Source organism: Nocardia arseniciresistens (genome assembly GCF_046764875.1).
Lineage (GTDB): Bacteria > Actinomycetota > Actinomycetes > Mycobacteriales > Mycobacteriaceae > Nocardia > Nocardia arseniciresistens.
In genome coordinates, this window is sequence record NZ_JBKORD010000016.1 from 113619 (window position 1) to 169635 (window position 56017).

The following is a 56017-nucleotide window of genomic DNA, read 5'->3' on the forward strand; positions in this document are numbered from 1 at the left end:
AACCCGCGCCCGCCTTCCGTAACGAACGGCTCGAACCCCCGGCTCCCACAACGCAGAACCAGCAGCTCGAGTCCGCCACGATCACGCCGCGAACGCCGCGGTCCGAATCCACCACGGCCCCGTCACCCAACGAACCCTTCGGTCCCGCGACGCACAGCGAGCCACTCGGCACCCGCAATTCCCGTGTCGAACAGACGGCACCGACCTTCGGCAACGAACGCCTCGAGCCCCTGACCCCGAGCGCTCGCGGCGAATGGATGGAGGCCGCGCCGAGCACGCACGCCGAACGGCCGGCGCCCGCCGCGTCCAGGAGCATCGAACGCCTCGCGCCGCCCGCGCAGACCGCACCCAACGACTGGCCCGAATATGCCCCCGCCACGGGCAACGGCCGCCTCGAGCCCCCCGCACAGGCGCCCCGTAATGACCGGGTCGATTACAGCAACGGCGCATCGAGCAACGGCAGGTCCGAAACGACCCAGCCCCGCCCCGATACCGGAATGACCACACCCCGCAGCAACCGCACGGAACCCGTCGCCATACCGCAGGGCGCCCACCGCGCGGCCGCGCCGCCCACCGAAGACACCTCGCATGTGGACAAGCTGCAAGCGATGCTCGACGAACTCAAGCGCAACGGCCCCTTCGGCGCTCGCCCCGAGACCTCCGCACCGAATGAAATGCCTGGTATCGACCCGCATTTCGCGGTACGAACCGAGGGCTAGCGGATCAGCTGCGACACCGCATCGCTCGGGACTCGGCGTCAGTGGCCGGGGTCGGGGTCGGGGTCGGGGTCGGCCCCGTCGACCGCACTGTTCAGGACCGTGCGGATCAGCTCACGCAACCATCGGTGCCCGCTGTCGGCGGTGTTGCGTGGATGCCACGCCATGCCGATGATCACCTCCGGTAGCGGCAACGGAATCTTGAAGGCGCACAAGCCGAGCGCCGCAAGGGTGCTTGCGCTGAGGGCGGCGGGGGCCGGGCAGATCAGGTCACCCGCGCGGACGGCGAGCAGCGCAGTGGTGAGATTCGGGACGGTGGCCACCACACGGCGGGTGCGGCCGTGCAATGCCAGTCGGTCATCGATGGGCCCTCGGGCGCGACCGAGGCGGGAAATGGACAGATGGGCGGCCGAGGCGAAGGCCGCCACCGTGACGCGGTCGGTGACCAGTGGGTGGTCGGGGGCGGCGACACCGACCACGCGGTCGCCGAGCACGCGCTGCACCGTCGTTTCCGGATCGGTGTGGTCGATGACACCGACCTCGATGTCGACCCTGCCGTCACGTAACGCTGCGGTACCTTCCAAGGTGTCGGGCAGGAAATGCACTGTGACGCCAGGGGCTCGGGTGCGGATCGCGGTCAGCAGCGGGGCGGCCAGTTCGGTTAGTACCGTGTCGCCCGCCTGCACGGCGAAGCCGCGTTTGAGCCCGGCAGGGTCGAGACCACCGCGCGGAGTGAGCAGCGCGCGCCCCTGCTCGACCAACACGCTCACCTCGTAGCGCAACTCCAGCGCGCGAGGTGTCGGCACCAGATGGCGACCGGCGCGCACCAGCAGTGGATCGCCGAGAACGCGACGCAGCTTGGCCAGCGTTCGGCTCATCGCCGGAGCCGAGGTATGCAGCCGCTCGGCCGCCCGGGTGACGCTGTGGGTGTCCAGTAGCGCATCCAGAGCAACCAGGAGGTTCATGTCCAAGGCGTCCACCCATGGATTATCGCCAACAGAAAGATAAGTTACCAACATTGCACCGGCGGCAATCCGTGTCGCGTCCTACATCAGCGTCGAGGGGCCCCGCCGGACCTGGTGGGCTCGTGCCGATCGACCTGGAAACCAGGCGCGGGATGCGGCGAATCTCGGCGGCACCGCGATCCCGCAGTGGGTCACAAGCACTCTCGACCTACCTCAGCAACAAACGAGCACCATTCATTTCTGTGCTCGATCTCGCCGCCCACATCCCGGCCTGCGGCTAGTTTCCCTGCGCGGCCTGGGTTCCGGCCGGGACCTGAATTCCCGGCGACGGTTCATTGGTCTGCGCGCGGCGCTGGCCGAGGCCACGGTAGGACGACGGCCTGACGGTTCGGAACCATTGGGCGGCGCGCGTCCGCAGCGACAGCCGGTATTTCAGGTCGGCGAGCATCTCGTCGATGTTGTGGATGGAGAACGGCGTGATGGCGGTGCCGTGGGCATGGTGACCGTTGGTGCGCTCGGCCATCCAGCGCAGCCGCTCGTCGACCTGAGTCGTCATTTCCTCGGCAGCGGGCAGTGCGATCCGACCGCGCAGCAGCGCGGCGGTCCAGTGCGCGGCGACCTCGGCGTTGAGCGCGCTGATCACCGACGAGTTGTAGCCGGCGAAGGTCAGGTTCGGGACGCCTACGGGCAGGATCTGGCGGTGCAGACGGAAATTGCCGTCATCGTCGGTGAGCTGACGCTGGATGTAGGGGGTGAGGAACGGGACGCGCTGGCGGTATCCGGTGGCGCAGATGACGATGTCGGCCTGGATCCGCCCGCCGGAGGACAGCTGCACACCCGGCCCCTGCTCGCCGCCGAGCATTTCGCTGATGGTGGTGTCGCGATGGACCGCGATGCGGCCCGCCGCCACCTGCTCGTAGAAGTTTTCGGTGGTGATGCCGACGGTGCTTTCCGCGATCTCCTCGAAGCGGCCGTCCGGCACCAGACCCAGCTCACGCAGGTTCATGTGCTTGGTGACGAGTTCCTGGATCACGTCGAAATTGGTGTCGCGGAAGGAGTGGCCGCTGCCGTGCAGAAAGCGTTCGAACCTGCCGAGTTCCTGATAGCGGAAATGCGCCTCCCCCAAGCGGGTCAGCATCAGTCGCTCGTAATCGAGGACGCGAGCCAGCTTGCGCGGCATCTTCCACAGCAGCCGTCGCGCGACCACGTCGGTCGATGCCGCGACGTGGCTGACCGCCTCGGCGATGTCGCAGGCGGACTTGCCGTATCCGACGACAACGACCGACTTACCGCGCACGGACTCGACATCGTGGAATTTCGAGGCCGGCCCCATCTGCCCACCCGCACGCCGGAAGGTGTCGGCACCGTGGAAGTCGGGCACAACGGGATCGCTGAATACGCCGTTGGCGATCACCAGGTGGTCGCAGGAGGCGCGATGGATACCGTCCTTGTCACGAATCTCCAGCAACCAACCGCTGTCGACGGGGTCGGCGGCCACCACCTCGGTGTTGAGCCGCAGATGCTCGCCTAGGCCGTTGTGGCGGACGTATCCGTCGAGGTAGGCCTGCATTTGCTGCCCGTCGGGCACGCGCGGATAGTCCGAGGGCATCGGATAGTCCGAGAAGTGATAGGTGTGTTTGCTGTTCTGCGCGCGTAGCCCCGGGTACCGGCGCGTCGCGCTCCACACACCCCCGACGTCCGGGGTCCGGTCGAACACCTCGACCGGAAAACCCTCCTGTCGCAGTACCTTCGCGCAGGCGAGGCCTGCTATGCCCGCACCTACGATCGCGATGCGGTTCCCGCTCGTCATGGGACGGAGATTACGTCGCCAACGCCCCTGCGGCAAAGCCCGCACTAGTTTCGCCCGGCCGGACGCGGGGTAACAACCATCTTGGCCTTGCCGCGTGGCACTGTAGTGATGTTGCGTACACGGCCGCGTTCCGGGAGCGCCGTGCCCGGTGGATACGACACGGTCATCGCAGCACGGGCGCGCCCGCCAGCTCGACAGGTAGGTCGTGGAGTCCGCGAATCAGAATGCTTTCCCGCCAGCGCAGCTCCGCGTCGTCGACGGCGAGCCGCAGATCCGGATAGCGCTCGACCAACGTGGTGATCGCGATCCGCGCCTCCAACCTGGCCAGGCCCGCACCCAGGCAGAAGTGGATGCCGTGGCCGAACGCGATATGACCGTTGGGCGCCCGCTGCGGGTCGAACCGCGCGGCGTCCTGGAAGTGCCGGTCGTCGTGGTTGGCGGAGCCGAGTGCGACGAGCACCAGCTCGCCCGCGGGGATCTCGCGGCCGCCGAGGGTGATCGGCGTCGTGGTGTAGCGCAGGGTCGCCACATTGACTGGGCCGTTGAAGCGCAGCATCTCCTCGACCAGCGGTGGCACGCCGTCCGGATTGCCGCGCAACGCGCGGTAGCGCGCCGGATCACCGAGCAGGGTGAACACGGTATTGCCGATCAGGTTCACCGTGGTCTCGTGACCCGCGACCAGAATCAGGAAGATCATCGAGATCAGCTCGTCGCCGCTGAGGCGATCACCGTCGGTGTTGGCGGCGATCAGGTCGGAGACCAGGTCGGCGCCGAGCCCCTCTGCGCGACGCCTGGCAACGAGCCCGTCGAAGTATTCGGTGATTGCGTCGGTCGCCTGTCGCATTTGCTCGGAGCTTGCCCTCGTCGTATCGACTACCGCGGCCGACCATGCGCGAAATCGGTCGCGGTCCTCGATCGGCACGCCGAGCAGCTCGCAGATCACCGTGATCGGCAGCGGAAACGCGTACTCCGACATCAGATCCAGCGGTCCGGTCGAGTCCGAGCAGCGGTCGATCGCGTCCAGGAGTCCGTCGGCGATGGCCTGCACCCGCGGTGCGAGCGCGTCGATTCGGGCCGGGGCGAAGGCGGGAGTGACCAGACGGCGCAGCCGCGAGTGCTGTGGCGGGTCGGCGTTCAACAGGTGGTAGCTCAGGCGCTCATTGGAGGTGTTGATGCCGCTGTCCCCCGACGAAGCGCGGCGGGCGTCCGCGGCGGTGGTCGAATGTGGGTCCTTGCGAATGGCGGGATTGCGCAGCACCTCACGGGCGAGGCCGTAGTCCACCACCAGCCAGGCCCGAACGCCCGTTCTGAGTTGGATCTCGTGCACCGGACCTTCGGCGCGCAATCGCGCATAGAAGGCATACGGCGCACGAAAGAAATCCGGCGGCAGCTGTCTCATTTCGATGGGCCTCCCCGCTCGCGAGTTAACTTGCGCCCCTTCGATACTGGCATGCTCTGCCGAATTCGTCCCGGCAATCGGGACTTACGCACCCCACGCCTCGACCGTTCGGCGAGCATGACACCGTGGGTGTCGTTACCCTCCGGGAGTGAGTTCGATTGCGCCTGTGCTGCGCGGCGCCCGCATCGCGAACTCGTTCGCGTTCGGCCTGCAGGGTTTCTTCTTCGCCGTGGTGCTGACCCAATTGCCCCAGCAGAAGGAGCGGTTCGACCTGTCCGACGGGCTGATCGTCGGCTCGGTGGTGTTGGTGTCGCTGCTCGCGGGCGGCGGCAGCGTTGCGGCCGAGCAGCTCGCGCTCCGCTGGTCCAGCCGCAGCACCCTACGTATCGGTCTGCTCGGGATCTCGATCACCGGCTGCGCGATCGCGATGGCGCCGAACAAGGTGATGCTGCTTGTGACGCTCGGCCTCTACGGCATCGCGGTCGGCATCGTCGATGCGAGCACCAATATGCAGGCGGTCTTCATCCAGCACGGGTACGGCACCTTCATCCTTTCGTCGTTCTACGCGGCGTGGAGCGCGGGATCGATCACCGGTGCGCTATTCGTCTCCGGCTGCGAGGCACTCGATGTCACGCTGCGTGAATCGGTGCTGACGGCGGCAGGTGTCGTGCTCGTCGTCGGGTCGGTGCTCGGGCCACGGTTGCTCGGTGCGGTCGAGGCCGAAACCGGTCCCGCGGAAGTGGGTGCCGGCGAGAGCGAATCCGGAGCAACGGGACCGTCGGGCACCGTCGCGCTGTCGGCGTACCTCGCGTTCGGCATCGCGATGGCGCTGGTGTTCGCGATCGACCTCGCGGTCGGCAACTGGTCCGCGCTCTATCTGACCGATGACCTGTTGGCCAGCTCGGCGACCGCGGCGTTGGCGCTCGCCGCCTATCAGGGCACCTCGCTCATCGCCCGGCTCACCGGTGACATCTGGGTCCGGCGCTTCGGGCCACGCCGTGTCGTTCGGGTCGCCGCCGCGATCGGGTTGGTCGGCCTCGCGGTGGTGGTGGCCGCACCGGGGCCGGTGGTCGCCATCGTCGGCTTCCTCGTCGCGGGAATCGGAATGCCGGTGATCGCGCCGTTGTGTTTCAGCGAGGCGGGACAATTGACCCGCGGACCCGCATTGGACGCACTGATGGCACGGCTGAATCTGTTCAATTACGCGGGCACACTGGTGGGTGGCGGTGTGGTCGGCGCGGTCGCCGCAGGGTTCGGGCACCGGATCGGATTCGCGATTCCACTCGTTTTCGCGGCGGTCCTGATCGGGCTCGCACGGGTATTCCATTCACGTTCCGAAGCGGACAAGTTTCTCGCGTCGGGCGATGATCATGTTGTACTGGACCGATGAGCAACATCCCAGTCACCGTCGACCGGGCCGGACTGTGGGACGCCGAGGCCCTCAGTGACGTTGCGGCCGCGACCTTTCCACTCGCCTGCCCGCCCGACGCCACCGCCGACGATATCGAGAGCTTCATCGGCGACGTGCTCTCCGGAGAACGCTTCGGCGAATACCTGACCGATCCAACCAAGACCGTGCTCAAGGCGGTCGCGGACGGTGCCATCGTCGGCTACGCGATGCTGCATACCGGGGAGCCGGCCGATCCCGAGGTGGCCGAGGCGGTGGACCTGCGTCCTGTCGTCGAGATCAGCAAGATGTATGTGCTGCCGGGCCATCACGGCAGCGGGGTGTCGAAGGCTCTGATGCGCGCCGCACTGCAACGCGCACACGAGGAGTCCGCCGCGGGCATCTGGCTCGGCGTCAACCAGGAAAACACCCGCGCCCAGCGGTTCTACACCAAGCACGGGTTCACCAGGGTCGGCACCAAGACCTTCCACGTCGGCAACCAGCTGCATCAGGACTTCGTGATGCGCATGGTCTTCTAACTCTTCGCGAAATCCACCAGCGCCGCATGGAATGCGGGAGCGACCACGGCCATCAGGTGGTCACCGGGGACCACGATCAGGGTGCCATCGGGCAGCGCGGCGGCGAGACGTTCGGGCTCGGCGGCGAAGGGGTCGTTCGTGCCTGCCAGGACCAGGGTCGGCACTGTGACCTCCGCCAGTGTCTTGATCGGCTCGTAATCGAGCCCGGCCGCGACCGCCTCGATGGCCGCGCGGTCGGCGCCAACCACGTCGGCGAGGATCCGGAACATCATGGCGGTCGGTGACGCGCCCGCACCGTCGCCACGCATGGCGGTGCGCAGGTCGTCGATATCGATGACGCGGCGGTCGACGCCGCCGCAGTCGAGGACGCCCGAGCCGATGCCGCCGACCGCCAGCTTTGTCACCCGCTCGTCGGCGGCCGCGACCAGCAGCGAGATGACGCCGCCCATCGAATAGCCGACCTGCACAACGCGATCGAATCCGAGTTCGTCGTACAGTGCGCTGACATCCTTCGCCATCGCCGACCACGAGTACCGCGCGGAGTCGTGCGGTTTGTCCGATCGGCCGTGCCCGCGCGCGTCCAGCGAGACGACGGTGTGCCCGGCAGCGTGCAGGGCACCGACCACGCCGGTGCCCATCCAGTTGGCGTTGGTGTCGGCAACGACCCCGTGCTGCAGCACGACGGGGACACCGTCGCCCTCCCACACTCGATAGTTGAGCTCCAGTCCGTCCCAGGTCTTGAACTTCGTCATGGCCGCATCGTAATTGGGCGCCACCGAGAGGTTGACAAGTTCTGACTGTTCAGTCTCTACTGAACGCACCAGTTCTTATAGAACTTCTCGAAGGAGCATCATGACCGCTGCGATCCGCACCGAGGGCCTCAGCAAGCATTACGGCAAGCATGTCGCACTCACCGATCTGAACCTCGAGGTCGGCCAGGGCGAGGTATTCGGTTTCCTCGGCCCCAACGGCGCGGGCAAGTCCACCACCATTCGCATCCTGCTGGATCTGATCCGGCCGACCTCAGGTCACGTCGAGGTGCTCGGCGTCGATCCCCGCAGCGGCGGTGCCGAACTGCGCAAGCGCATCGGATACCTGCCCGGCGAGCTGGAGATCGAGGGTCGCAACACCGCCCGCGACCTGCTCGACTTCCTGGCCGACCAGCGCGGCACAGTGCCTGCGGGTCGCATCGGCGAACTGGCCGAGCTGCTCGATCTCGATCTGTCGAGAAAGGTCGGGGCAATGTCCAAGGGGAACAAGCAGAAGGTCGGCATCATCGCCGCGTTCATGCACCGCCCGGATCTGCTGATCCTGGACGAGCCGACCTCGGGGCTGGATCCGCTTCTACAGCAACGCTTTCTGGATCTGGTGGCCGAGGCGAAGGACAACGGGCAGACGGTGTTCATGTCCTCGCACATTCTCAGCGAGGTGCAGCAGACCGCCGATCGGGCCGTCATCATGCGCGCGGGCAGGCTGCTCGGCACCGAGAACGTCGAGGATCTGCGGCGCCGATCGCCGCGTTCGGTCGAGTTGGTGTTCGACGCGGAGATCTTCGCCGACGACTTCGCGAGGTTGCCCGCCGTGCGCGAGCTGAGCATCGAAGGAAAGACGTTGCGCTGCACCACTGAAGGCGATGTCGACGCCTTGTTCAAGGTAGCGGCCGAGTACCCGCTGGTGAGCGTTTTGTCGACCGAACCGGACCTGGAGCAGATCTTCTTCAGCCTCTACGGCCGGTGACTGTCACTCCCCCGAACCTTTTATCGCACAGGAGACTACGTCATGACTCGCTCGGTTTTCACCCAGACACTGAAGGAACAGCGGCGCGGCCTCATCGGCTGGTCGATCGGCTTCGTGATCGTACCGATGATGTACTTGCCCTCCTACCGGTCACTCGAAGAGCAAGGCTCGTTGGATATCAAGCAGAACAAGATGTACGAAGCCATGGGGCTGAACGACTTCGCAAGCGCGACAGGCTATTTGAATGCGACCGTCTTCTCACTGATGGGCCTGCTGCTGATGCTCATCTTCGTGGTGAGCTTCGCGACGCGCTCGGTGACGCAGGAGGAGAACGGCACGCTCGACCTGCTGCTCGCCCAGCCGACCAGCCGAACGAGCCTGCTGTGTCAGCGCTTTGCCGCCTTGGCCGCGCAGACCACGATCGCCACCGCCGCGCTGACCCTGAGCGTCGTAGCCGGAGCGAACAAAGGCGGGTTGGCCGTACCGGCCGGGCATATCTCGGCCGCCGGTGTCGGCCTCGGGCTGCTCGCACTCGGCATCGGCGCCATCACCTTGCTCGTCGGTGCGATCACCGGAAAGCGCTCGCTGACCCTGGGTCTCGCCTCGCTGGTCGCGGTCGGCGGCTACTTCGCCAACAATCTCGGCGGCGATCTGGTGCGCAAACTGTCACCTTTCTACTACGCCAATGGTGGTGCACCACTTGTCAACGGCTGGAACGGAATCCACTTGGCGATATTGACCGCGCTGATCGCCGTCGCCGTCGCGGGATCGCTGGCAGCCTTCAACCGCCGCGATCTCGCGGTCTGACGCTGCCCACGGGGCGGGCCGACACGGCCCGCCCCGTTTTCCGCTATCGGCACAATCGAAGGGATACTCGACCGATGAGCAGCACCGAACACGAAGCGGCCGAAACCACAGCGGAGCAGTTGGCCTTCGTCGAAGATTTCGCGCTCGTACTCGAGCGCATGGGGCTGGTCCGGATGACCGGGCGCGCCGCGGGCTGGCTGCTGGTCTGTGATCCACCACAACAGACCTTCGGCCAGATCGCCGATGCGTTGCAGGCCTCCAAGGGTTCCATCTCCACGGCACTGAAGACACTGGTGACGATGCGCTGGGTCGACAAAATCTCCAAGCCGGGCGACCGCAAGGACTACTACTCGATCCGCCCCGGCATCCTGCCGGAACTGACCCGGCAGCAGAGCGGCATGTACACCGACCTCACCAACATGACCTCGCGCGGGCTCAACCTATTCGACGATCCGAACGGCGAAGACGCTGCCCGAGTCCGCGACATGCACGAGTTCTTCGTCTGGATGGGCAAGGAACTGCCCGCGCTGATCGACCGTTGGGACGCCGAGCAACGGAAGTCCTGAACCCGCGCACGGACGGCCGGGTCGCCGGGTCGCAAGGAACCCGACGCGCGGCCGCTCAACGCATTTCAGGCCAGCATCTTGGCCTTCAATGCCACAACATCGGCGGCGGAGAGCTCGAGCCCATCGCGGACGTAGTTGTCGAAGCTGCCATAGGTCTGGTCGGCCTGGTCGAAGGCCGCGTCCAGCCATGGCTGCTGGACGCCGTTGAGGTTGTCGTTCGGGCCGGTGTTCCGGTACTGGTTGGACAGCAGGTAGTCCTTGTTCACGGTGCCGCGGTCGACACCGAGGATGCTCAGCAGCACCGCGGAGGTCCAGCCGGTGCGGTCCTTGCCCGCGGTGCAGTGGAACAGCACGGCGCCGTCTTCGGTGTCGATGATGTCGCGCAGCACCGAGGCGAAGGCCCGGTTGGCACCCGGCGCGGTGATGAAGGCGCGGTAGAGGTCGTCGCCGCCGGTCAGGGTGGTGATCAGGGTCTGCGGCGGCGCCTGGCCGATGACGTCGTCCCAGTGCGCGGTGGCGCCTGCGGGGACCTTGTCGGGGCCGATGGTGCGCTCGAAGACGGTGCGCAGGTCATCGACGTAGCGGACCCGGCGCTGGGTCAGGTCGGCAAGATCGGTAGGGGTCGCGTTGTTGAGCTGGCCGGCGCGGTAGACCAGGCCGGTGCGCACCAGACGGCCGTCGGCGGTGCGGTAGCCGCCCGCGTCACGCGCGTTCTGCACGCCTTGCAGGTTCAGCGAGCGGTCGAACGCGGTGACCGACGTACTCGGCTGGTCGGCGAGGGCGACGCCGGCCAACGGCCCGAAGGCGACGGTGAGTCCGGCGGCGAGTGCCACGGGGACACGGATCGAACGACTGACCATGACAGGTGCTCCAATCGGTTGAACGAACAGTCCCCGTTTCGACACCCACCCAACCAACTGAAACATCAGTAGGTCAACTTGCGGTCTCAGCCGCCTCGAATCGCGAAAGCGCGAGCAATCGCGAGATCGCGCGCAGGTACTTCTTGCGGTAGCCGCCCTCGAGCATTTCCGGCGAGAAAACCTCGTCGAGCTTCACGCCCGAGACGGTGACCGGAGTACTCGCGTCGTAGAGCCGATCGGCCAGCACCACGATCCGCAGTGCGACGGCCTGATCGTCGACCTGGTGCACGTTCGAGATGAACACCGAGGACACCCCGGAGATCAAGGCGCCGTACTTCGACGGATGCAGGGTGCTCAGATGCTTCAGCAGCGCATCGAACTCGTCGAGCGTGGATCCCGTTGTGGCGGTGGCCCGTTCGGTCAGCAACTCGGGGGAGGTCGGCTCGGGGGCGGGCGGCAGATCGCGGTGTCGATAGTCGGGGCCGTCGACACGGACGGGCTCGAAGATCGAGCCGAGTTTCTTGATCTCACGCAGAAAGTCCTGCGCGGCGAAGCGGCCCTCGCCCAGCTGGCCCGGCAGCGTGTTGGAGGTCGCGACAATGGACACCCCACGCGCGGACAGCTCGGTCAGCAACCGCGACACCAGCATGGTGTCGCCGGGATCGTCGAGTTCGAACTCGTCGATGCACAGCACGCTGTTGGCCGACAGTCGCTCGACGGCATTGTTGAACCCGAGCGCGCCAACAAGATTGGTGACCTCACCGAAGGTGCCGAAGGACTTCGGCGCGGGCGCGCTGTGGAAGATCGAGGCGAGCAGGTGGGTCTTGCCGACGCCGAAGCCGCCGTCCAGATACAGCCCGGCGCCGCTGATCGCCTTCCTCTTGCCGAACAAGCTCTTCTTGTTGACGGCACGGTTGATCTCGGCAACCCGACCGCCGAAGTCCTCGGCCTTGCGAACCGCGGCAGCTTGGCTCGGCTCCTTGGGATCGGGGATGTAGGAGGCGAAACTGACCTCGTCGAACATGGGCGGTGGGACCATCTGCGCGACCAACTGGTCGGCCGGAACCTCCGGATGGCGATCGACAAGGCGTACTTGCATAGACGGAGCCTAATGACGTGGTGTGATGTTGCTTCATGCAGCGTATCCACAATGCGATCCAGCTCACAGGGTTGAGTGACAACGACCTCGCCGAGCTGTACGCCTACCCCACCCAGCTCGACGCGCCCTGGGTCCGAGCCAATTTCGTATCGAGCATCGACGGCGCGGCCAGCAGTGGCGGCCTGACCGAAGGACTCGGCACCCCTGCCGACAAAACCGTGTTCATGTTGCTGCGCGACCTCGCCGATGTGATCCTCGTCGGCGCGGGCACCGCGCGCGCGGAGAACTACGGCGGGGCGCGCACCGATCCGCGCCTGCGCCGCGGCCTCTACGACCGCGGCATCGGCGGCCATCGCGACGGCGCGCCGCCGCCGATCGCCGTGCTCACCGCGAGCGCCGCGATGGAGCCCGGCTCGCGGCTCTACACCGACACGGTGGTTCCACCGCTGATCATCACCACCGCCGCGGCGCCACAGCAACGCAAGCAACAGCTGACCGACGCGGGTGCGCGGGTGGTCGAGGCGGGCGAGGTAGCGGTGACACCGAAGGGGCTGCTGCGCGCGCTCGACGAGCTCGGGTTGCGCCGGGTGCTGTGCGAGGGCGGACCACATCTGTTCGGCGAGCTGATGGAAGCCGATGCGATCGACGAACTGTGCCTGACCACCGCACCGGTGCTGGTCGGCGGCACGGCGCGGCGAATATCGCTGTCGGCGCGCGAGTTACGCACCCCCATGACACGCAAGCACATCCTGCTCGACGACGACGGCACCATCCTCACCCGTTGGTCCAGGCACTGACCGGTGAGACGCCCGCGCCCACAGCTCATCTACGCCCGCTTTGTGAAACAACCGAGGGAACCTGGCAGGGTGTAGCACATGCGCTGGACTCGGGCCGCCGTGCTGGCCTCGACACTCTCGATCATGATCGCCGGATGCGGTGCGGGCCCCTCCGATCGCCCCGGCGTCGCCGTCGAGCGCGCGCCCGCCGCAGGGGGGCCCGCTGCCAACTCGGCCGCGCCACCCCCGCCGAAGGCCGAGCTGCCCAAGACCGACCTGAGTTGGCGGGAGTGCACGGCACCGACGCTGGACCTGCTCGGCCTCGGTCCGGCACCCGCGGGCTTGGTCCTCGACTGCGCCGAGTTCTCGACACCGATCGACGGGACGGGCGCGGTGCTCGGCAGCTTCCGTGCCGGTGCCATGCGAGCCCGCCTGCCGCAGACCCCGACCGACGTCGCCCCGCTGGTACTGACCTCCGGCTCGGATCGCTCGTCCTCGGCCACCCTCGCCGGGCTCGCCATCGGGTCGGCGAGCGGGCTGCTGACCACCCGCCCGATCGTCGCGGTGGACCGCCGCGGCCTCGGCACCTCGCAGCCGATCGACTGCATGGACGCAGCCATGCGCCGCGGCCTCGCCGATAATGCCCAATTCGCGCAGGGCGCAACCGATCCCGCTGAGGCGGTGACCGGCTTCAGCCAGGAAGCCACCATCGCCTGCCGCGACTTCCTGCACCCTTACGAGGGCACCTTCGACGCGCCGCACGCCGCCGACGACATCGAACAGCTGCGCAAGCAATGGCAGGTCGACCATATCGATCTGCTCGGCAGCGGCAACGGCGCCAAGGTCGCGCTGAGTTTCGCCCGCAGGTACGGCGACCACCTCTCGCGGCTGATCCTCGACTCTCCCGAGGCGGTCGGCGCCGACGCGACCACAAGGGCCGAACAACAGGTCCAGGGCGCGGAAGCGGCGCTGACCGCATTCGCGCAGCGCTGCACCGGAATCAACTGCTCGCTCGGCGCCGACCCGCGCGCGACGGTCACCGACCTGGTGAACAAGGCAAGCACCGGCGGACTCGGCGACATCTCCGCGAACGCGCTGTTGACCGCGGTGACAGGGTTTCTCGGCGGTGCGCGCGCCGACCAGGCCAACCGGATCGCCGAACTCGCCGACGCGCTCTCGGCGGCAGGCCGCGGCGACCGCGGCGCGCTCGGCAAACTCATCCTGCGTGAATCCGCCGCCACCGCGAGCGACGGGCAATTCGTGAACCGCTGCACCGACAATCAGACGCCGCCGAGCCCGAGCCGGGCCAGGGAACTCAGTACCGAATGGGCTCAGAAGTATCCGGTCTTCGGCAAGGCCGCCGCGATCGCCATGATGGATTGCGCCGCGTGGCCGGTCGCGGATGCCGCGCCGCTGCCGACCAAGCTGGACCTACCGGTTCTCGTCCTCGGTGGCATCGCCGATCCGGTGGTCGGCGCCGGCGGCCAGGCTTCGGTGACCGGTGCGCTCGGTGCCGCGGGCGCCAGGCATGCGTCGGTGACATGGCAGGGCTGGGGCCATCCGGTGTTCACCCATTCCGGCTGTGCCCAACAGGCTCTGCTCGATTATCTGAAGGACGCGAAGCTTCCGAAGGATGGCACCGCCTGCCCGGCATAACCCCTGGTATCGACGCGCCGGATAGGTCCCCGCAACCGTCACGGGCTGATCCGGTGTACCGTGCCCCAGTGTTACTTCGACAGCTCGAGCCGCGCACCGCTCGTACCACCGCCGAAGCGATCAAATTCGCACTCTGGCCATTAGCGGTCATGACTGTGCTCAACCGGGTCTTCATCAAGGCTGTCAACGGGTTCATCACCGACGACTTCAGGCCGGTCTACAACGCCTCGCTTGCCTTCCTCAACGGCAACCCGGTGTACACCGCCAACTTCGACTCGGTTGATCCGCATTACCTGTACCCGCCCAGTGGAACTCTGCTGATCGCACCGTTGGCACTTGTCGATCCCGAGAAGTCGCGCTGGTTCTTCATCCTGCTCAACGCCGCCGCGATCATCCTGGCCTGGTACCTGCTGCTGAAGCTGTTCAAGTTCACGCTGTCCTCGGTGGCGGCACCGGTGCTGCTGTTCGCGATGTTCATCTCCGAAACAGTCACCAACACACTGGTTTTCACCAATGTCAACGGCTGCGTGCTGCTGGCCGAGGTCGCCTTCATCATGCTGCTGCTCGGGCGCAGGGACCTATGGGCGGGCGCGATACTCGGCTTGAGCATCGCGATCAAACCGACGCTGGCGCCGCTGATCCTGATCGCGGCCGCCCGCGGACAGTGGAAGGTCTTCTACACCGCGATCGGTGTGCCCGTCGCGCTGACCGCGATCGCCTGGCCACTGTCGAAGGATGCGGACAAGTTCTTCACCCGCACCGCGCGCTACATCGTCGACTCCAGGGACTACTTCAACAGCGCCATCGCGGGCAACGCGGCCTACTACGGTCTGCCGCTGTGGCTGACCTGGGGCATGCGCATCGTGATGGGCGTTCTCGTCGCCATTACGCTGTGGCTGCTCTACCGCTACTACCGCGAGGACGAGCTCTTCTTCGTGACGACCTCCTCCGGCGTGCTGATGACCGCGTCGTTCCTGCTCCCCTCGCTCGGGCAGATGTATTACTCGATGATGCTGTTCCCGCTGCTGATGTCGGTGGTGCTGCGCAATTCGGTGCTGCGCAACTGGCCTGCCTGGCTGGCGATATTCGGTTTCATGTCCTACGACAAGTGGCTCTCGGACCGCTGGCAGGGTTTGGGCCGCAACCTGGAGTACCTGCGCATCACCTTCGGCTGGGGTCTGCTGCTCATCGTGATCTTCTGCGTCCTCGGTGACCGGTATCTCGCGGCCCGGCGCGACGGTCGACTACGGTTCGGCATCGACCCGACCTGGATGTCGTCGCCGCCGGATTCCGATGACGCGGTGGCCGATACCGCCCCACCGCGTTCGAACACGGCCGCCCCGGCGGACACCGACTCCGGCGAACGGTCTGGATTCCGGGCCGAACCATACGCGAGCGCACTCGAGTAGCGACCCCGGTTGCGGCGCCGCGGCCGAAAACCTATTAGCGTGGAGCAATGAGTTCCGACGCTGACACGTCCCTGCCCGCGCCTCGCATCCAGCTGACGCCACAGGAGTGGAAGGCCAAGCTGAATCCCGAGGAGTACGCGGTGCTGCGGCAGGCCGCGACCGAGCGCCCCCACACCGGCGAATACACCGACACCAAGACCGAAGGTGTCTATGTGTGCCGTGCGTGCGGTTCCGAACTGTTCCGCAGCACCGAAAAGTTCGACTCGCACTGCGGTTGGCCGTCGTTCTTCGATCCGGCGAAGTCGGAGGCGGTGATCCTGCGCTCCGACGACACTCTCGGCACACACCGTGTCGAAGTGCTGTGTGCGAATTGCCACAGCCACCTCGGCCACGTGTTCGAGGGCGAGGGGTACGGCACGCCCACCGACAAGCGCTACTGCATCAACTCCATCGCACTGCAGCTGCACCCCTCGGGCAACGCAGCGCAATAGATCTTCCGCGCTCAGCGGAAGGCTACGGACCGCGGTTGCGGTGCGCATGCCCCGAAATATCGGGGCATGCGGTTGGGCTTGCCCCGATTGCTCGGTAATTGCACCGTTGAGTGCCGATCCACGAAACGCCGCGAAGACGCCGGGCTCAGGGCAGCGCGGCGATGAGCTTGTCGACCTCGACGCGGGGCCCGGTGTAGAACGGGATCTCCTCGCGCACGTGCAGGCGTGCCTCGGTGGCGCGCAGATCACGCATCAGGTCGACGATGCGGTGCAGTTCCGGCGCCTCGAAAGCGAGAATCCACTCGTAGTCGCCGAGGGCGAACGAGCTGACGGTGTTGGCGCGCACATCCGGGTAGCCGCGTGCGGCCTTGCCATGATCGGCGAGCATCTTGCGCCGCTCCTCATCGGGCAGCAGATACCACTCGTAGGACCGCACGAACGGATAGACGCAGATGTAGTCGCCCGGGTCCTCACCGGCCAGGAAGGCCGGCACGTGGCTCTTGTTGAACTCGGCGGGCCGATGCACCGCGACATTGCTCCATACCGGAATGCTCGCCCGGCCCAGCTCGGTGGTGCGACGGAAGTCCGCGTACGCGGCTTGCAGGTCCTCGACGCGCTCGGCGTGCGTCCAGATCATGAAGTCGGCGTCCGCACGCAGGCCCGCGACATCGTAAATGCCGCGCACAACCACGTCACGATCGGCGAGCCCATCGAAGAACGCCTGAGCATCGGCGACGGCCTTGGCCCGATCTTCACCGAGCACACCCGGTTTCACCTGGAAGACCGAGAACATCAGGTACCGAACGCTGGAATTGAGAGCCTGGTAGTCGAGTCGCGCCATGCCACCCATCGTGCCACTCGCCGCAACGAGGTCTACCGCGGGCCGATCGAAGCCCGCGCCGACCCATCGGGATAGGCGTCGCCGTCCGACCGCCACATACCGTCCGTCCCCATGGGGAGCCTGCTGCGGCCCAGCATCGGCCGCACCGCAGAATTCGGAGCCGGTAGCGGTTCAGCCTTGTCCGGCGGCGATCCGGTGGGCGGCGGCCGTGCCGGAGGCTACGCAGGCGGGAACGCCGACGCCGTGGAGGTATGCACCCGCTACCGCGAGGCCGTCGAGATTCGCTATGGCGGACTCGATTTCGGCGACGCGGTCGGTGTGGCCCGGTGCGTATTGGGCGAGCCCACCCGGCCACCGTTGAACGAGAGCGCCGATCGGCTCGATGGTGGCGCCGGTGACGGTGGCGAGGTCTTCGGCGGCGGCGGCGATGAGGTCGTCGTCGGACCAGGACAGTGTGGAATCGTCGCCGAACTTGCCGAATGAAACGCGGGCGGCGGCGTTTTCGCGCTGTGCGAGGTGCGTCCATTTGCGGCTGGACAAGGTGAAGGCCTTGGCCCGCAAGGGTTCTCCGGTGGCGACAAGGATGCCGGAGTTCTGCGGCAGCGCGGTGTCGCGCGGAAGTGCCAGTGCGACAAGGACCGACGAGGACAGTTCGATGCCTGCCGCCGCCCCTGCCGCGGCGGGCGAGAGGGTGCGCAGCAGACGAGCGGTCACCGGGGCCGGGGTGGCGAGCACGACCGCGTTCACCGCGCCGACCGGATCGACGACCCAGCCGCGCAGGCCGCGAGCGAGCCGAGTGGCCGCTGTGGCGGTGACGAATTTCGCGGCGGAGCGTGCCGAGAGTGCTTCCAGGAGCACCCGATAGCCATCGCGGATACCGCCGAAGACGGGCGCGCTGGACGGCGGCGGCATCGCGGCGGCCACCGCGTGGGTCAGGCTGGGCGCGCCGTCGTCGAGTGCCGCGGCCAATGTCGGCAGTGCCGCGCGCACGCCGATCGAACGGGAGCTGCCCGCGTACACCCCACCCAGTAGCGGGTCGACGCTGCGCTCGGCGACCTGCGCTCCGAAGCGGTCCGCGATCAGGCTGTAGACGTCGATATCGGCATCGGGATACCACGCCAGTGGCCTGCTGGACTCCGTGTCGATCCGCGCGAGCGTCTCGGCATCGACCAGCCCCCGCATGGACTCCGCGGCGAGAGGAATCCCCATCAGGGTGCCCTCCGGCAGCGGATGTGCCCTACCGTCGGACCAGAGCAGCGGACGCAACCCCGCCGGAACAACCAGTTGCGATTCCAGCCCCAGTTCACGCAGCAGTTCCGGCACCTCGGGCCGTCGACCGACGAACGCCTCGGCCCCGAGATCCACGGGCTCCCCTGCCAATTCACCGGTATGGAGAATGCCGCCAACGCGATCGGCCCGATCGACGACCACGATCTCGGCGCCCGACCCGAGCAGCGTGCGCAACCGATACGCGGCAACCAACCCGGTGATTCCGCCGCCGACAACCGCGATTCTCATACCTGCGACCGTAACCTGCCCGCTATCGGCCGACGGCGTCGCCACGGACCACCGCGTCGACATGCTCCTCGGTGCGATCGGCCGCGAAGTGAGCATCCTCGGCCGCCATCCACTGCTCCCACAACGGCAGCGTGTGCGCGCCGTCGCGGGTGAGACCACGCGCCAACCGCAGCGCACGCGGCGCCTCGACCCACACCGCAAACGACAGCCGATCACGCACGGCCGCGCGCGCGGAGGACACGCCCTCCAGCACGATCACTCCGCCCGGGACAACCTCATGCCACTCCGCCAAGGCCCGATCGACCCAGTCATAACGCTGATACCGACCGGGCCTGCCGCAAGCGATCGGTTCGAGCACCTGCTGCTCCAGCCGAGGCCACCAGGCGAGCTGGTTGTTCTCGGCCGCGAAGTCGTCGGTGTGCACCACCTGCGCCCCACACACGACGGCCAAAGACGCGGCGAGCGTGGACTTCCCAGCGCCGCCCGGCCCATCCACCGCCACCAGTCTTGTGGCGCCGAGCCGCGGTTCGCTCGCGAAAACCCGCGCGGCGATCTGCGCCACCGACGTCACGGCAGGAACACCTTCCACGATCGAGCGAGGCTCAGAGTTCGTGGACGAGCTCGACCAACGCGGTCAGTACGCCGGGGTCGGTATCGGGGAGAACACCATGGCCGAGGTTGAAAATATGCCCCGCCGCGCCCATAGCGACCGCTTCGTCGGCTTCGCGCGCGATTCGGCGCGCCTGCGCCTCCACCGCCGCCGCACCGGCGAACAGCACCGCGGGATCCAGGTTGCCCTGCAACGCTTTACCCGGTCCGACCCGACGCACCGCTTCGGTCAGCGGCACCCGCCAATCGACGCCGACGACATCCGCGCCCACCTCCCCCATCACACCGAGCAGCTCGCCGGTGCCGACACCGAAATGGATGCGCGGCACGCCGGCGCCTGCGACCTCGGCGAACACTCGCTCGGAATGCGGAAGTACGAACGTGCGGTAGTCGGCGAGGGAGAGCGCGCCCGCCCACGAGTCGAACAGCTGCACGGCGTCGACACCCGCGGCCAGCTGCGCCTGCAGGAACGCGATGGTGATGTCGGTCAGTACGCCGAGCAGTTCGTGCCAGGTCTGCGGGTCGGCGTGCATCATCGCCTTGGTCCGCTCGTGGTTCTTGCTGGGGCCACCCTCCACCAGGTACGAGGCCAGCGTGAACGGCGCACCCGCGAACCCGATCAGCGGTGTCTCGCCGAGCGCGTCGGTCAGCAGCTTCACACCGTCGGTAACCGCGCCGACTTCTTCAGGGCGCAGTCGCGGCAGTGCACGAACATCGGCGGTCGTGCGTACCGGCGACGCGACCACCGGTCCGACACCGGGCACGATGTCGAGGTCGATGCCCGCGGCCTTCAACGGAACGACGATGTCGGAGAACAAGATCGCCGCATCGACACCGTGCCTGCGGATCGGTTGCATGGTGATCTCGCACACCAGCTCCGGCTCGAAACATGACTCGAGCATTCCGATGCCCTTGCGCAGTTCGCGGTATTCGGGCAGCGATCGTCCGGCCTGGCGCATGAACCACACCGGCCGATGGCTCGGTGCGGCGCCGGTAGCGGCGGCCAGGAACGGGGCATCGGTCAACCGGCGGCGGGTGTGAGTGTTCATCACCGTCATCGTAAGCGGGCAGCTCTCGGTCCTTCTCTCGGCCGGGTAACCGACGACGGACGGGCCGCGTCCAACTTGCCGCAAGCGCCTCGGCGGCGCGCCTCCGAGCGCACCGGGCGGACTAGGGCTACCGTCGCTTCCGTGACACCGCTCGACTTCCGCGACGGGGCCGCACCGACCGAGGGACCCGATGAGCCAGCTCAATTTCGCGCCGCGGTCGAGGCGATGGCCACCGCTGCCGTGCACCCTCGGATCGAGCTGGCACCGATCCGCCCTCCGCAACGCCTCGCACCGTATTCGTACGCACTCGGCGCCGAAGTCAAACACCCCGAAACTACCTCCGTGCCAGTCGATTCCGAGGGCGATGCCTTCGGCAGGCTGATCCTGCTACATGATCCAGACGGCGATGACGCGTGGCACGGCATCTTCCGATTGGTCGCCTATATCCAGGCCGACATCGACGCCGCCCTTGCCACCGACCCGCTATTACCCGAGGTCGCCTGGAGCTGGCTGGTGGACGCGCTCGAAACCCGCAGCGAGCCGTTCACCGCGTTGGGCGGCACCGTCACCTCGACGAGTTCGGTGCGCTACGGCGACATCGCGGGGCCACCGCGCGCGCACCAATTGGAGCTGCGTGCGTCGTGGACGGCGGGCAGCACCGAAATGCGGCCACACGTGGAAGCGTTCTGCGAAGTACTCGCTTATGCGGCCGGATTGCCACCCGCCGGTATCACCCATCTGCGACCAGAGTCCTATACCAGCAACGACCACATCTAACCGCCACGTAAAGTTCAGGTTTATGCCGGTAGCAGACGAGCCAGATCAGGGCAGCACAGCGGAAGACAACACAGCGGAGCCGCTGCTGGTCCCCGCGGAGGGTGTGCCCCCCGTGCTCGCTACCGCGCGCGAAATCATCGACGCCGCCGCCCGCCTTGCCGCGGGCACCGGCCCGCTGGCAGTCGACGCCGAACGTGCGTCAGGTTTCCGGTACTCGGCGCGCGCCTACCTGATCCAGCTGCGCCGTGCCGGAGCGGGCAGCTTCCTGATCGACCCGATTCCGGTGTCCGATGATCTCGCCCCGCTGGCCGAGGCGATCAACGACCTCGAGTGGGTGCTGCATTCCGCGGACCAGGATCTGCCGGGGCTCGCCGAAGTCGGTCTGCGTCCCGCGCGGTTGTTCGACACCGAATTGGGCGGCAGGCTGGCCGGTTTCGAGCGCGTCGGGCTCGCGGCAATGGTCGAGAAACTGCTGGGCATGGCGTTGCGTAAGGGCCATGGTGCGGCCGACTGGTCGACGAGGCCGCTGCCCGATGAGTGGCTGAACTATGCCGCACTCGATGTCGAGTTGCTGCTGGAGCTGCGTGACGAGGTCGCGAAGGCGCTCGACGAGCAAGGCAAGACAGATTGGGCCGCACAGGAATTCGAGCACGTTCGGATCACCGAGCCGAGCCCGCCGAAGGCCGATCGGTGGCGGCGCACCTCCGGTATCCACGCGCTGCGCCGCACCAGGCAATTAGCCATTGTGCGCGAGTTGTGGAACGCCAGAGACGGATTGGCCCGCTCCCGCGACGTCGCGCCCGCTCGCATCCTGCCGGATGCGGCGATCGTTTCCGCCGCGACCGCGGAGCCGCGCACCATCGCTCAACTGCGTACGTTGCCGGTCTACGGCGGCCCTCGGCAACGGCGCTACTCCCGGGAATGGCTCGCCGCGGTCGACCGCGGCGCGACACTGCCCGACGACGAGCTGCCGCCACTGACTCAGCCCTTCGACGGACCACCTCCGGTGAACCGGTGGGAACGCCGCGACGCCGCTGCCGCCGCCCGGCTGACCAGGGCGCGTGCCGCGATGGGCGAGCTGTCCGAAGAACACGCGATCCCGGTGGAGAACCTGCTCTCCCCTGATCTCGTGCGCCGCCTGTGCTGGGACGGCCTGCCGGATTACGACCGGATCACCGAGTCGCCCGCCGACCTTTCGGCCGCGATCGATGGGTTCTTGAAATCGGGTGGCGCCCGACCGTGGCAGCGAGAATTGGCAGTGCCACGACTGTCGGCGGCGCTGACTCCACCGACTTCCGATGCCTAGCGTTCCGATCAGGACGTAGCCCGACTATCCGCTCGGCTTGTCGAGCCAAAGGCACCCCGGCGACACGGCGCTGCCCTTGCCCGGCTCACGAATCGGCCGTGATCGCGCCCTCGACCGTCCGCTTGAAGACCTCGAGTCCCTGGTCCATGCTCGCGCCGAACGCGACGGCGAGTTCATCAGGAAGCACGTCGTGGATCCAGACGAACCGGCTGCCGCTGTCGTGGGGGAACACCTGCATCGACGCATTGTTGTGTTTCGGGGTGACGCTGTCGCCGACGATGGAGTAGACGAAGCGGCGCTGTACCTCGTCGAGCGCGATCAGTCGCTCACGCAGCACGGTGCCATTCACGAACGTGGCTACCCGGACTCCTGGCCCGTCGAGCCGACATTCGGTGACGAAACCCGGTGCCATCCGAATCGGCCCCTGATCGAAGTCGCCGATGATCGCCCACACGTCCTCGACAGTGGCCTCGACGACGATCTCCTTCTTGACCGATCCCATGCGAACTCTCCTTCGGCGAGGATCGCAGACCCTCTGCGGTAACTGGTGTTACCGGTACGGTAGTTAGGTAACTTGCTATCGTCAATAGGTAGTTATCATGGGTTCATGTCCGTCAGAGTCGAAACCGCGGCCGCCGAGGACCGCACGCCCGCGCCGATGCGACGCCTGGTGGAGTTCGTCAACACCCGACGTGCGGACGGCGATGTCATCGAAACACCGGACCAGCTGGCGACCTGGCTGCGCGAGCACGCTCTACTGCCCCCCGAAACCGCCGTCACCACGCCCGAACGCGACCGCGCGGCCCGAGCCCGAGAAGGACTCCGCGCACTGCTCGCGCAAAACAACGCCGAGCCCGTCACCAGCCCACGACCCGACGGACTCGATCCCGCGGCCCACAGCGACCTCGCGGCACTGACCGTCGATCTCCCACTGACCCTCGACGTCACCCGCACGCCCCCCGCCCTGGTCCCAGCCACCCGAGGCCCCGTCGACACCGCCCTGGCCACCCTCCTGGCCGACATCGCCACCGCCGTCGCCGCAGGCACCTGGTCCCGCCTCAAAACCTGCCGCGAACCAAGCTGCCGCTGGGCCTTCTACGACCACTCCCGCAACCGCGGCCGCACCTGGTGCTCGATGAACGTCTGCGGTAATCGCGTGAAAGTCCGTGCGTCACACCAACGCAACTCCACCCGATAGCCCGATCCCCTGAGTACTGCCGTTCGATGCCGAAGTCGAGGGCTGATCGCGCCCAGTTCCTCGATCCACGCGGCGAGCTCGCGAAAAATCGCACTACCTCGGGCCGGTCGCTCCACGGTGTCGTCGTCGGCCCTCGGATCGTGGTCGAAGCAAGTGCTGCGACACCGCCCCTCGAAAGTGTGGGCAGCTCGTGAAATCCTCGTGATCGCAGGCCAGAGCGTGATCGATCATCTCCAGCGACGCTTGCGCCTTGGCTACTCGCGCTTGCAGCTCGCTGCGCCGGTTTCGCAGTACCGCCGAACGCGCGGCCGAATCGGTGGTGCTGAGCATGGCCTGGATGTCGTCGAGAGCGAACCCGGCTTCCTTGGCCCGCAAGATCACCGCGATCCGGAAGGCATCGTCCTCGCCGTAGCGCCGTCGCCCCGCCGAATCCCGCGCGGGACGCAACAGCCCGATGGATTCCCAATGCCGCAGCACATGAGTGGCCAGTCCGAACCGCTCGGCGACCACACCGATACTCGTCACCGAATCGCTTGACTTCATGTCGACATTAAGTCGGACCATGGCACCCGTGTCCACCCCCGACAGCACCACAGCGACCTTGATCCAACGACTCGACGCCGCCGACCTCCTCCCCGGAGCCGCGGACCTCCGCACCCTCTCCTACGACCTGTTGCACCTACATCCGGGCGATCCGGTCGTCGACGTCGGATGCGGATCCGGTCGCGCGGTCGCCGAACTCGCCGCCCGCGAAACCTGTCCCATCGGTATCGATCCGAGCGAAACAATGCTCGACGCAGCGCGAACCCGTTGGACCGCACTGGATTTCCGTCACGCCACCGCCGAATCCCTCCCCCTCCCAGACGGCTCGATGACCGGCTACCGCGCCGACAAGGTATTCCACGAACTCGCCTGCCCCACAGCGGCATTGGCCGAGGCCCGCCGCGTACTGGTCCCCGGCGGCCGCATCGTCCTGCTCGGCCAGGACTGGGACGCCATCATCATCGACTCCGACAGCCCCGAAACCACCCGCGCCATCGTGCATGCTCGCGCCGCAACCATCCCGAACCCACGCGCCGCCCGGCAGTACCGGACACTTCTACTGGACAACGACTTTCACGATGTCTCGATCGAGGCAAGAACCGCTGTCTTCACCGACCTCCCGATGCTGTCGCTCCTCACCGGTTTCGCAGACGCGGCCGTTACCACCGGAGCAATAAGCACCGCAGCGGCCGCCGCTTGGATAACCGAACAGTCCGAGCGGGCCGAATCGGAACGCCTATTCCTGGCCTTCCCGATCTTCATCGCCGCCGCGACCAGGCCATAGCGGGAGGTCAGCCGGCGTCGAGCCAACCGGTAATGCGGCGGGCGATGTCGACCGGTGTGAGACCCAGCTCCTCGAGGATCTGAGGGCGCGACCCGTGGTCCAGGAAATGTTGGGGCACACCGAGATCCCTGGTCGGCACATCCAGCCCGGCGCTGCGCAGGCGGGCGGAGATGGTGGAGCCGATGCCGCCGTGCAGGCCGCCGTCCTCGAGGGTTACCAGGAGGCGGTAGTTTTCGGCGAGTTTGACGATGGTGTCGGAGACGGGCAGGACCCAGCGTGGGTCGATGACGGTGATCGAAATGCCTTCTGGTTCCAGCAGATCGGCTACCTGTAGGGCCAGGTCGGCGAAGGAGCCGACGGCGGCCACCAAGACATCGCCGCGTTGGGTTCGGGCGGAGCCGCCGTCGCGGTCCGGCAAACGAAGGACATCTACTCCGTCGAGGCGTTCTACAGCCGAAATATCTTCGACGACACTGCCTTTGGGGAAGCGGATAGCGGTGGGGCCGTCGTTGACGGCGAGCGCTTCGGCAAGTTCTTCGCGCAGGGTGACCGCGTCGCGTGGGGCCGCGACACGAATGCCGGGGATGATGCCGAGCAGCGAGAAGTCCCACATGCCGTTGTGGCTGGCGCCGTCGCTGCCGGTAATGCCTGCGCGGTCGAGCACCACCGTGACCGGTTGCTTCAGCAGCGCGACGTCCATCAGGAGCTGATCGAAGGCGCGGTTGAGGAAGGTGGAGTAGATCGCGACCACCGGGTGCATGCCGCCGAGAGCGAGCCCGGCCGCCGAGGCCATGGCGTGCTGTTCGGCGATGCCGACGTCGAACATTCGGTCAGGGAAGCGCTCACCGAAGGCCGAAAGGCCGGTCGGGCCCGGCATGGCGGCGGTGATGGCGACGATGTCGTCGCGACGTTCCGCTTGCGCGATGAGTTCCTGGGAGAAGACCGAGGTCCAGCCGAGTGCCTTCGCACCAGCCAGTGGCCGCCCGGTCAGCGGGTCGATCGGGTCGCACGCGTGCATCTGGTCGGCGACGTGGTTTTCGGCGTGCGAGTAGCCGCGGCCTTTCTGCGTCACCACGTGCACGACCACGGGTCCACCGAAGTCCTTGGCGCGGCGCAGCGCTGCCTCGAGCGCGACACTGTCGTGCCCGTCCACCGGGCCGACGTACTTCATTCCGAGATCGCTGAACAGCTCCTGCGGGCTGACGGCGTCCTTGATCCCGGCCTTCACCGCATGCATCATCGAGTACGCGGATTCGCCGACGCGCGGAATGCTCTTGAGGATGCGTTTGCCCGCGTCGAGCGCGTGCTCGTAGGCCGGTTGGGTGCGCAGCGCGGTCAGCCGGTCGGCGAGGCCGCCGATGGTCGGCGCGTAGGAGCGTCCGTTGTCGTTCACCACGACGACCACGGGGCGATCGGGAGCGGCGGCGATATTGTTCAGCGCCTCCCAGCACATACCGCCGGTGAGTGCCCCATCACCGACGACCGCGACCACATGCCGATCCTGACCGGTCAGCGCGAACGCCTTGGCCAGACCGTCGGCATAGGACAACGACGCCGACGCGTGTGAGGACTCCACCCAGTCGTGGGCGCTCTCGCCGCGGCTCGGATATCCGGACAACCCACCCTGCTTGCGCAGCGTGTCGAACTGGTCTTTGCGACCGGTCAGGATCTTGTGCACGTAGGCCTGATGCCCGGTGTCGAAGATCAACGGGTCAGCCGGCGAGTCGAAGATCCGGTGCAACGCGATGGTCAGTTCCACCACACCGAGATTGGGCCCGAGGTGACCACCGGTCGCGGCGACCTTCTCCACCAGGAACTGGCGAATCTCCGCCGCCAACCCCGGCAACTCGGCCATGCTCAGCCGGCGCAGGTCTTCGGGCGTATCGACCCGGGAAAGCACTCCCACCTGAACTCGCTCCCTCCGGATAGCGCATCTGATCCGATCAGTCTACGGAGCCGCACCAGATCCTCCGCACGACCGGAGTGCTCCACCTGCCGAGATAACGCCGAAATGTGAGCCTCCACACGAATCGACGCCTCGGACAGTATCCGACCGAAGATACGCGCCCGGGCGAACATCCGGTCACCGACCAGAATTTTCTCCGACGACACGCGCTCACCTCAGGACAGATTCGACCGCAGCCCACACGGTACCGCGCCTACAGTGATCAGTGTGGCCGAGCCCGAGCAGCAGGTTCCACAGGCCGTCGACTCCGGCGTTGTCGCGCGCATCGTCACCGATGTCTACCGGCTGTGCCTGGCCGACGACTCCGGCGCACTGGCCGACTACATCCCGGAACTCGCAGCGGTGCAACCCGATTCGTTCGCACTGTGCCTGGCCACCGCGGACGGCAGGGTGTACGGCTGCGGCGATGTCGCCGCCTCGTTCACCATCCAGTCCATCTCGAAGCCGTTCACTTATGCCCTCGCCCTGGCCGATCGGGGTCCCGCCGCGGTCGCCGAACGTATCGACGTGGAACCGTCGGGCGAGCCGTTCAACGAGATCAGCCTGGACCCGGTGACCGAGCGCCCGCGCAATCCGATGATCAACGCGGGTGCCATCACCGCCGCGTCCCTGATCACCGGCCACGATCGGACCGAGAAGTTCGAGCGCATCCGGCGCTGCTACTCGGGCTTCGCAGGGCGCGAGCTGACGATGAACGCGGCGGTGTACGCCTCCGAGGCACGCACCGGTTTCCGCAATCGCGCCATCGGCTACATGCTGCGTTCCTTCGGCATCATCGACTCCGATCCGGACGAGGCGGTCGACACCTACTTCCGGCAGTGCTCCCTCGATATCACCTGCCGTGACCTCGCGTTGATGGCGGCGACGCTGGCCAACAATGGGCTCAACCCGGTGACGCGTGAGCGCGCGCTGTCGGTCGCGCTGACCGAACAGGTGCTCAGCGTGATGACCACCTGCGGCATGTACAACGCCGCGGGCGACTGGGTGACCACCGTCGGACTACCCGCGAAGAGCGGTGTCGGCGGCGGAATTCTCGCGGTGCTGCCCGGTCAGATCGGGATCGCCGTCTACTCTCCCCGGCTGGACAAACACGGCAACAGCGTGCGCGGTGTCGCGGCATGCCGTGAGCTGTCGAAACGACTCGAACTGCACTTCCTGCATGTGACCCGCTCCGGGCGTACCGCGATCCGGGCCGCGTATTCGGTGGCCGAGGTGCCCTCGCGGCTACAGCGCACGACCGACGAGTTGGCGGTGCTCGCCGAGCACGGTGACCGGGCTCGGGTATACGAACTGCACGGCGACCTGCTGTTCGCGGGCGCGGAGCGGGCGGTGCGTGCCATCGAGGAGCAGGCGGGTGCGTTGGAGGCGCTCGTGATCGACCTGCGCCGCGTTGGTGAGGTGAGCGAGATCGCCGTGCACATGCTCGACGAACTCCAGAACGAACTCGCCGCGGCGGGCTGCCGAGTCGCGATCGTCGATCCCGATAGCAAGATGGGGCACCTCGTCTCCAGTCTGGATCCGAACGATCCGCGCGGACGCGTCTTCATCGACCGAGATACCGCCACCGAATGGTGCGAGGACATCGTGCTCGACCACCATCGGCCAGCAGGGGAACCGGCGTGCACATCGATGCCGATCGAGGATCATCCCGCGCTCGCGGCACTGAGCCCCGACAACAGGGCGCGGCTGACCAAGGATTTCGAGGTGCGCACCATCGCGAGGGGCGAGGTGATCGCGCGCCGGGGCAGCACCCGCTCCGGGTTGTACCTGATCCTGGAGGGCAGGGTGCGAATCACCTTCGAAGGCGCCGACGAGCGCACGCACCGGCTGGTCTCGCTCTCGGCGGGCATGTCCTTCGGTGAAATACCGATGCTCGTCGGCACGCCGTTCGTCAACGAGGCCCGTGCCGAAACCAGCGTGCGTGTCGCGGTGCTCAGTCCGCAACGGTTCGACGTGCTCACCGAGAAAGCACCCGAGCTGAAACTCGCGCTGCTCGAGCGGCTGGCCGCAGGCGCATACGCGCAGATGGACGCGGCGGTGCGCGCGATCGCGGTACGCGGCGGGGACTATTGAGCCGCGGCGGCTCCAGCGTGTGGGGACGTTTGCGACGCACCGGCCGTTGAGCCTGTGAGAGCCCGATCCGACAGAATCAGGAGAGCGCCGTGAGCAAGAAGAAGTCCGAGACCGCAGCGACCACCGGCACGGTAACCACCTTCGGAAGTGGCAGCGCTCGCGCCACCCCGGACCTCATGCGGGTCACCATCTCCATCGAAATCAGGGCAAGCAAGGTCGCACTCGCGTACGGCCAAGCAGGTGAACGGGTGGCCGCCGTCACCGATTCGCTACGCTCGGACGGGGTTTCCGGCTCCGACATCGCGACCAGCGGGCTGTCGGTCCGCACCGAGACCGTGTGGGTCGAGGGCGGCGGTTCGAAGATCACCGGCTATCTCGCGACGACCGATCTGACCGTGATGCTGCGCGATATCGGCGAGAACGCCGAACCTGGACCGGCCTCCGTCATCGCGAACGCCGTCGACGCGGGCGGCGACGACGTCAGGCTCGGCGGTCTCAACCTGAGCTTCGCCGATCAGGAGAGCCTGCTCACCAAGGCGCGCGACGCGGCATGGGACAACGCCCTGGCCAAGGCGCAGCAGTACGCCGCGCGCGCGGGCCGCACACTCGGGTCAGTGCTCGAAATCACCGAGAACACCACCTCGGCACCCTCCGCATCCCCCCGCCTCATGGCGATGTCCGCACCGATGGATGCCGGCTACGGCGCGGCTCCTGTTCCTGTCGAACTCGGTGAGTCCGAAATCAACGCCGCGATCCGCGCCACCTGGCGCCTCGACTAAACGCCACGAGCGCCCTGGCGGCAGGGCTTTCCGGCAACCCGATCGAAGACTGACCGCTCCGGGGAGATCAACGCTCCAGTAGCGCAACACATTCGACGTGGTGGGTGGCAGGGAAGGCATCGAAGGCGCGCAATCGGGTGAGCCGATAGCCTGCCGACTGGTAGAGCCCGAGGTCGCGAGCGAAAGCGGCGGGGTCGCAGCCGATGTGAATGACGCGGGCGGGATCGTGCTCGGTCATCGCCGAGACGACTTCCTTGCCCGCGCCGGTGCGTGGCGGATCGAGCACCACCACCGCCGGTGCGGCGCTGCCCTGTTCGGTCAGCCAGCGTTCGACCCGGTCCGCGCGCAGATCCACCCAGGGCAGATCCAGCAGGGCCGCGTTGCCGTCGGCGACGGCGGTCCGCGCGGATTCCGCGGCGAGCACCGCACCGTCGGGACCGACCTGCTCGGCCAAGCGGGCCGCGAATACACCTGCGCCGCTGTACAGATCCCAGGCGAGCTCGCCGGAACCCAGGCCCGCCCAGTCGGCGACGATATCCGAATAGCATTGCGCGGCACCATGATGCGCCTGCCAGAAGCCGGTCGCCGAGATTTCGAAGCGCCGACCTGCGACGTATTCGACCGCCCGTCCGGTGCCTTCCAGCACCGACTCGTCGCGCGGCGCATGGGTCGCGGCACGGCGCGCCGACGCACTGCGCCGTTCGACCGCCGGCGCCTCGCCATTGCGTTGCGCCCGCCGATCCGGCCGCCCGCTGTCGCGCCGACCTCGGCGGTCACCGCCACGCTCGTTGCTGCGTGGCCGTTCACTCCCCCGGCGATCGTCACCGCGGCCTGCCGAAACCGGCACCGGCACATCGAGTTCGACAATGTGCCTGACCCCGTCGCCGTCGATGGCGATCACCAGATCCGCCCCCGGCGTCCAGGTTCGCTCGGCGACACCGTCCAACGCGCCCGAAACCGGTTGCGGGCAGCGCAGATCGGCGATCACATCGGTGCTGCGTAGCCGGTGGACACCCGCTCTGCCCTGCGCGTCCACCGCCAACCGAACCCGAGTGCGCCAACCACCGGTCTCTTGGGCGGATCCGGTGATCGGCTCCACCGTGATATCCCGTTCCACGCCGGCGATCCGTCGCAGTTGCTCGGCGACCACCGTCGCCTTCAGTGCCCGCTGTGCGACCGGTGTGGCAAAGGAGAAGTCGCAGCAGCCCGCACCGCCCGGACCCGACACCGGACAGCTCGCGGGAACCCGATCCGGCGACGCTTCCAGGATCTCGATCGCGTCGGCCCGGCAGAACGAGCCGCCGCGGTCCTCGGTGACGGTGACCCGCACCAGCTCGCCCGGCAGTCCGTGCCGGACGAAAACCACGCGGCCGTCGTGGCGGGCCACGCAGAAGCCGCCGTGTCCCGGCGGGCCGAGACGCACCTCGAAGGTGGTATTCCGCCAGTCGGTCATCCGTTGCGGTCCTCGTAGCCGCGACGCACCGCACCCGGCGCGCTGATCACGTCCGCCTGCCGCGCGCGGGTGGAGGAACTGAGCTGCCACGGCACGCTGGTCACCATCACACCCGGCTCGTAGAGCAGTCTGCCCTTGAGCCGCAACGCACTCTGGTTGTGCAGAATCTGCTCCCACCAGTTTCCGACCACGTATTCAGGAATGAATACCGTCACCACATCGCGCGGCGAATCCTTGCGCACCCGCTTCACGTAATCGAGTACCGGCTTGGTGATTTCGCGATACGGGGATTCGATCACCTTGAGTGGCACGTTGATATCGCTGCTCTCCCATTCCCGCACCAGCGCTCTGGTGTCGGCGTCGTCGACGTTCACCGTGATCGCCTCCAGCGTGTCCGGCCGGGTCGCGCGGGCGTAGGCCAGTGCCCTTCTGGTCGGCAGGTGCAGCTTGGAAACCAGCACGATCGAGTGCGAGCGGCTGGGCAGTACGCCGTCCCACTTCTGCTCGCCCAACTCGCGCGAGACCGAATCATAGTGGCGGCGAATCATTTTCATCACCACGAAGATCGCGACCATAGTGCCGATCGCGATGTAAGCGCCCGCGAAGAACTTCGTGATGAGCACGATGACGAGCACAGCGCCGGTCGCGGTGAGCCCGATCGCGTTGATGATCCGCGAGCGCTTCATCCGCGCTCGCTGCGCCGGATCGGTTTCGGTGCGCAGCAATCGGGTCCAGTGCCGCAGCATGCCCGTCTGGCTGAGCACGAACGACACGAAAACACCGACGATGTAGAGCTGGATCAGCTTGGTCACCTCGGCGCCGAACAGCACAACGAACGCGATGGCCGCACCGGAGAGGAACAGGATGCCGTTGCTGAAAGCAAGCCGGTCGCCGCGAGTGTGCAGCTGCCTCGGCAGGTAGCGGTCCTGCGCCAGAATCGAACCGAGCACAGGGAATCCATTGAACGCCGTGTTGGCCGCGAGTACGAGGATCAGCGCGGTGACGGTGGTGATGAAGAAGAAGCCGATCGGGAACCCGCTGAATACCGTCTCGGCGATCTGCGCGATCAGTGTCTTCTGATGGTAGTCGGTCGGTGCACCCGAAAGCTCGGACACATTGTGCGCGTACACGATCCCGATCTTCTGGGCCAGAATGATGATGCCCATCAGCAGTACGATCGCGATAGTGCCGAGAAGCAGCAGGGTGGTGGCGGCGTTGCGCGACTTGGGTTTACGGAAGGCAGGCACACCGTTGCTGATCGCCTCGACCCCGGTGAGCGCGGCGCAACCGGAGGAGAACGAGCGCGCGATCAGGAAGGCGAACGCCAGACCGTAGAGATGCTCTTCTTCGGCGTTCAGCGTGAAACCCGCCGATTCGGCCTGCAGGTTGTCCCCGAGGACGAAGATACGGAACATCCCCCAGCCGAGCATGACGAACATGCCCACGATGAAGGCATAGGTAGGAATCGCGAACGCGGTACCCGACTCGCGCACGCCACGCAGGTTGATCGCGGTCAGCACCGCGATGGCGACCACCGCGAACAACACCTTGTGGGTATCCACGAACGGAATCGCCGAACCGATATTGGAAGCCGCCGAGGATATCGACACCGCGACGGTGAGCACATAATCGACAAGCAACGCGCTGCCGACAGTAAGCCCGGCATTGGGGCCGAGATTCGTGGTGGCAACCTCGTAGTCGCCGCCACCGGAGGGATAGGCGTGCACGTTCTGCCGGTAGCTCGCCACCACCACCGCCATGACGAAGGCGACCGCGAGCCCGACCCACGGGGCGTAGACATAGGCCGAAATACCGGCCACCGACAGGGTCAGAAAGATTTCCTCTGGCGCGTACGCGACCGACGACATGGCATCGGAGGCGAACACAGGGAGCGCGATTCGCTTCGGCAGCAGGGTGTGGCCCAGCGAATCGCTGCGGAAGGGCCTACCCAGCAGCACGCGTTTAGCTGCCGTCGTCAACTTGGACACTGGAGCGAGCATAGATCCCCGAACGGCTGACCGCGCCCGGGGGCGGCCCGCGTCGAAGGTTTGACTTGGGACGAGAGGGGGAAAATGGGCCATGGACACACTCGGCGGGTACGGTTTTGCCGAAGACAAATCAGACCGAACGGCATGAACGGCCGCGGCGCCTTCCCTCGGCCCCGTGCCATGGGCGTCGACGGACGTTGTCCGGCTCTCGAGATTGTTTCCAGGAACGAGGTTGCACGGTGTACGTAGTGGTCATGGGGTGCGGACGGGTCGGCTCCTCGCTGGCACGCGCCCTGGTCCGGGTAGGTCACGAGGTCACTGTGATCGATCGGGACCCCAGCGCCTTCCTGCGCCTCGGTGAAGACTTTCCCGGTGAACAGATCGTCGGCGTCGGTTTCGACAGGGACGTGCTGATTCGCTCGGGAATAGAGCGTGCCGACGCGTTCGCCGCAGTGTCCTCCGGCGACAACTCCAACATCATCTCGGCGCGGGTGTCTCGCGAGACGTTCGGAGTCGAGCGCGTCGTCGCCCGCATCTACGACGCGAAACGCGCCGCGGTCTACGAGCGCCTCGGCATACCGACGATCGCGACGGTGCCGTGGACGACAGACCGGTTCCTCACCGCCCTCATCGGCGACAGCGGTACCACCACGTGGCGCGACCCCACCGGCACGGTCGCCGTGGCCCAGCTGACACTGCACGATGAGTGGTACGGCCGTACCGTGCGCGACCTGGAACGCGCCGTCGGCGCGCGGGTGGCGTTCATCATCCGATTCGGTCAAGGGCTATTGCCCGAAAGCAAGACCATGGTTCAGGCCGACGACATCGTCTATGTCGCCGCGACCTCCGGCAGTGTCGGCGAGGCCGTCGCACTGGCCGGTAAGCCCCCAGCAAGCGAGGACTGAACAATGAAAGTGGCGATCGCCGGAGCCGGCGCCGTCGGCCGATCGATAGCCAGGGAGCTCCTGCGTGGCGGCCACTCGGTGATGCTGCTCGAGCGTCAGCTCGACCACATCGACCCGACCGCCATTCCGGATGCCGTCTGGGTGCATGCCGATGCCTGCGAGCTCGCGCTGCTCGAGGACGCGGGGTTGCAGACCTACGAGGTAGTGATCGCCGCCACCGGCGACGACAAAGCGAACCTGGTGCATGCCCTGCTCGCCAAGACCGAGTTCGGGGTGCGCCGTGTCGTCGCGCGGGTCAACGACCCCCGCAACGAGTGGCTGTTCGACTCCTCATGGGGTGTCGATGTCGCCGTGTCGACACCAAGGCTGCTCGCCTCACTGGTGGAGGAGGCGGTGTCGGTCGGCGACCTGGTCCGGCTGATGACGCTGCGGCAGGGGCAGGCCAATCTCGTCGAGATCACCCTGCCCGCCGACACCCCGCTCGCAGGTAAGCCGGTGCACACGCTCACCCTGCCACGCGACGCCGCCCTCGTGACGATTCTGCGTGGCGGCCGGGTGATCGTGCCACAGCCCGACGACCCGTTCGAGGGTGACGACGAGCTGTTGTTCGTGACCTCGGTGGAGGCCGAAGAGGACCTGCGGGTGGCGCTGTCCCCGCACGGCATCAAGCCTTGACTCCCCGACAGGGCTGATGCGAGCGCGGATCAGGCGGCCGCGAGCTCGGCGCGCAGCTTATTGAGCGCGCGGTGCTGCATCACACGAACGACACCGGGGCTGGTGCCGATCGCCTCCGCGGTCTGCGCGGCGGACCAGCCGAGCACGATCCGCATCACCAGCACCTCGCGGTGCGCGGGCGCCAGGATCTTCATCAATTCCCTTGCCGCGTCGCGACGTTCGGAGGCCAGCGCCCACTCCTCGGGCCCTGCGGCGGAGGAGGCCGTGTCCGGCACGTCGGCCATGGGGTAGCTCGGGTGCAGCTGCGAGCGCCGGAACGCGTCGGAGACCTTGTTCGCCGCGATCCCATATACGAAGGCCAGGAACGACTTTCCCTGATCCCGGTAGCGCGGGATGGCGCTGACGGTCGCCATCAGGACTTCCTGCACCACATCGTCGATCGTGACACTGAGATGCGAGGTATTGCCAAGGCGCGCACCGCAATACCGGCGAACCAGCGGATGGACGAGCCGCACGATCTCGGCGATGGCCGTGCGGTCACCCGCGGCGGCGGGCCCGATCAAAGCCCCGAGTTCCGCCGATACGCGGCGGCTCTCCGAGAGGGCCGGATTGTTGTGGCCACGAGTATTCGACAGTGCCGCAATGTTGTGCTCGGTAGCCATCTGCCGAGTCCTTTCGCCGATGTTGCGCTTTTTTGTCTCGCAACGATCGTCTGACGAACTCGGCTCCCCAACCAGTAACCCAAGGGTGGGTACTACCCCACCTCCCCGGTGCGTATTACCCACCCCCGGCGTGAATCCCCAGGAGGCGGGCCGGCCGAACCCGTGCTGAACCCGGTGGCCGCGACGGCGGCGGCAGCAGCCTCTCTAGGCCGCTTCGGCGGCGGCGGACCCGCGACGCACCGGCATATGTCCTGCCCTGCGTACAGCCCACACCGTGACAGCCAGCGCGACCGCCGTCAGCGGCCACCCCATCGCGATGCGCGCCGCGGCCAGCCAGCCGGTGTGGTCGGAGTCGTAGAGCTGCGACTGCACCAGGTAGCGGGCGCCGAACACCAGCACCCAGGTCGTGGTCGCGACGTTGTAGAGGCGCACAATGCGCCGATCGGCCCGCCAATCGGAGCCGTGGCCGTTCAAGACCCCCCAGATGACGCCGACGAGCGGCCAGCGCACCAGCATCGACACCAGGAACACCCCGGCGTACAGCAGGCTTGTGTAGATGCCGAACAGGAAGAAGCCCTTGGCCTCACCCATTCGGTAGGCGATGAACGCGCAAATGCCGACGCCGAAGAAACCGGAGACGGCGGGCTGAATCGGGCTGCGGCGCACCAGTCGCCAGAGCAGAATCGCCGAGGCGACACCGAGGGCCGCCCAGATCGCCGCGGTGAGACCGGCGAAGGAATTCACGGGGACGAACACGAGTACCGGCAGTGTCGAATAGATCAGGCCGCCGAAACCACCCAGCTGTTCGAGCAGCGTCCGCTCGACCGCTTCCTCCCCCTCGTCGAGTGGTTGCGCGGAATCTACCCGCCGGTGCCGACCGGAATCGACCGCAGCGCGCGGCACGTGCTCGACCGCCGCACCGGCTCCGGAGTCGACGGACTCACGAAGCCCGGTGTCGATCGCCTTGTCGGCGGCGTTCTCGTTGCTCAATGGCATACGTCAGCTGTTCTCGCGCAATTCGTAGTAGGGGTTGTAGATCACCTTGCGGCCGTCGCGGTCACCAACGCGGCCACGGACCAGGATGCGCCGACCCGGCTCGATCCCGGGAATTCGCCTGCGTCCGATCCACACCAGGGTGATGGCGTCGGTGCCGTCGAAGAATTCTGCCTGAACACTCGCCCCGACCGACTTCGGACACGCCTCGACACTCCGTAGTCGGCCGAGCATGGTGGCTTCCTCACCCCGGCGACATTCCGATGCTCGACATGCTCCCGAGGCATCAGCTGTCTCGGCGAGTTCCTCGGCATCCAACCGATCGAGATCCTCGGTCAGTCTGCGGCCCAAACGGCGAAAATAACCTGAGGCAGCGGATGGCATTGCACGCTCTCCTGCATGGAGCAAGACGACGTGGGTTGCACGCCATCGTGGTTTTCCGGTAACGACCGGCTGTTGGCCGTATACCCGCCACTGTAGATGGGCAACCCTGCCGCCGCTACGCTCGGTCCGATGTTCGAGACCCCAGCTCCCGCGGTTGTCGTCGCGCTGCCTGGCACCGGATCCGACGCCGACTTCGCTCGCCGCGCGTTCGAATCCGCCTGTATCGCCCGCAAAATCGCGTTCGTCGCCGTGCAGCCCGACCCGCGCGCGGTCGTCGCATCCTGCCGGGCCGCATTGGATGCCGCGGCCCGCTCCGGACCGGTGCTGGTGACGGGAATCTCCCTCGGTGCCGCGATCGCGCTGGAGTGGGCGGCCGAGCACCAGAGCGCCGCGGTCGGCGTGGTCGCCGCGCTGCCCGCCTGGACCGGATCGGACACCGCGGCCTGCCCCGCAGCGCTCAGCGCCGCCGCGACGGCCGCGCAACTGCGCGCCGACGGTCTCGACGCGGTGATCGACCGGATGCGGGCGAGCAGCCCGCGCTGGCTCGCCGACGCACTCACCCAGTCCTGGCGGGCCCAGTGGCCGCATCTGCCCGACGCGCTCGATGAGGCCGCCGACTACAAATGGCCAGGCGCCGAGCGCCTCGCGACACTCGACGTCCCGGTCGCCCTGGTCACCGCGATCGACGACCCGGTGCACCCACTCGCGGTCGCCGAGGAATGGGCCGCCCTGATCCCGCGCTCCGAGCTGTTCAGGATCACTCTCACCGAACTCGGCGCAAACCCGGCGATCCTCGGCAATGCCGGTCTCGCCGCGTTCAGCTGATCGCCGACCTCACGTTCAGTTCAAGCCGAGCTGCTGCATTGCGGAACCGTCGGCGCCACGACGTGGTTCCTGCGGCATCCGCGGCGGCATCACCGCGACGGGTGCCGCCTGGGCCGCCGCGGCTTGGGCCGCCGCCTGCTGCTGCTGCGCCTGTACCTGCTGCTGATGTGCCGCGGTGAGTTGCTCTGCCAGTTCCTGCGGCAGCACCACCGCGAGCGGTTCACGGACCGGCATCGGGTCGTCACCGCGACGAATCACGGTCTCGCTGAGGATGGCTCGTGCGGCCGCGACCAGCGGACTGCCCTCATCGGCGGCGCCCTGCGGGCCCGCGGCGACAAGGCGCACCATCCAGCGATGCCCGTCGACCCCGATGAACCGCAGGTCGGCGCCCTCGGTGATGGCGAGCAGCTCCCGGCCCCATGGTCCGGTCTCGACCGCGACTCTGGCACCGTCCTTGCGTAGCGACTCGGCGAGATCGGCTGCCACCATTCGCCATTGGCCTGCCGACTTCGGCGCCGCGTAGGCCGCGACGGTGAGCCGTCCGTGTTCGGTCGCCAGGTGCACCGCCTGCGGGGTGCCGTCGGGGGTCATCTCGACCTGCAACTGACCACCAGGCGGCATCGGCAGGATGACCGATCCGAGGTCGAGGCGTTGATCGGCCACGTTCTCCAGCAACTCGGCGACGTCGCCGTAGTCGTAGGGGCCTGACTTCTCCCCGTCTTCGTCATCGTCATCGTCATCGTCGACTGCGGCGTAGTCGGCTGCCTCGTACTCGGTCCGGACATACTCGGTCCGAACGTGATCGACGCGGACACGATCGGTCCGAACGCGATCGGTCCTGATGTACTCGGCTGGGACGATGGGATTCTCGTCGGTGATCGGGTCGACGATGGGGTTCTCGTCGGTGATGGCATCGTCGTCATAGCCGGGCGCGTCGAAGCCCTGCTCGTACGCGGCGTCGACGTACTCGGATTCCTCGTCGTACAGATCGTCGGCATACCGGTCGTCGGCATACCGGTCGTCGGCATACCGGTCGTCGGACTTCTTCTTCTTTCCGAACATTGCTGTCATACCTCCTTGCCGGCCTGGCCCGCCCCATCGGCCTGCGCGGTCAGCGTCGCGTGACCGCCGCTCGACCCATAACCGCCCGCGCCGCGCGCGGTCTCGTCGAGCGTGTCGACCTCGACGAAGTCGACCAGCTCGACCCGCTGCACCAGCAACTGCGCGATTCGATCGCCACGGCGCAGCTCGATCGGGGTGCGCAGATCGTGATTGATCAGGCACACCTTGATTTCACCGCGATACCCCGCATCGACCGTGCCGGGGGTGTTCACCACCGACAGACCGGTTTTGGCGGCAAGCCCGGAACGCGGATGGATGAGGCCGACAGTGCCGACCGGGAGCGCGATGGCGACGCCGGTACCGACCAGCACCCGCTCGCCCGGCTCCACAATGACGTCTTCCGTGGTGCACAGGTCCACGCCCGCGTCACCGTGGTGAGCACGTGCGGGCATGGGGATGCCGGGATCGAGCCGCAGCAAGGGTATGGGTGAAAGTGCGTTCACGGTGATCGAGCCTACGCGTAAGCCGCTGACCACCGTGACTTAGTGTTGAGTCGTGTCGGACCAGCCCAATCCCGTGACGACGGACCACGAAAACAACGGCAAGCACACCTATCGCGAACGTCTGTGGGTGCCGCTGTGGTGGTGGCCGGTGGCCTTCGCCATCACCGGGCTGCTCGCCGCGGAAATCCATATGGGCGCACCAGGAGTCCGGGCGTGGCTGCCGTATGTGGCGCTGTTCCCGGTGCCGATATGGGTTCTGGTGTGGCTGAGCCGCCATCGAGTGGAGGTCGCGCCGGATTCGACCGGCACGCCGGAACTACGCGTCGGCCGCGCGCATCTGCCCGCGAGCTTCGTGGCACGCGCGGCAGCGGTCGCTCCGACGGCGAAAAGCGCGGCGCTGGGCCGCCAGCTCGACCCCGCCGCCTATCTGCAGCATCGACCGTGGATCGGGCCGATGGTTTTACTCGTGCTCGACGACCCGGACGATCCGACGCCGTACTGGCTGGTCAGTACGCGACGGCCCGACCGGGTCCTTGCCGCGCTCGGCATACCCGGCACAGAGCCTGGTGTGCCCAGCGCGGGCTGATCCCGATCTCGCTCGGAGATCAGGCGGCACAGTCCATGCAAATCAACTGACCGCCACTTTCATTGGCCAGCCTGCTCCGGTGATGAACCAGGAAACAGCTGGAACAGGTGAACTCGTCTGCCTGCTTCGGGATCACTCGAACCGTCAGCACTTCGTCGGACAGGTCCGCGCCAGGAAGCTCGAACGACTCCGCGGTATCGGATTCGTCGATATCCACGACGGCGGACTGTGCCTCGTTGCGACGAGCCTTCAGCTCCTCCAGCGAATCTTCCGACACTTCGTCGGTTTCGGTACGCCTCGGTGCGTCATAGTCGGTTGCCATGTCGTCTTCCCCTCGTCCTTACTCCGTATATCCCGGACCGGCCACATCACTCCCGATTCCTCTCGGAATCGCGATGACCCGTACCGCCCCGCCGGTGGCGCACATCACACGTGCACCGGTCACCTATCAGGCCGGATCCATTCGATCCACCACTGATAGCGTTTGGTGAACGCAGGACACGCCCTGCTTGTTCCCGCGACCGACCACCAATTCCACACCAGCGATTCGATCTGGGCCGCCAGACAATAGCGGACCACGCGGCAAAAGTCGCAATCAAAACACAGAAGAGTCGAAACCGACGGTGAATCGACACCGTTCGTCGAACTCGCCGAGACCTTGCGCAACGTAGCCGAGACAATTTCGTACAGTGTGCTGGTGGTTTCACTGATCACCGAAGGCAGCGCAATGGATCGACGGGGTCAACCCTTCCTCCGGCGGCGTAATCAGCCATGGCTCATCCTGGTCGGCGCGTTGGTGCTGATCTGCACAGTTGTGTGGATCAGGGCTCTGACGACCGAGGACGACAGCGGCACGGCAATGTCTTGTAATTCTCCGAGCCAGGCAACCGACCCGAAAGCGCCGCCACCTGCACCCTTAGGGCAGCGGGTCGGACAGTCGCGGCTACAGGACGTCGATCCCGCGCCACTGGCCTCGTCCAACGTCAGAGTGCTCAATGCGAACAGCAAGAGCGGTCAGGCCTCACACATCGCTACCGCCCTCGGCGATCTTGGTTTCGCCAGCCCACCCGGGCAACAGTTCGGTAACGATTCGGTCTACGTCAATGGCGATCTCGAATGCACCGGCCAGATTCGCTTCGGCGTGAACGGCCGACCGGCCGCCGCTTCGGTGCAGCTGATCGCGCCGTGCGCCGAACTGGTCGAGGATCAGCGCGGCGACGACACCGTGGATCTGGTGCTCGGCTCGGTATTCGGTGAGTCGTTGCGGCCGAGCGCCGACGCCGAGGAGGTGTTGCGCTCGCTGAAGAACCCGGCACCGGGTGGGTCGTCATCGATCGACGGCAAGCTGCTGGCGGCCGCGCGCCAGAGCCGCTGCTGACCATGGTGTCCGACGCTCGGCGCTGAACCGTTCGGCGCCGAGCCCCCGACCGCCTCAGGCGTCGGGGATCGGTTCGGTCGCGCCGGCCCGATCGAGCAGAGCGATCAATTCATCGGCGATTCCTGGTGCCGCGGCGACCACGAGATCGCCCGCCGCGCCGGGGCTGGTAGCGGGTGGCAGGACGACCCGCGCGCCCGCCTCCGCGGCGATCAGGGCCCCAGCGGCCCAGTCCCACGCGTTGAGCCCGTGCTCGTAGTAGGCGTCGACGCGACCGGAAGCGACAAAACACAGATCGAGTGCCGCCGCGCCGAGGCGACGGATATCGCGGATGTTCGGCAGCACCTCGGCGAGTATTGCGGCCTGCTCGGTGCGCCGGTGCGGGCCGTAGGCGAACCCGGTGGCCACCAACGCCAGCGACGCCTTTTCGACAGGCGTACAGCGCAACTGCTCGATACTGCCGTCGGCGTCCTCGCGCTGCGCGCCGAGACCGAGCCCCGCGCTGTAGGTCGAGGCCCTCGCGACATCGACAACAGCTCCCGCGACCGGATGCCCGTCGCGTACGGCGGCGACGGACACGGCGTAGCCAGGGATGCCGTACAGGAAGTTGACGGTGCCGTCGATCGGGTCGACTACCCAATACACCGTGTCCCGGGCACCACCCGCGAGGCTGCCGCCGCCCTCCTCGCCCAGGATCGGGTCACCGGGACGCAGGTCAGCGAGCAGCCGCCGAATCAGTTCCTCGGTCTCGGTATCCACGATGGTCACCGGATCGGTGGGGTGCCCCTTGGTCTGGACGTCACCCGCGACGCGCGCACCGTCGGGACCGAATACCTCTGGGCGGCGCGCCCGGACGTGCGCGGCCGCCGTCCTCGCGAGGTGAACGGCGATCGCGCGCAGCTCGGCCTCGTCTCCCGAGGGCGTTGAGGTGACTTCAGAAGTGACTGACGACGTGGATTTCGGCACGGCCTCCATCGCATCACAGATCCTCGCCGAACGCCCAGCAGCCCACGCCATTACTCTTGTCGTGCACGACACAGCGCCGTCGTCGGGCACAAGCTCATTCGCGTGCCTTCCGGTGCGTGGCAGGGACTGTGCGGCGGCATCATCATCACACCGACCAGCACAGGGAACGAGGGAATCGTCATGTCCGCTCGGGGGCACGCATTCGGTATCGATATCGGTGGCAGCGGCGTCAAGGGCGCTGCGGTGGATCTGGCCACCGGTGAGCTCGTCCATGAGCGGATCAAGATCGCGACACCGCATCCGTCGACACCGAAGGCGGTCGCCGAAGCGGCGGCCGAGGTTGTCGCGAAGGCGGCATGGGACGGCCCGGTCGGCCTCACATTGCCGAGCGTCGTGCTCGATGGCGTCGTGCGCACCGCGGCCAATATCGACAAGGGTTGGATCGGCACCGACGCGCGGGCGCTGTTCGCCGCCACCCTCGGCGGCCGCGAGGTCACCGTGCTCAACGACGCGGACGCGGCGGGCCTAGCCGAAGATCACTACGGAGCGGCAAAGGATTTCGCCGGCCTGGTGCTGCTGCTGACCTTCGGCACCGGCATCGGCTCCGCGCTGATCTTCCACGGCACGCTGGTGCCCAACAGCGAACTCGGCCATCTGGAGATCGGCGGCATGGAGGCCGAGCATCGCGCCGCCGCCTCGATCAAGGACCGCGACGACCTGACCTACAAACAGTGGGCAGCGGAGGTCAGCGCGGTGCTGAGCGGGCTGGAGAACCTGTTCTGGCCGAAGGTGATCGTCGCAGGTGGTGGCATCAGCCGGGATGCGGATCAGTGGATTCCCTTGCTGACGAACCGAACTCCGGTGATCCCCGCGCACCTGCGCAACACCGCGGGCATCGTGGGGGCGGCCATGGCTATCGAAGCGGGCATCGCGCCTTGATCTCGCACGGCGAGCCGAGGTTGCGGGGAACCGCCAATGCGACAGGTGGCCATAGGTACCCTGGTTCGATCGTTACAATGGAACATACTCCGGCCGCGAGCCGGAAACCCCCAGCCCGGCACTCCGCCGGTGAAACCCGACAGACCGCTCCGCCGGAACACCACTCTGGCGTGACGCCGCACGAGACCGTCACGAAAGGGCGTACGTGGTAGCCACGACCCGTCAGACCGCCGATTCGGCCGAGGCCGACTCCGCAGAAGTAACCGAAGCACGGCCGGTCCGCAAGGCTGCCGCGAAGAAGGTCCCGGCGAAGAAGGCCGCGGCCAAGAAGGCTCCGGCTAAGAAAGCCGCGGCCAAGGCGCCCGCGAAGAAGGCCGGTGGCAAGAAGGCCGACGGCGAGCCCGGCGACGAGAGTGTCGACGAGGAGTCGATCGACGTCGAGGACCTCGGCGATCTGGAGGTTTCCGAGGACGACCTCGTCGAGGAGGTAGTCGTCGAGGAGACCGCCGACGAGGAAACCGAGGCCGAACCGACGGCCGCCGACAAGGCCTCCGGCGACTTCGTCTGGGACGAGGAGGAATCCGAGGCACTGCGCCAGGCCCGCAAGGACGCCGAGCTCACCGCCTCGGCCGACTCCGTGCGTGCCTACCTCAAGCAGATCGGCAAGGTCGCGCTGCTCAACGCCGAGGAGGAGGTCGAACTCGCCAAACGGATCGAGGCGGGCCTCTACGCGGCGGAGAAGGTGCGCGAGTTCACCGAGCAGGGTGAGAAGCTGCCCGTCGCGATGCGTCGCGACTACACCTGGATCGTCCGCGACGGCAACCGCGCCAAGAACCACCTGCTGGAAGCCAACCTGCGTCTGGTGGTCTCGCTGGCCAAGCGCTACACCGGCCGCGGCATGGCGTTCCTCGATCTGATCCAGGAGGGCAACCTCGGCCTGATCCGCGCGGTGGAGAAGTTCGACTACACCAAGGGCTACAAGTTCTCCACGTACGCCACCTGGTGGATCCGGCAGGCCATCACCCGCGCCATGGCCGACCAGGCCCGCACCATCCGTATCCCGGTGCACATGGTCGAGGTCATCAACAAGCTCGGCCGCATCCAGCGTGAGCTGCTCCAGGATCTGGGCCGTGAGCCCACCCCGGAGGAACTCGCCAAGGAAATGGACATCACGCCGGAAAAGGTGCTGGAGATCCAGCAGTACGCGCGCGAGCCCATCTCGCTGGACCAGACCATCGGCGACGAGGGCGACAGCCAGCTCGGTGACTTCATCGAGGACTCCGAAGCCGTTGTCGCGGTCGACGCGGTGAGCTTCACGCTGTTGCAGGATCAGCTGCAGTCGGTGCTGGAGACACTGTCCGAGCGCGAGGCGGGCGTGGTTCGACTGCGCTTCGGCCTCACCGACGGGCAGCCGCGCACTCTCGACGAGATCGGTCAGGTGTACGGGGTTACCCGCGAGCGCATCCGCCAGATCGAGTCGAAGACGATGAGCAAGCTGCGCCACCCCAGCCGCTCCCAGGTGCTGCGCGACTACCTCGACTAGGTCGAGGAGGTTCCGACAGGCCCGTATCCGCTCGGCGGATGCGGGCCTGTTTCGTTATCCGGCCGCTAACCAATCGGATTTTCGGCTAAACCAAAAAGTGACCGAAACCACTTCTGCGGATGCAGCTTTCGGGGTCCCTCTGCCCTGTTTTGTCGTATCGTCTGACCGGCTGATGTTTCAACCGCCGGGCAGACTTCGCCCGGACAGGGGGCGTTACGTGCTAGATATTCACCATTTCAGTTACGGGCTACTGACCCCGCTCTTGGCCTACACCATGTCGGTGACCGGCTGCCTACTCGGATTGCAGTGCGCCGCAAGGGCACGCGCCGGAGAGGGCCGCGCTGTCTGGATCACCGGCGCCTCGATCTCCATCGGCGGCACTGGCATCTGGGTCATGCATTTCATTGCGATGCTGGGCTTTTCGATCCGCGGCACCGAGATTCGCTACGACGTCCCACTCACCCTGCTCAGCGCGATTACCGCCATGGTGGTGGTCGGCATCGGCCTCGCCATCGTGATCAGACCGCAGCCCACCCTGGTCGGCCTGCTGACAGGCGGGGCGATCACCGGCATCGGTGTCGGCGCGATGCATTACACCGGGATGTACGCGATGAAGTCGGACGCGACCATCACCTATGACGCGAAACTGGTCACCATGTCGATGGTGATCGCGGTGATCGCCGCAATTGTCGCACTCTGGTTCACCTTGCGCGTCAAGGGTTTTCCCGCCACCGTCGCCGCGGCACTGATCATGGGCATCGCGGTGTGCGGCATGCACTACACCGGGATGGCGTCGATGCACGCGCACCGCAACGACCATGCGATGCCGCCGTCGGGCACGGGCGCGATGGACCTGATCGCTCCGGTCATCGTGGCGATCAGTGTGGTCAGCATGCTGCTGCTCATCAGTGTCAGCCTCACGGATATCGATCGCAGTATCGACCTTCCGCCGCTGCGGCTGAGCAATGTACGTACGGAAAACACTGCCGCACACAAGGATTCGATCGCGCAGCCCGAACCGCTCGAGCCTGCGACCGTGTACTGGCCGACCATCGAGGTCAGCGAGGACCGGGCCCGATCGAAATGATCTCCCCCTCGCCCACCGCGTCGGTGCGCGAGGTGTCCTTCAGATCGACACCCGACCTGCCGAGTACGCGCGCGCCGGAAACCAAGCCCGCCAACACCTTTGCCGCCTGCGCATAACCGAGCCCCTCCGGCGGGTGGATGTTGGACAGACAGTTGCGGTCCGCGTCGGTACGGCCGGGCCGTGGCAGGTGGGTGAGATAGATGCCGAGGCTGTCGGCCACCGACAGTCCGGGCCGCTCGCCGATCAATACGACAACCGTTGCCACGCCCATGGCTTCGGCGATGTGGTCCCCGAGGGCGACGCGTGCCTGCGTGGCGATCACCGGGGCGGCGATCGAATACCGCGGAGCGAGCTCCTCGATCAGCGCGGCAACCATGGCGGGGCCGTGCTCGGTCAGCGCGCGCGGCGAAAGTCCGTCCGCCAGCACGATTCCGATCTCGGCACCGCTGTGTGGCACGTGTGACAGCGCGTGCTCGCCGACCGGCGATTCGGCTGGTAGCCGACCCAAATCGGGCCTGCGCAGATACTCGGCGCGATCACGAGCTCGGCTACTCACCTGTGCGGCGGCCCCCAACCCGAGACCCGTGACCTGCTCGATCAATTCGTCGACACGAAGCGGCGTGTGCACCGCATCGCGGGCCGCGGCATGCGCGGCTCGGAACTCCAGGACGCGCTGCGTCGGCAGTGCGTCACCGGTGCGTCCGAGCCCGATCCTGGCCTGGGTGGTGTGCCGTAGCTCTTGCCAGAATCGTTGCTCCGCAGCATGATCCGATCCGATCGACGGTTCCGACGTCATCGCGCCCGCTCCCTGTCGAGCGGCGAACTCCGACAGTACGACAACGTCCGCGTCGGAGTCACCGGCGCTCATCGTGTCCCCGCCAAAGCGTGTAGCGGCGAGGCGAGCGGCGCCACCGGCAACACCCGACCGGCGGCGTCGATCATGCCGAGCCCGTCCAACCACGCCTCGAACTCCGGCGCGGGGCGCAACCCGAGCACGCGGCGGACATACAGCGCGTCGTGGAAGCTCAGGCTCTGGTAGCCCAGCATCACGTCGTCGGCGCCCGGAACCGCGATGACAAAGGCGCAGCCCGCCGCCCCGAGCAGGGTGAGCAGGGTGTCCATATCGTCCTGGTCTGCTTCGGCGTGGTTGGTGTAGCAGACGTCGACGCCCATCGGCAGGCCGAGCAGCTTGCCGCAGAAATGGTCCTCCAGACCCGCCCTGATGATCTGCTTGCCGTCGTAGAGGTATTCCGGGCCGATGAATCCGACCACCGTGTTGACCAGCAGTGGGTCCAGATCCCGTGCCACCGCGTATGCCCTGGTCTCCAGGGTCTGCTGGTCGACGGGCCGGCCGCCGGTGCCGAGGTGCGCGCCCGCCGAAAGTGCCGAGCCCTGACCGGTTTCCAGGTACATCACATTGTCGCCGACCGTGCCGCGGCCGAGTGAACGTCCCGCCTCGTTCGCCGCACGCAGCAGCGAGATGTTCACGCCGAACCCCGCATTCGCGCCCTCGGTGCCCGCGACCGACTGGAATACCAGATCCACCGGTGCGCCCGCCTCGATCAGCCCGAGCGTGGTCGTCACATGCGAAAGCACACAGGATTGGGTCGGAATCTCGAAGCGGGTGCGTACCTCGTCGAGCAGGTGCAGCAGGTCGGCGGTCGCCTGCGGGGAATCGGTGGCGGGGTTGATGCCGATCACCGCGTCGCCGCAGCCGAGCAGCAGCCCGTCCAGCACCGCGGCCGCGATGCCGCGGGGATCATCGGTGGGGTGGTTCGGCTGTAGCCGGGTGCCCAACCGGCCCGGCAGCCCGATGGTGGTGCGGAAGCCCGCGGTCACCTCGATGGCGCGGGCCACCGCGATCAGATCCTGGTTGCGCATGATCTTGCTGACCGCCGCGACCATCTCCGGTGTCAGACCATCGGCCACCGCTGCGAATGTCACCGCCGCGCGATCACCCGCGGATACCTCGAGCAGCCAGTCCCGCAGTCCACCGACGGTGAGATGCGAAACCGGTTGGAACGCGGCGCGATCGTGGGTGTCGATGATGAGGCGGGTGACCTCGTCGGACTCGTAAGGCACGACGGGGTCGTTCAGGAACTCCCGAAGCGGCACCTCGGCGAGCGCCCACTGGGCGGCCGCCCGTTCGGCGTCGGATCCGGCCGCGCAGCCCGCGAGTTCGTCGCCGCTACGCAGCGGCGTCGCTTTCGCGAGCAGATCGACGAGCCCGTCGAAAACATAGGTGGTGACGCCCGAACGCTGGGTGTAGCGCGTCATTCGAGCTCCTCTTCCGCGCGGGCCAGCATGGCGAATTCCTCATCAGGCGAGTTCGCAACCAGCCGGTGGCGGCTGTAGAGGGCGAAGTAGAGCATGAACGCGACGAACGCCGCGAGCGTCCATGATGCGGCCGCCGGGTCGACGAGGAAGGTGGCGATCACTGCGGCACAGGCGATCACCAGCGCGAACGCGGTGGTGACGATGCCACCGGGCGTGCGATAGGGCCGCGGCATGTTCGGCTCGCGGACCCGCAGCACGATGTGGCTGACCATCATCAGCACATAGCTCACCGCCGCGCCGAAGACTGCCATGTTCAGCAGCATCGCACCCTCGCCGGTCAGCGACAGCGCGAAACCGATGGCGCCCGGCACGATCAGCGCGAGCACCGGCGCCTTGCGGTTGTTGGTCACCGACAGACTTGTCGGCAGGTAACCCGCCCGCGACAGTGCGAAGGTCTGCCGCGAGTAGGCGTAGACGATAGAGAAGAAGCTGGCCACCAAGCCCGCGAGACCGATGTAGTTCACCAGCTTCGCGGCCGATCCGTCACCGAGCGCCTCGACGAGTGGGTTGCCCGAGGCCGAAAGAGCCTGGGCGCCAAGCGCTCCGGTAGCAAGAAACAGCACCGCCGCACCGGTGACAATCAGCACCAGCATGCTGATGATGATGCCCCTCGGCACATTCTTCTCCGGCTCGCGCGCCTCCTCGGCAGCCAGCGGCACGCCCTCCACCGCCAGGAAGAACCAGATCGCGAACGGGATGGCGGCCCAGATGCCGAACACACCGAAGGGCAGGAACGATGAGCTGCCCGCGGCGTTCGGATCGGCCGGAATATCGGTCAGGTTGCCCGCGTCGAACAGCCCCCATGCCGATACCGCGAAAACCACCAGACCGACCAACGCGATGGCGGTGATGACGAACATCGCCTTGAGCGCCTCCCCCGCGCCCGTCAGATGCACACCGATGAACAGCGCGTAGACAGCCAGATACACCCACCACCCGTCGGTGATGCCGAACAGATTCAAGCTTTCGACGTAGGCGCCGATGAAGGTGGCGATGGCGGCGGGCGCGATCGCGTATTCCAGCAGAACCGCGGTGCCGGTGGCGAACCCGCCCCACGGGCCGAGCGCGCGTCTGGCGAAGGTGTATCCGCCACCCGCCGTCGGCAGTGCCGCCGAGAGCTCGGCCATACCGAGCACCACCGCGAGGTACATGCCCGCGATGATCACGGTGGCGATGAGCAGGCCACCGAAACCGCCCTGCGCGAGCCCGAAATTCCAGCCGGAGTAGTCGCCGGAAATCACGTAGCTCACACCGAGCCCCGCGAGCAGCACCCACCCCGCTGTCCCGGAGCGCAGCGTCCGTTTGGCCAGATAGTCATCGCCGGTCCGGCTGCCGACCTTCGCCTCGTCGATCGTCATAGTCGCTGCGCGCTCCTCATCCACCGGCCCACCTGGTCGGGTCGGCCAATTCTGGAATGGGCATGTTGCGCAGACGTGACACCGCGTTACGGGCGAACTGCCAGGTCAGGTGACCCCCGGCACACCACGGGCGGGTCGGGCGACACGGCCGGGCGGCACACGGCACACTTCATACCGTGGTTGCTCCCGCTTCGGGCCGTCCTCGGGCACCCTGGATTCACACCGTCGATCTGGGCACGGAGATTCGCGCCGCCTGGGCGTGGCTACGCCGCCCCGAACTGCTGCGCCGGATACCGCCCGCGGTGCGTCATCATCTCGGCGCCGCACCCGCGAGCACGGCGTACGCGTTCACCTTGTTCGTGACCTGGTGGACCCTGCGCGGTGTCGGCGGTTCGGTCGAGCGCCGGCTGATCCTCTCGGCCTCGACCAACCTGCACAACATGCAGCACAACCCGATTCAGGTGTTGGTCGCCTCCGCGTTCTGGACCGAGGGCCAATTCCCGTGGCTGACGATCGCGGAATTCCTGGTACTGATGGCCGCGGCGGAACGCTGGCTCGGCACCGGACGCTGGATCCTGCTGTTCGCGACGGGGCACATCGGAGCGACGCTGCTGACCGTCACCGCGATCAGCCGTCTCATCGACCGCGGAGTCATCCCGACGAGGGTGGCGGTCGCCGCGGATGTCGGTACCAGCTACGGATTTACCGCGGTGCTGACCGCGATGGCGTTCCTTTTCCGCGGCAAAGTCCGAGTGCTGTGGTTGGGGCTGATCCTCGTCACGCTCGCCACGGCGTTGGCCGTCGGCCCGACGTTCACCGACTACGGCCACCTTTGTGCCGCCCTCATCGGCCTGCTGGTCGGCACGGTCGCGACGACCTTCTGGCGCCGCGTCGAACGGGCACGCAATCGGGCGGCCGAGGTCGATCAAGAAGCGTGATCAGGCGGTCGCCGGTGGCGCGACACGGCGCTGCAACAGCCCGACGACGGGTTCGACGACGCGGGCCGCGACCGGTCCGAGCACCGCCATCAGCAGTACGTACGCCGAGGCGAGCGCGGCGAGATCGCCGTCGACCGCGCCCATGGTGACCGCCAATCCCGCGATGACGATGGAGAATTCGCCGCGCGCCACCAGCGCGGCGCCGGTCCTGGCGCAACCCATCTTTCGGATACCCTGCCTGCTCGCCGCCCACCAACCGGTCGCCATCTTGGTCAGCACCGTGATCACCGCGAGCGCGATCGCCCAGCCGAGCACCGGCGGGATGGCCTGCGGATCGGTGCTGAGCCCGAAGGCCACGAAGAAGATGGCCGCGAAGAGGTCTCGAATCGGTTCGAGCAGTTTCGCCGCCTCGTGTGCGGTCGAACCGGAGATCGCGATGCCGAGCAGAAACGCGCCGACCGCCGCGGACACATTCAGCGCCGAGGCCGCCCCCGCGACCAGCAGTGCCACGCCGAGCAGCTTCAGCAGGAACACCTCACGGTCGGAGCTGTCCACGATCGCCGAAACGATGCGGCCGTAGCGCAGCGCGACCATGAGCACCACGGTCACCGTCACCATGGCGATGGCCATGGTCTTCAATCCGCTGAAGAAGCTCAGACCGGCCAGAATCGTGGTGAGCAACGGCAGATAAATCGCCATCGCGAGATCTTCGAACACCAGAATCGAGAGGACTACCGGGGTTTCGCGGTTGCCGAGCCGTCCGAGATCGTTCAGGACCTTCGCGACGATCCCCGAGGACGAGATGTAGGTGACCCCCGCCATGGTGATCGCACCGTTCACACCCCAGCCGAGCATAAGTGCCACCACCGCGCCCGGCGTCGCATTCAAGACGGTGTCGAGCAGACCCGCGGCCCAGGAGCGCCGCAAGCCGGTCATCAACTCGGGCGCGGTGTACTCCAGGCCGAGCAGTAGCAACAGCAGTACAACGCCGATTTCGCTGGCGAGATGGCCGAATTCGTTGGCGGCGCTCAGTTCGACGAAGCCGCCTTGGCCGAATGCCAGCCCCCCTAGTAGGTAGAGCGGGATCGGCGACATACCGAAGCGACCCGCTAATCGACCCAGCACGCCAAGAGCGAAGAACACCGCTCCGAGCTCGAGCAGAGCGAGCGCGGTCTCCGTCACGGGCTCACCCGTGCGTAAGAATTTTGGCGGCCGCGGTCAGACCGTCGGGCGTCCCGACGACTACGAGGAGGTCGTCGGCGGCGAAGGTGAAATCGGGGCCGGGTGAGGGGTGCAGCTGACCCGAGCGCATCACCGCGACGATGGATGTCTTGGTACGCGTGCGCATTCCGGTCTCACCGAGGGTGCGGCCCTCGTACGGCGACTCCTCGCCGATGGGCAGCTGTCTGGTGGTGATACCCGGCAGATCCCGGTGATCCTCGCGCAGTTGCGCGACCAACTGAGGCGCGCCGAGCAGGTTCGCGAGGACGGCTGCCTCATCCGCGGTGAGCGGGATCTGCGCGGCGCAGGCATCCGGATCGTCCAGCTTGGACACGATGAGATCGATACCGCCATCGCGGTGATCGACCACGCCGATCCGGCGACCCGAGCGCGCGGAGAAATCCTTGCGGACCCCGATCCCGGGAAGAGCGGTGACATCGACATTCACACCGTTCACCCTAGCGCTCGGCGCCGACCCGTACGCAGGTGAGGCCAACGTCCGCCGTGGCCACCGGCACCGGTCGAAACTTCGGCCCATCGGTGCCCGGCCCTCGGCCGTCGGGCCGACAGTTCCTCATCACTTCGGTGGACCTGCGCGCGGGGCGCGGTGTGCTCTGATTGGGGCGTGAGGAGGCACTGGTCGACATTGTCGGCGATGGCGCAGGACGCGCTGATCGCCGTCTTCGTGTTCGCTTTCGGCGCGGCGCTGTATCTCGCCGGGCTGTATTCGATGACCTCGGGCAGCACCGAACCGTCGTTGAAGGTGCGCTTCGGCGTGCTCGGACTGATGTGTGCGGTGTCGCTGCTGCGCCGCAGAACCCCGATGTCGGCGCTTGCTATCGGAGTCGTGCCACTCGGCATCGATCTGTGGCTCGGCGCGTCGGTGCCGATCTGGCTCATGTACTCCGATCTCATCTACGCCGCCGTCCTGTACGCGTCGCCGAAGCGCTCCCGGCTCGTGGTGGTGGCCAGCGCGGCACTGTCCGCGCTGGTCGCGGTGCTCGCGTTGGTGCTGACCGGCGACTGGCGGGTGATGGCGCTAGCGATCACCGCGGCGGTCGCCTTCGTCGGCACCTCGGTCTGGTGGGCGCTGTCGGTGCGCGGCCACAAGGAAATCGCGGGCGCCGAACGCGCACGCGCGCAAGCGCTTTCCCTGGTCGCCGAGCTGGACCGCAGGGCGGCGATCGCCGACGAGCGCAAGACGATGGCGCGCGACCTGCACGATGTGATCGCGGGCCATCTCTCGGCGATCGCGATTCAATCGGAGGCGGCACTCGGGGTGTTGTCCAGGCAGGAGTCGACCGACCCCGCGGTGACCGGCATCGTCGGCTCGATCCGTTCCAATAGCGTCAGCGCATTACAGGAGATGCGCACCATGATCGGGCTACTGCGCCGCGACGACGGCGCCGAGGAGGATCCGGCAGCACCGAGGCGGCTCGCGCACCTGCCCATTCTGGTCGACGCGGCCCACGCGGCCGGGATCACCGTGCGGATGGCCGGTGACGTCGACGGCACCGAACTGCCGAGCGCCGTCGACCAGGCCGCCTACCGGATCGTCCAGGAGGCGCTCACCAACGCGATGAAACACGCGCCGGGGCAGGAGGTCGACATCGACGTGTCCCTCGACGCGACGACGTTGGCTGTGGTGGTGCGCAATCCGGTCCGATCGACGGCGCGACAGCAGCCGCGTGACCCCGATACCGGCCGCGGTCTGGTGAATATGCGTGAGCGCGCCGCGGCGCTCGGCGGCAGCTTCACCGCGGGACCCGCCGCCACCGGTTGGGAAGTACTTGCCCGGCTACCGATTTCGGCGACCAAGGAGATGTCATGATTCGGGTGTTGATCGCCGACGACCACGGAGCGATCCGGGCCGGTCTGCGGATGATCCTCGACGCCGCCGGGGACATCGAGGTGGTCGGCGAGGCCGCAGACGGCGATATCGCGGTGGCACAGGCGAAAGCGCTGCGCCCGGATGTAGTGCTGATGGATGTGCGGATGCCGGGCGTCGACGGCATCACCGCCACCGGGCGGATCACCACCGACGGACTTGCCAAGGTGCTCATCCTGACCACCTTCGATCTGGACGAGTACGTATTCCGGACGCTGCGAGCGGGCGCGTCGGGATTCGTGCTCAAGTCCGCGTCCGGACAATCATTGGTCGACTCGGTGCGCGCGGTGGCCGCCGGGGACGGCGTGCTCGCGCCGGAGGTGACCGCGGCGGTGATCAACGCCTTCGCCGCCACCACCCTCGAGAACACCGAGCCCGCACCCGACGGTTTCGCCGATCTCACCGAACGTGAACGCGAGGTACTCGACTGTCTCGGCGAGGGTCTGTCCAACGCACAGATCGCCACCCGGCTGTTCATCGGTGAGACGACCGTGAAAACACATGTCTCGCGGGTGCTCACCAAACTCGGTGTGCGGTCCCGCGTTCAGGCCGCGATTCTGGCGCGCGAAGCCGAGCAACGCTAGTCCGGCGCTCCCGGCTCAGCGATCGAGCGCGGCGAAGGTACCGTCGGGGCCGGGCAGGTACTCGACGACGGCGGTGACAGCGCCCGCGGGCAGCGGACCGTAGAGGTGCGGGAACAGCATCGACTCGGGGTCGCTCGGCACACCGGGCTCCCACTTCACCGGCGCGCCGACCCTGGCCGGGTCGATGCGCAGCAGCACCAGGTCACGGCGGCCCGCGAACAGGCGATTGGCGGGCAGGTGCGCCTGCTGCGGCACGGAAAGATGGATGAATCCGGCCTCATCGAGCGAGGCGGGCCGGTGCTCGCCGGTCTGCCGCGTGGTCAGCCACTCCGACAGAGTGCAAATGTGAACGAACGTGTGAGTGTCATGGATCACGGGTAATCTCCCGGTAGACAACTGGATAGGCCTGTTCGTGATCGTGGTCGAGTGGAGTTCGGTTCGTGACCAGGGATGTTCGCCGTTAGCGAAATCCCTGGTCGTGTTACAGAAAACACACGGAATCACTTCCGGGAACAAAGCCCCCGTCCCGAACGTCTGACAGAGTAGTCATACCACTGCTGGGAAGTAGCGGTAGCGAGCCCGCGGAGTGACCACGGGCCCCACACCAGGTGAACGGACTGTAGTGCCGGGAGCCAGGACGGAGGAGTCATGCCAGGAACCCTGACAAGCACCCCACTGACCGCGGTCGATCGTTGCGACCGCTGCGGGGCGGCTGCACGAGTACGTGCCGTACTGCCCGCAGGTGGCGAGTTGCTCTTCTGCCAGCACCACGCGAATGAACACATGGATCGATTGCGTGAGCTCGAAGCCGTGATCAATACGGAATCGGCTCCCGCCGTCTAGCGCTCCTCTTCGCGTCCCGACACAACAGCATCTACACAACAGAACATCGTGACTACCAGCAGCGGGCGACCTACGGGTCGCCCGCTGTCGGCGTTCCCAGATCCCCCATGAGGATGCCGTCCAGCAGTGCGGCCAGGCCGAACGCGAAGGCGCCGTCCGGGTCCGCGGGGGCCTGATAGTGCTCGCCCGCCGCGGCGCCGACGCGCGAGGACAGCGGGAATTGCGCCACCGGCATCAGCTGTGTCAGCAGCGGGCCGTGCTGCTCCCACCACTGTGCGTCCGACAGCTCGGCCGCGCTGCGGGTCGCGGCGATGGCCATGCGCGCATTTCCGGTTGCGAATTCCGACAGGACGGCGATCACTCGATCCATCGCGACGTCCGAGAGGCCGATCCCGTCGATCGCGGCCAACTGGCGCTCGTAGCGCCGCATTCGGCCCGGGCCGAGCACCAGCCGCCATGGTGGCACCTCCAGCAGCCACGGGTGCTCGAGCAGCTCGGTGCGCACCTGGGTGGCGATGGCGGCCATGCGCTCACGAACGGGCGCGTCGGCCGGGATGGGCGCGTCCTCGTCGGCCACCACATCGACCATCAGCACGACGAGCGCGTCCTTGCTCGGGACGTAGGTGTATAGGCTCATCGGTTTCAGGCCCAGCTCGCCCGCGACGGTGCGGATGGACACCTTCTCGTAGCCCTCGCGGTCGGCGAGGGCGACCGCGGTGGTGACCACGGCGTCGACACTGACCGTCTGTTTGGGGCCGCGAACACCAGGACGCTGCGGCAGCGTGTGCCGCCAGAGCAGACTCATCAGCTGTTTCGCCTGGTCAGGATCAGTGCCGTAGGTCACGTGCCTCCTCGAAATAAATCTAGTACGGTGTACGTTGTTACGTTACTCCGTACACCATACGATAATTTAGGGGTGCGCTCTGCCAAGCACACAGGCCACGTATCTGCCCGACCGGCACATGTTCGCGCTCTGGACATGGAACGGGCATGCCATCGGGCGCGCACCCGACGGTGACCACGAGACCATTCGGCTCGCGGTGCCCACCGGTGAGCGCGGGGCCATCGAGATCGCGGAGGTGGACTGCGCGCTCGTCGATCCCGAGGATCTGCTCGGCCTCGCCGTCGAGGACGCGGGTCCCTCCCTCGCCGCCTGGCGCGTCGCGCTGCGGGAAACCGGCGACCTGCCCGATCCATCGGACGCTGCCGATACTGCGCCCGCGCACGGTGGCTCCGGCGCGC

At 67.0% G+C, this 56017-nt stretch carries 58 protein-coding genes (2 of these 58 only partly in view); 29 read left to right on the forward strand and 29 right to left on the reverse strand.

Going from position 1 to position 56017, the window contains the following annotated elements:
* On the forward strand, positions 1 to 719 hold the 3' portion of the coding sequence (locus ACLMAJ_RS27775; protein ID WP_412016791.1) for a hypothetical protein. Its footprint begins 448 nt before the window's first position; the window shows 719 of its 1167 coding nt (coding positions 449-1167); the start codon falls outside the window, past its left edge; it ends in the stop codon at positions 717 to 719.
* 38 nt (positions 720 to 757) lie between these two features.
* Here ACLMAJ_RS27775 and ACLMAJ_RS27780 read toward each other — a convergent pair whose 3' ends face one another.
* The 3 genes from ACLMAJ_RS27780 to ACLMAJ_RS27790 form a co-directional block, all read right to left on the reverse strand.
* Positions 758 to 1687, reverse strand: a complete 930-nt coding sequence (locus ACLMAJ_RS27780) for a LysR family transcriptional regulator (RefSeq protein WP_412016893.1) — start codon at positions 1685 to 1687, stop codon at positions 758 to 760.
* A gap of 271 nt (positions 1688 to 1958) precedes the next feature.
* Positions 1959 to 3491, reverse strand: a complete 1533-nt coding sequence (locus ACLMAJ_RS27785) for a flavin-containing monooxygenase (RefSeq protein ID WP_412016792.1) — start codon at positions 3489 to 3491, stop codon at positions 1959 to 1961.
* 163 nt (positions 3492 to 3654) lie between these two features.
* Complete coding sequence (locus ACLMAJ_RS27790) at positions 3655 to 4890, reverse strand: cytochrome P450 family protein (protein ID WP_412016793.1); 1236 nt, start codon at positions 4888 to 4890, stop codon at positions 3655 to 3657.
* 148 nt (positions 4891 to 5038) lie between these two features.
* Between ACLMAJ_RS27790 and ACLMAJ_RS27795 the strand changes: the two genes are divergently transcribed.
* A complete protein-coding gene (locus tag ACLMAJ_RS27795; RefSeq protein WP_412016794.1) occupies positions 5039 to 6280 on the forward strand; it encodes an MFS transporter in 1242 nt (413 codons plus the stop codon).
* Positions 6277 to 6816 carry a GNAT family N-acetyltransferase gene (locus ACLMAJ_RS27800; protein WP_412016795.1) on the forward strand — a complete coding sequence of 180 codons (540 nt, stop codon included), beginning with the start codon at positions 6277 to 6279 and terminating at the stop codon, positions 6814 to 6816. The genes ACLMAJ_RS27795 and ACLMAJ_RS27800 overlap by 4 nt, the downstream gene beginning before the upstream one ends.
* Here ACLMAJ_RS27800 and ACLMAJ_RS27805 read toward each other — a convergent pair.
* Positions 6813 to 7568 (reverse strand): alpha/beta fold hydrolase, encoded by a 756-nt coding sequence (locus tag ACLMAJ_RS27805; RefSeq protein WP_412016796.1) that lies wholly within the window; start codon positions 7566 to 7568, stop codon positions 6813 to 6815. The two genes, ACLMAJ_RS27800 and ACLMAJ_RS27805, sit on opposite strands and share 4 nt — an antisense overlap.
* 100 nt (positions 7569 to 7668) lie before the next feature.
* Between ACLMAJ_RS27805 and ACLMAJ_RS27810 the strand changes: the two genes are divergently transcribed.
* The 3 genes from ACLMAJ_RS27810 (at position 7669) to ACLMAJ_RS27820 (ending at position 9926) form a co-directional block, all read left to right on the forward strand.
* Complete coding sequence (locus tag ACLMAJ_RS27810) at positions 7669 to 8553, forward strand: ABC transporter ATP-binding protein (protein WP_412016797.1); 885 nt, start codon at positions 7669 to 7671, stop codon at positions 8551 to 8553.
* Between the two features lie 42 nt (positions 8554 to 8595).
* Positions 8596 to 9360 carry an ABC transporter permease subunit gene (locus ACLMAJ_RS27815; RefSeq protein ID WP_412016798.1) on the forward strand — a complete coding sequence of 255 codons (765 nt, stop codon included), beginning with the start codon at positions 8596 to 8598 and terminating at the stop codon, positions 9358 to 9360.
* Positions 9361 to 9434: 74 nt separating this feature from the next.
* Positions 9435 to 9926, forward strand: coding sequence for a GbsR/MarR family transcriptional regulator (locus ACLMAJ_RS27820; RefSeq protein ID WP_412016799.1), 492 nt, complete (start codon positions 9435 to 9437; stop codon positions 9924 to 9926).
* A 65-nt stretch (positions 9927 to 9991) separates the two neighbouring features.
* On the opposite strand, the gene ACLMAJ_RS27825 is transcribed toward ACLMAJ_RS27820, so the two are convergent.
* Entirely contained in the window at positions 9992 to 10786 is a 795-nt protein-coding gene (locus ACLMAJ_RS27825) for a tyrosine-protein phosphatase (protein ID WP_412016800.1), read from the reverse strand.
* A gap of 73 nt (positions 10787 to 10859) precedes the next feature.
* The gene (gene zapE, locus ACLMAJ_RS27830; protein WP_412016801.1) at positions 10860 to 11885 is read right to left on the reverse strand and encodes a cell division protein ZapE; all 1026 of its coding nucleotides are present in this window, start codon (positions 11883 to 11885) and stop codon (positions 10860 to 10862) included.
* A gap of 35 nt (positions 11886 to 11920) precedes the next feature.
* Here zapE and ACLMAJ_RS27835 point away from each other — a divergent pair, with 35 nt between their 5' ends.
* The 4 genes from ACLMAJ_RS27835 (at position 11921) to msrB (ending at position 16217) form a co-directional block, all read left to right on the forward strand.
* On the forward strand, positions 11921 to 12682 hold the full coding sequence (locus ACLMAJ_RS27835; RefSeq protein ID WP_412016802.1) for a pyrimidine reductase family protein: 762 nt from the start codon (positions 11921 to 11923) through the stop codon (positions 12680 to 12682).
* A gap of 78 nt (positions 12683 to 12760) precedes the next feature.
* Complete coding sequence (locus ACLMAJ_RS27840) at positions 12761 to 14317, forward strand: alpha/beta hydrolase (RefSeq protein ID WP_412016803.1); 1557 nt, start codon at positions 12761 to 12763, stop codon at positions 14315 to 14317.
* 53 nt (positions 14318 to 14370) lie between these two features.
* A complete protein-coding gene (locus tag ACLMAJ_RS27845) occupies positions 14371 to 15726 on the forward strand; it encodes a glycosyltransferase family 87 protein (protein WP_412016804.1) in 1356 nt (451 codons plus the stop codon).
* 47 nt (positions 15727 to 15773) lie between these two features.
* Positions 15774 to 16217 carry a peptide-methionine (R)-S-oxide reductase MsrB gene (gene msrB, locus ACLMAJ_RS27850; RefSeq protein ID WP_412016805.1) on the forward strand — a complete coding sequence of 148 codons (444 nt, stop codon included), beginning with the start codon at positions 15774 to 15776 and terminating at the stop codon, positions 16215 to 16217.
* A gap of 145 nt (positions 16218 to 16362) precedes the next feature.
* Here msrB and hemQ read toward each other — a convergent pair whose 3' ends face one another.
* The 4 genes from hemQ to hemE all read right to left on the reverse strand — a co-directional run bounded on the left by hemQ (position 16363) and on the right by hemE (position 20243).
* Positions 16363 to 17058 (reverse strand): hydrogen peroxide-dependent heme synthase, encoded by a 696-nt coding sequence (hemQ, locus tag ACLMAJ_RS27855; protein WP_412016806.1) that lies wholly within the window; start codon positions 17056 to 17058, stop codon positions 16363 to 16365.
* A gap of 171 nt (positions 17059 to 17229) precedes the next feature.
* Entirely contained in the window at positions 17230 to 18576 is a 1347-nt protein-coding gene (locus ACLMAJ_RS27860; RefSeq protein ID WP_412016807.1) for a protoporphyrinogen oxidase, read from the reverse strand.
* Between the two features lie 22 nt (positions 18577 to 18598).
* On the reverse strand, positions 18599 to 19147 hold the full coding sequence (locus ACLMAJ_RS27865; RefSeq protein ID WP_412016808.1) for a uridine kinase family protein: 549 nt from the start codon (positions 19145 to 19147) through the stop codon (positions 18599 to 18601).
* A gap of 31 nt (positions 19148 to 19178) precedes the next feature.
* Positions 19179 to 20243 (reverse strand): uroporphyrinogen decarboxylase, encoded by a 1065-nt coding sequence (gene hemE / locus ACLMAJ_RS27870; RefSeq protein ID WP_412016809.1) that lies wholly within the window; start codon positions 20241 to 20243, stop codon positions 19179 to 19181.
* 216 nt (positions 20244 to 20459) lie between these two features.
* Between hemE and ACLMAJ_RS27875 the strand changes: the two genes are divergently transcribed.
* Together ACLMAJ_RS27875 and ACLMAJ_RS27880 are read left to right on the forward strand one after the other, a co-directional pair.
* Complete coding sequence (locus ACLMAJ_RS27875; RefSeq protein WP_412016894.1) at positions 20460 to 21011, forward strand: DUF3000 domain-containing protein; 552 nt, start codon at positions 20460 to 20462, stop codon at positions 21009 to 21011.
* Positions 21012 to 21033: 22 nt separating this feature from the next.
* Positions 21034 to 22317, forward strand: coding sequence for an HRDC domain-containing protein (locus tag ACLMAJ_RS27880; RefSeq protein ID WP_412016810.1), 1284 nt, complete (start codon positions 21034 to 21036; stop codon positions 22315 to 22317).
* An 85-nt stretch (positions 22318 to 22402) separates the two neighbouring features.
* Here ACLMAJ_RS27880 and ACLMAJ_RS27885 read toward each other — a convergent pair whose 3' ends face one another.
* Positions 22403 to 22819, reverse strand: coding sequence for an SRPBCC family protein (locus ACLMAJ_RS27885; RefSeq protein ID WP_412016811.1), 417 nt, complete (start codon positions 22817 to 22819; stop codon positions 22403 to 22405).
* 105 nt (positions 22820 to 22924) lie between these two features.
* Here ACLMAJ_RS27885 and ACLMAJ_RS27890 point away from each other — a divergent pair, with 105 nt between their 5' ends.
* The gene (locus ACLMAJ_RS27890) at positions 22925 to 23515 is read left to right on the forward strand and encodes a CGNR zinc finger domain-containing protein (RefSeq protein ID WP_412016812.1); all 591 of its coding nucleotides are present in this window, start codon (positions 22925 to 22927) and stop codon (positions 23513 to 23515) included.
* 93 nt (positions 23516 to 23608) lie between these two features.
* On the opposite strand, the gene ACLMAJ_RS27895 is transcribed toward ACLMAJ_RS27890, so the two are convergent.
* The gene (locus ACLMAJ_RS27895) at positions 23609 to 24058 is read right to left on the reverse strand and encodes a MerR family transcriptional regulator (protein ID WP_412016813.1); all 450 of its coding nucleotides are present in this window, start codon (positions 24056 to 24058) and stop codon (positions 23609 to 23611) included.
* A 28-nt stretch (positions 24059 to 24086) separates the two neighbouring features.
* Here ACLMAJ_RS27895 and ACLMAJ_RS27900 point away from each other — a divergent pair, with 28 nt between their 5' ends.
* The gene (locus tag ACLMAJ_RS27900) at positions 24087 to 24842 is read left to right on the forward strand and encodes a methyltransferase domain-containing protein (RefSeq protein ID WP_412016814.1); all 756 of its coding nucleotides are present in this window, start codon (positions 24087 to 24089) and stop codon (positions 24840 to 24842) included.
* 7 nt (positions 24843 to 24849) lie between these two features.
* Here the strand turns inward: ACLMAJ_RS27900 and dxs are convergent, their stop codons facing one another.
* Positions 24850 to 26748 (reverse strand): 1-deoxy-D-xylulose-5-phosphate synthase, encoded by a 1899-nt coding sequence (dxs, locus tag ACLMAJ_RS27905; protein ID WP_412016815.1) that lies wholly within the window; start codon positions 26746 to 26748, stop codon positions 24850 to 24852.
* Between the two features lie 267 nt (positions 26749 to 27015).
* Here dxs and glsA point away from each other — a divergent pair, with 267 nt between their 5' ends.
* Together glsA and ACLMAJ_RS27915 are read left to right on the forward strand one after the other, a co-directional pair.
* Positions 27016 to 28881 carry a glutaminase A gene (gene glsA, locus ACLMAJ_RS27910; RefSeq protein WP_412016816.1) on the forward strand — a complete coding sequence of 622 codons (1866 nt, stop codon included), beginning with the start codon at positions 27016 to 27018 and terminating at the stop codon, positions 28879 to 28881.
* Between the two features lie 89 nt (positions 28882 to 28970).
* Positions 28971 to 29660 carry an SIMPL domain-containing protein gene (locus tag ACLMAJ_RS27915; protein ID WP_412016817.1) on the forward strand — a complete coding sequence of 230 codons (690 nt, stop codon included), beginning with the start codon at positions 28971 to 28973 and terminating at the stop codon, positions 29658 to 29660.
* A gap of 67 nt (positions 29661 to 29727) precedes the next feature.
* On the opposite strand, the gene ACLMAJ_RS27920 is transcribed toward ACLMAJ_RS27915, so the two are convergent.
* Both ACLMAJ_RS27920 and ACLMAJ_RS27925 read right to left on the reverse strand, forming a co-directional pair.
* Positions 29728 to 31113 carry a class I SAM-dependent RNA methyltransferase gene (locus ACLMAJ_RS27920; protein ID WP_412016818.1) on the reverse strand — a complete coding sequence of 462 codons (1386 nt, stop codon included), beginning with the start codon at positions 31111 to 31113 and terminating at the stop codon, positions 29728 to 29730.
* Entirely contained in the window at positions 31110 to 33101 is a 1992-nt protein-coding gene (locus ACLMAJ_RS27925) for an APC family permease (RefSeq protein WP_412016819.1), read from the reverse strand. The genes ACLMAJ_RS27920 and ACLMAJ_RS27925 overlap by 4 nt, the downstream gene beginning before the upstream one ends.
* Positions 33102 to 33340: 239 nt before the next feature.
* On the opposite strand from ACLMAJ_RS27925, the gene ACLMAJ_RS27930 reads away from it, so the two are divergent.
* Together ACLMAJ_RS27930 and ACLMAJ_RS27935 are read left to right on the forward strand one after the other, a co-directional pair.
* On the forward strand, positions 33341 to 34006 hold the full coding sequence (locus ACLMAJ_RS27930; RefSeq protein ID WP_412016820.1) for a potassium channel family protein: 666 nt from the start codon (positions 33341 to 33343) through the stop codon (positions 34004 to 34006).
* Between the two features lie 3 nt (positions 34007 to 34009).
* On the forward strand, positions 34010 to 34681 hold the full coding sequence (locus ACLMAJ_RS27935; protein WP_412016821.1) for a potassium channel family protein: 672 nt from the start codon (positions 34010 to 34012) through the stop codon (positions 34679 to 34681).
* Between the two features lie 29 nt (positions 34682 to 34710).
* On the opposite strand, the gene ACLMAJ_RS27940 is transcribed toward ACLMAJ_RS27935, so the two are convergent.
* The 3 genes from ACLMAJ_RS27940 to ACLMAJ_RS27950 all read right to left on the reverse strand — a co-directional run bounded on the left by ACLMAJ_RS27940 (position 34711) and on the right by ACLMAJ_RS27950 (position 36720).
* The gene (locus ACLMAJ_RS27940; protein WP_412016822.1) at positions 34711 to 35343 is read right to left on the reverse strand and encodes a sigma-70 family RNA polymerase sigma factor; all 633 of its coding nucleotides are present in this window, start codon (positions 35341 to 35343) and stop codon (positions 34711 to 34713) included.
* Positions 35344 to 35547: 204 nt separating this feature from the next.
* A complete protein-coding gene (locus ACLMAJ_RS27945; protein ID WP_412016823.1) occupies positions 35548 to 36339 on the reverse strand; it encodes a DUF3159 domain-containing protein in 792 nt (263 codons plus the stop codon).
* A 3-nt stretch (positions 36340 to 36342) separates the two neighbouring features.
* Positions 36343 to 36720 carry an OB-fold nucleic acid binding domain-containing protein gene (locus ACLMAJ_RS27950; protein WP_412016824.1) on the reverse strand — a complete coding sequence of 126 codons (378 nt, stop codon included), beginning with the start codon at positions 36718 to 36720 and terminating at the stop codon, positions 36343 to 36345.
* Between the two features lie 129 nt (positions 36721 to 36849).
* Between ACLMAJ_RS27950 and ACLMAJ_RS27955 the strand changes: the two genes are divergently transcribed.
* Positions 36850 to 37545: an alpha/beta fold hydrolase gene (locus ACLMAJ_RS27955; protein WP_412016825.1), complete on the forward strand. Its 696-nt coding sequence runs from the start codon at positions 36850 to 36852 to the stop codon at positions 37543 to 37545.
* 15 nt (positions 37546 to 37560) lie between these two features.
* Here the strand turns inward: ACLMAJ_RS27955 and ACLMAJ_RS27960 are convergent, their stop codons facing one another.
* Positions 37561 to 38388 carry a DUF3710 domain-containing protein gene (locus ACLMAJ_RS27960; RefSeq protein ID WP_479725043.1) on the reverse strand — a complete coding sequence of 276 codons (828 nt, stop codon included), beginning with the start codon at positions 38386 to 38388 and terminating at the stop codon, positions 37561 to 37563.
* A 224-nt stretch (positions 38389 to 38612) separates the two neighbouring features.
* Entirely contained in the window at positions 38613 to 39110 is a 498-nt protein-coding gene (gene dut / locus ACLMAJ_RS27965) for a dUTP diphosphatase (protein WP_412016827.1), read from the reverse strand.
* 52 nt (positions 39111 to 39162) lie between these two features.
* Between dut and ACLMAJ_RS27970 the strand changes: the two genes are divergently transcribed.
* Positions 39163 to 39696 carry a DUF3093 domain-containing protein gene (locus tag ACLMAJ_RS27970; RefSeq protein WP_412016828.1) on the forward strand — a complete coding sequence of 178 codons (534 nt, stop codon included), beginning with the start codon at positions 39163 to 39165 and terminating at the stop codon, positions 39694 to 39696.
* A gap of 19 nt (positions 39697 to 39715) precedes the next feature.
* On the opposite strand, the gene ACLMAJ_RS27975 is transcribed toward ACLMAJ_RS27970, so the two are convergent.
* On the reverse strand, positions 39716 to 40018 hold the full coding sequence (locus ACLMAJ_RS27975; protein ID WP_412016829.1) for a DUF4193 domain-containing protein: 303 nt from the start codon (positions 40016 to 40018) through the stop codon (positions 39716 to 39718).
* Between the two features lie 375 nt (positions 40019 to 40393).
* Here ACLMAJ_RS27975 and cei point away from each other — a divergent pair, with 375 nt between their 5' ends.
* On the forward strand, positions 40394 to 41074 hold the full coding sequence (gene cei / locus ACLMAJ_RS27980) for an envelope integrity protein Cei (protein WP_412016830.1): 681 nt from the start codon (positions 40394 to 40396) through the stop codon (positions 41072 to 41074).
* Positions 41075 to 41128: 54 nt separating this feature from the next.
* Here cei and ACLMAJ_RS27985 read toward each other — a convergent pair whose 3' ends face one another.
* Positions 41129 to 42046, reverse strand: coding sequence for an inositol monophosphatase family protein (locus ACLMAJ_RS27985; RefSeq protein WP_412016831.1), 918 nt, complete (start codon positions 42044 to 42046; stop codon positions 41129 to 41131).
* A gap of 171 nt (positions 42047 to 42217) precedes the next feature.
* On the opposite strand from ACLMAJ_RS27985, the gene ppgK reads away from it, so the two are divergent.
* The 3 genes from ppgK (at position 42218) to ACLMAJ_RS28000 (ending at position 45606) form a co-directional block, all read left to right on the forward strand.
* Positions 42218 to 42976: a polyphosphate--glucose phosphotransferase gene (ppgK, locus tag ACLMAJ_RS27990; RefSeq protein WP_412016895.1), complete on the forward strand. Its 759-nt coding sequence runs from the start codon at positions 42218 to 42220 to the stop codon at positions 42974 to 42976.
* A 205-nt stretch (positions 42977 to 43181) separates the two neighbouring features.
* Positions 43182 to 44519 carry an RNA polymerase sigma factor gene (locus ACLMAJ_RS27995; protein WP_412016832.1) on the forward strand — a complete coding sequence of 446 codons (1338 nt, stop codon included), beginning with the start codon at positions 43182 to 43184 and terminating at the stop codon, positions 44517 to 44519.
* Positions 44520 to 44736: 217 nt separating this feature from the next.
* Positions 44737 to 45606 (forward strand): MHYT domain-containing protein, encoded by an 870-nt coding sequence (locus tag ACLMAJ_RS28000; protein WP_412016833.1) that lies wholly within the window; start codon positions 44737 to 44739, stop codon positions 45604 to 45606.
* Here the strand turns inward: ACLMAJ_RS28000 and eutC are convergent.
* The 3 genes from eutC to eat all read right to left on the reverse strand — a co-directional run bounded on the left by eutC (position 45578) and on the right by eat (position 49301).
* A complete protein-coding gene (gene eutC / locus ACLMAJ_RS28005; protein ID WP_412016896.1) occupies positions 45578 to 46402 on the reverse strand; it encodes an ethanolamine ammonia-lyase subunit EutC in 825 nt (274 codons plus the stop codon). The two genes, ACLMAJ_RS28000 and eutC, sit on opposite strands and share 29 nt — an antisense overlap.
* A 68-nt stretch (positions 46403 to 46470) precedes the next feature.
* Positions 46471 to 47883 (reverse strand): ethanolamine ammonia-lyase subunit EutB, encoded by a 1413-nt coding sequence (locus ACLMAJ_RS28010; RefSeq protein ID WP_412016834.1) that lies wholly within the window; start codon positions 47881 to 47883, stop codon positions 46471 to 46473.
* Positions 47880 to 49301, reverse strand: coding sequence for an ethanolamine permease (eat, locus tag ACLMAJ_RS28015; protein ID WP_412016835.1), 1422 nt, complete (start codon positions 49299 to 49301; stop codon positions 47880 to 47882). Before eat ends, ACLMAJ_RS28010 begins: the two co-directional genes overlap by 4 nt.
* A 176-nt stretch (positions 49302 to 49477) precedes the next feature.
* On the opposite strand from eat, the gene ACLMAJ_RS28020 reads away from it, so the two are divergent.
* The gene (locus tag ACLMAJ_RS28020) at positions 49478 to 50239 is read left to right on the forward strand and encodes a rhomboid-like protein (protein ID WP_412016836.1); all 762 of its coding nucleotides are present in this window, start codon (positions 49478 to 49480) and stop codon (positions 50237 to 50239) included.
* Here the strand turns inward: ACLMAJ_RS28020 and ACLMAJ_RS28025 are convergent, their stop codons facing one another.
* Complete coding sequence (locus tag ACLMAJ_RS28025; protein WP_412016837.1) at positions 50240 to 51421, reverse strand: cation:proton antiporter; 1182 nt, start codon at positions 51419 to 51421, stop codon at positions 50240 to 50242.
* Between the two features lie 4 nt (positions 51422 to 51425).
* Complete coding sequence (locus ACLMAJ_RS28030) at positions 51426 to 51908, reverse strand: cation:proton antiporter regulatory subunit (protein ID WP_412016838.1); 483 nt, start codon at positions 51906 to 51908, stop codon at positions 51426 to 51428.
* A 177-nt stretch (positions 51909 to 52085) separates the two neighbouring features.
* Here ACLMAJ_RS28030 and ACLMAJ_RS28035 point away from each other — a divergent pair, with 177 nt between their 5' ends.
* Positions 52086 to 53291, forward strand: a complete 1206-nt coding sequence (locus ACLMAJ_RS28035) for a sensor histidine kinase (protein ID WP_412016839.1) — start codon at positions 52086 to 52088, stop codon at positions 53289 to 53291.
* A complete protein-coding gene (locus tag ACLMAJ_RS28040) occupies positions 53288 to 53932 on the forward strand; it encodes a response regulator (protein ID WP_412016840.1) in 645 nt (214 codons plus the stop codon). Before ACLMAJ_RS28035 ends, ACLMAJ_RS28040 begins: the two co-directional genes overlap by 4 nt.
* A 15-nt stretch (positions 53933 to 53947) precedes the next feature.
* Here ACLMAJ_RS28040 and ACLMAJ_RS28045 read toward each other — a convergent pair whose 3' ends face one another.
* The gene (locus ACLMAJ_RS28045) at positions 53948 to 54307 is read right to left on the reverse strand and encodes a DUF952 domain-containing protein (RefSeq protein WP_412016841.1); all 360 of its coding nucleotides are present in this window, start codon (positions 54305 to 54307) and stop codon (positions 53948 to 53950) included.
* A gap of 273 nt (positions 54308 to 54580) precedes the next feature.
* On the opposite strand from ACLMAJ_RS28045, the gene ACLMAJ_RS28050 reads away from it, so the two are divergent.
* Positions 54581 to 54775 carry a DUF7455 domain-containing protein gene (locus ACLMAJ_RS28050; protein WP_412016842.1) on the forward strand — a complete coding sequence of 65 codons (195 nt, stop codon included), beginning with the start codon at positions 54581 to 54583 and terminating at the stop codon, positions 54773 to 54775.
* 70 nt (positions 54776 to 54845) lie between these two features.
* On the opposite strand, the gene ACLMAJ_RS28055 is transcribed toward ACLMAJ_RS28050, so the two are convergent.
* On the reverse strand, positions 54846 to 55580 hold the full coding sequence (locus ACLMAJ_RS28055) for a TetR/AcrR family transcriptional regulator (RefSeq protein WP_412016897.1): 735 nt from the start codon (positions 55578 to 55580) through the stop codon (positions 54846 to 54848).
* Positions 55581 to 55737: 157 nt separating this feature from the next.
* Between ACLMAJ_RS28055 and ACLMAJ_RS28060 the strand changes: the two genes are divergently transcribed.
* A protein-coding gene (locus ACLMAJ_RS28060) for a DEAD/DEAH box helicase (RefSeq protein ID WP_412016843.1) crosses the window boundary here: on the forward strand, positions 55738 to 56017 show its beginning. The gene runs 1553 nt beyond the window's last position; the window shows 280 of its 1833 coding nt (coding positions 1-280); it begins with the start codon at positions 55738 to 55740; its stop codon lies beyond the right edge, outside the window.

Coding starts and splice junctions, on each gene's coding strand:
- ACLMAJ_RS27785 (WP_412016792.1), bottom strand. CDS start 3,491: ATGACGAGCGGGAACCGCATCGCGATCGTAGGTGCGGGCATAGCAGGC.
- ACLMAJ_RS27790 (WP_412016793.1), bottom strand. CDS start 4,890: ATGAGACAGCTGCCGCCGGATTTCTTTCGTGCGCCGTATGCCTTCTAT.
- ACLMAJ_RS27800 (WP_412016795.1), top strand. CDS start 6,277: ATGAGCAACATCCCAGTCACCGTCGACCGGGCCGGACTGTGGGACGCC.
- ACLMAJ_RS27805 (WP_412016796.1), bottom strand. CDS start 7,568: ATGACGAAGTTCAAGACCTGGGACGGACTGGAGCTCAACTATCGAGTG.
- ACLMAJ_RS27810 (WP_412016797.1), top strand. CDS start 7,669: ATGACCGCTGCGATCCGCACCGAGGGCCTCAGCAAGCATTACGGCAAG.
- ACLMAJ_RS27815 (WP_412016798.1), top strand. CDS start 8,596: ATGACTCGCTCGGTTTTCACCCAGACACTGAAGGAACAGCGGCGCGGC.
- ACLMAJ_RS27820 (WP_412016799.1), top strand. CDS start 9,435: ATGAGCAGCACCGAACACGAAGCGGCCGAAACCACAGCGGAGCAGTTG.
- ACLMAJ_RS27825 (WP_412016800.1), bottom strand. CDS start 10,786: ATGGTCAGTCGTTCGATCCGTGTCCCCGTGGCACTCGCCGCCGGACTC.
- zapE (WP_412016801.1), bottom strand. CDS start 11,885: ATGCAAGTACGCCTTGTCGATCGCCATCCGGAGGTTCCGGCCGACCAG.
- ACLMAJ_RS27835 (WP_412016802.1), top strand. CDS start 11,921: ATGCAGCGTATCCACAATGCGATCCAGCTCACAGGGTTGAGTGACAAC.
- ACLMAJ_RS27840 (WP_412016803.1), top strand. CDS start 12,761: ATGCGCTGGACTCGGGCCGCCGTGCTGGCCTCGACACTCTCGATCATG.
- msrB (WP_412016805.1), top strand. CDS start 15,774: ATGAGTTCCGACGCTGACACGTCCCTGCCCGCGCCTCGCATCCAGCTG.
- hemQ (WP_412016806.1), bottom strand. CDS start 17,058: ATGGCGCGACTCGACTACCAGGCTCTCAATTCCAGCGTTCGGTACCTG.
- ACLMAJ_RS27860 (WP_412016807.1), bottom strand. CDS start 18,576: ATGAGAATCGCGGTTGTCGGCGGCGGAATCACCGGGTTGGTTGCCGCG.
- hemE (WP_412016809.1), bottom strand. CDS start 20,243: ATGACGGTGATGAACACTCACACCCGCCGCCGGTTGACCGATGCCCCG.
- ACLMAJ_RS27875 (WP_412016894.1), top strand. CDS start 20,460: ATGGCCACCGCTGCCGTGCACCCTCGGATCGAGCTGGCACCGATCCGC.
- ACLMAJ_RS27880 (WP_412016810.1), top strand. CDS start 21,034: ATGCCGGTAGCAGACGAGCCAGATCAGGGCAGCACAGCGGAAGACAAC.
- ACLMAJ_RS27885 (WP_412016811.1), bottom strand. CDS start 22,819: ATGGGATCGGTCAAGAAGGAGATCGTCGTCGAGGCCACTGTCGAGGAC.
- ACLMAJ_RS27890 (WP_412016812.1), top strand. CDS start 22,925: ATGTCCGTCAGAGTCGAAACCGCGGCCGCCGAGGACCGCACGCCCGCG.
- ACLMAJ_RS27895 (WP_412016813.1), bottom strand. CDS start 24,058: ATGAAGTCAAGCGATTCGGTGACGAGTATCGGTGTGGTCGCCGAGCGG.
- ACLMAJ_RS27920 (WP_412016818.1), bottom strand. CDS start 31,113: ATGACCGACTGGCGGAATACCACCTTCGAGGTGCGTCTCGGCCCGCCG.
- ACLMAJ_RS27935 (WP_412016821.1), top strand. CDS start 34,010: ATGAAAGTGGCGATCGCCGGAGCCGGCGCCGTCGGCCGATCGATAGCC.
- ACLMAJ_RS27940 (WP_412016822.1), bottom strand. CDS start 35,343: ATGGCTACCGAGCACAACATTGCGGCACTGTCGAATACTCGTGGCCAC.
- ACLMAJ_RS27945 (WP_412016823.1), bottom strand. CDS start 36,339: ATGCCATTGAGCAACGAGAACGCCGCCGACAAGGCGATCGACACCGGG.
- ACLMAJ_RS27950 (WP_412016824.1), bottom strand. CDS start 36,720: ATGCCATCCGCTGCCTCAGGTTATTTTCGCCGTTTGGGCCGCAGACTG.
- ACLMAJ_RS27955 (WP_412016825.1), top strand. CDS start 36,850: ATGTTCGAGACCCCAGCTCCCGCGGTTGTCGTCGCGCTGCCTGGCACC.
- ACLMAJ_RS27975 (WP_412016829.1), bottom strand. CDS start 40,018: ATGGCAACCGACTATGACGCACCGAGGCGTACCGAAACCGACGAAGTG.
- ACLMAJ_RS27985 (WP_412016831.1), bottom strand. CDS start 42,046: ATGGAGGCCGTGCCGAAATCCACGTCGTCAGTCACTTCTGAAGTCACC.
- ppgK (WP_412016895.1), top strand. CDS start 42,218: ATGTCCGCTCGGGGGCACGCATTCGGTATCGATATCGGTGGCAGCGGC.
- eutC (WP_412016896.1), bottom strand. CDS start 46,402: ATGACGTCGGAACCGTCGATCGGATCGGATCATGCTGCGGAGCAACGA.
- ACLMAJ_RS28010 (WP_412016834.1), bottom strand. CDS start 47,883: ATGACGCGCTACACCCAGCGTTCGGGCGTCACCACCTATGTTTTCGAC.
- eat (WP_412016835.1), bottom strand. CDS start 49,301: ATGACGATCGACGAGGCGAAGGTCGGCAGCCGGACCGGCGATGACTAT.
- ACLMAJ_RS28040 (WP_412016840.1), top strand. CDS start 53,288: ATGATTCGGGTGTTGATCGCCGACGACCACGGAGCGATCCGGGCCGGT.
- ACLMAJ_RS28050 (WP_412016842.1), top strand. CDS start 54,581: ATGCCAGGAACCCTGACAAGCACCCCACTGACCGCGGTCGATCGTTGC.
- ACLMAJ_RS28055 (WP_412016897.1), bottom strand. CDS start 55,580: ATGAGTCTGCTCTGGCGGCACACGCTGCCGCAGCGTCCTGGTGTTCGC.